The organism is Noviherbaspirillum sedimenti, from assembly GCF_003590835.1.
Taxonomy (GTDB): domain Bacteria; phylum Pseudomonadota; class Gammaproteobacteria; order Burkholderiales; family Burkholderiaceae_D; genus Paucimonas; species Paucimonas sedimenti.
On sequence record NZ_QYUQ01000002.1, the window covers coordinates 4,251,895 to 4,306,740 of the forward strand.

Genomic DNA, 54,846 nt, shown 5'->3' on the forward strand with positions numbered 1-54,846 from the left:
TTGCAGTTTCCTCGACGCTCATTTCTTCCAGCGCGCGCAGAACGAATACGGTACGGAATGTATCCGGCAACTGGTCGATTTTGGCCTCGAGCATGGCGCGCGCCTGAGCCCGCATCGCGGCACGTTCAGGGGATTCCGGAGCACTGTCATTCATGTTCACCTCGGTGGCATCGCCATTCAATTCCGTCTCGCCGTCCAGCCGGATCACTTCGGCGCGACGATGGTTCTTGCGTGACCGGGCAATGGCTTCATTGATGACGATGCGCGTCAGCCACGTCGACAATTTGGCATCTCCACGAAACTTGTCGATGTTGCGGTAGGCCAGCAGATAAGCTTCCTGTACCGCATCCTCGGCCTCGGTATCATCGCGCAGGATGCTGCGTGCAGTACGGTACAGGGTCTGGTTGTGTCGCCGCATCAAGAGCTCGAATGCGTGGGGAGCGTGAGCGCAAATTCCCTGAACAAGCTCGATATCGGTACATCCTGTGTTCAATGTCTTTATTCCTGCTGGATGCATACTGCCCCCATTTGTTGGCGTTAGTGCGACATTGGATGAAGGTAAAGCCTGGCGCGTTCCCGAGAACTATAAAAAGCCGGAAGCAGACCAGTAATCCGTACAGGCCGTTCAGGGAAATATGCAGGGCAATTGTAACGGCCTCATGTGGAGGAACGCGGGTAGGGCAATGGATGCTTGCGTCATGTTAAATTTTAACTGGCGGTACGGCAGTGCCGCGCCAAATCCCGGCATGAGACGCCGGCGCCATCGAACAGGTTCTGAAGAAAATTCATACCGCCGGCTAGCGGCCGCCGGTTGGACCACGCAATGGATCCAGCAAATGCCGCAAGTTGTTATGGTCCAGCTCATACATCAGCGCGAGGAGACTGCCGAGCTGCCCCGGCGGGAAGCCCTCGCGTGCAAACCATCCCAGGTAATGTCCGGGCAGGTCGGCCAGCAGCCTGCCCTTGTACTTCCCGAAGGGCATGGTCCAGGTGACCAGGAGTTGCAGGCTTTCTGCTTGCATGGCGATCAATGACGGAAGTAGCTGTCACATGCCTTTTGGGCGACATTCCATTGCGCCGATATGCTGTTGTAGGCGTCCCGGTTCATGCAGGCGGATTTTCTTTCATTAGTTGCGCCATCTCCATTCCCTCCGGCGCGCCCGTCGCCAGCAAGCCTTCAATGACACCATGTGCACCAGTATCGGATGCAATGTGCAACGGAATATGGTTGGCGTTAAGGCCGTCCGGGCCGAGCGTGACCAAGGTGGCAAGCGGCTGCGCACGAATCAGTTCGTGCATTATATCGACGCGCGTTTCTTCAAATAGTTTTGGTATATACATGCTGTGAGCGGAACTCTTGTTGCGGGCGAGATGAACCATGATTCCGTCCCTGCTTCATCTGCAAGCAAGCCATGGTTTTAAATTGATCTTAGTATGGCATAGACATGAATTCATTCGGGGCTTCATGTACAAATCATGTCGGCGCTAGTATCAGTGCCGAAATCGGGTGAATTTATTGTTAAGTTCATGAGTCAAAGCAAACATGAAAAAAAATCGCCCCATAGAATGAACCGACTTTATCGTTGATTTTATACAGGAGATGCCATGTCGAATATCAGTTCCGCCAAATCCTCGCTACGCGCAGAACTTGAACATGTACAGTCCGGACTTGCTTACTATCAGTCCCGGGTCGAAGCCTTGAACTCCGCAATTCATCAACTTGACGAGATCGGCGATGAGGATATGCTCGACCTTGAGATCGCAGAAGAAATTCCTAGTGGCAAGGTAAGTACGGGCCGGCGCGGCAGGCGTCCTGGCGCTGCGAAAAAAGTGACGAAGCCAGGTCGTCAGGCGAGGGGCGCCAGCCGTCTTCCCGCCACCGGCGGCGACTTTTTCCCGAACCTGCTCACCGGACAAAAGCAAACCATGTCAGCGTTGTTGCATGCCGCTGCTGCGCAAATGCCTTTCAAGGCGACGCCCGAGGAGCTGACCCAGTTGCGTTCGCGCCTGGTGGCAGCAATCTCCGGCATGCTGAAATCCGGCGCGATCAGCGACCAGGGAAAAGGCCGGGAAAGAGTGTATTTCAAGGCTTGAAGTTCAATCGGCTTCAACTTCAAGCCGGTGGGTAGCGCGCCAGCGGGCGTGTTACCCACCGCATCTGCATCGGCGCTCGATGCTCCAGGCGGAACACCTTGGGGTGATTTTTGGCGCCGACTTCAAATTTGGTTGATCAGATCCGGTTGATCTTGATGAGTCCGACCATGGAAAACAGGCGGATTGCCACCCAACCCATGTCGAGCTCCCACCATTTTTGCGACAGCTTGGCCGAACCCGGGCGGGCATGGTGGTTGTTGTGCAATTCCTCGCCGCACAGGAACACCCCGAGCGGGAACAGGTTGCGCGAGGCGTCGCGGGTGACATTGTTGCGATACCCGACATAGTGGGCCAGGCCATTGACGAAGCCGGATGCCCAGAAGGGCACGGTGATCACCTGGCACAGCCATACCAGCGGCCCCGTGGCGAATCCGAACAGCACGATATTCACCAGCAGGAACAGCGGCGCGCCAATAAAAGGGTGTTTGACGTACAGCGTGCGATCCAGCCAGTCTTCCTTGACTCCCAGGCCATACATCTTGACCATGTCCTTGTCGCGGGCGGCGCGGCGGTAGAGCAAGGTGCCTTGCGTGAGCAGCTTGCCGATGCCATGGACTTGCGGGCTGTGCGGGTCATCCTCGGTATCGCATTTGGCGTGGTGCTTGCGATGCACCGCTACCCATTGCTTGGTCACCAGGCCGGCCGTGGTCAGCCACAGCCACAGACGGAAAAAATGACTCAGCAGCGGGTGGAAACTGATCGCCCCGTGGGTCTGGCCGCGGTGCAGGTACAGGCTGACTGCTAAAAAGCTGATCTGCATTGATGCCAGGATGAGCAAGAACGTTGCCATCGGCGTGAGGTGGATGATTCCGGAATACATTGTTGACTCCCTGATTGAAAGACCTGGCGCCTTGTCGCTTATCGCCAGGCCGGATTGTGATCGACCTCCACTGTACGGCCTCAGTTGTTTCGTTGATATGAAAAACAGACAAGCTTTTCCACCGCAATTGTGCGAATGGCAAACCAATGTTTCCTCAAGAAAACATCATCAGCCTGTCTTGCCACTCTGGTCAGGGTTTGCAGCCTGGCACATGCGCGCCTACAATCAATGCTTGGTGCAAAGCGCACCTGGCGATTGCAAAGGGAGTACATGAAGGTATTGCTGGTCGAAGACGACCCCATGATTGGCGAGAATATCCAGATAGCCCTGGAAGGCGAGGGCGTTACTGCCGAGTGGGTACGCGGCGGCGCCGATGCCGAGGCCGCGCTGCTCGCCGGCACTTATGATGCCATGCTGCTGGACCTGGGTTTGCCGCAAAAGGATGGCATCGATGTCTTGCGCGGCTTGCGCGCACGGAAAAACAATCTTCCTGTGCTGGTGCTGACCGCGCGCGACACGGTAGCGCAGCGCGTGCTCGGATTGAACAGCGGCGCCGACGATTACATGCTCAAGCCATTCGACCTGGAGGAGCTGCTGGCGCGCCTGCATGCGCTGGTGCGGCGCGCCCGCGGCGGTGTCGAAGCGGTCTATCGCAAAGGCGACGTGACCGTCAATTGCGAAACCCGCCAGGTGCTGTCGGCCGGCAGCCAGGTCTTGCTATCCTCGCGCGAATGGTCGATCCTGGAGGCGCTGGTGGCGCGCCCGGGCGCCATTCTCTCGCGCAGCCAGCTCGAAGAACGCCTGTACGGCTGGTCCGCCGAGGTCGAAAGCAACGCCGTCGAAGTCTATATACACGGCCTGCGCAAGAAGCTCGGTGCCCAGTTCATCCTCAACGTGCGCGGCCTCGGCTACATGGTGGACAAGCCATGATGCGTTCGCTGCGCATCCGCCTGATCCTCTTGCTGGGGGTGGCAATCGTGGCGGCGTCGGCAGTGCAGTTCACGACGTCGTTTCGCACTGCCATGAGCCAGGCCGACAAGCTGTTCGACTACCACATGCAGCAGATGGCGCTGGCGCTGCAGGATAGCCCGTTCCAGCAAGAGCAGTGGTATTCCTCGCCGCACGACAACGACAACGCTTTCGAATTCGTGATCCAGATCTGGACCGAGGATGGCGTGCGTGTCTATCAGTCGCGCCGCTACAGCTCGCTGCCGAACCAGGGGGTGCTCGGTTATTCGAATGTTACGCTCGACAACGGCGACTGGCGCGTGTTCGGCGTGCGCAATGAAACCCGCATGATCCAGGTGGCGCAAAAACTGGAAGCCCGGCGCAGCCGCGCCATTTCGCTGGCGATGAAAGCGCTGTGGCCATCGATCCCGGTGCTGTTGCTGCTGTTGGGCGTGGTCTGGTGGGTGGTCACATCGGCACTGGCGCCGCTGGATCGCATCGGTCGCGACCTCGCCAACCGCAATGCCGATTCGCTGGCGCCGGTGGATGATGCCGGCGTGCCGCAGGAAGTCTCGCGCCTGGTGGCCGAGGTCAATTCGCTGCTGGGGCGCATGGTGCAGGCATTGCAGGCGCAAAAGCGTTTTGTCGACGATGCCGCGCATGAATTGCGCTCCTTGCTGACGGCGCTGACGCTGCAGGTCAAAACCCTGTCCCGGGCTCGCGACGAGACGGCGCGCACGCAGGCGATTGCGCGGCTGCAGGGCGGTGTCGATCGGGCCTCGCATTTGATGGAGCAGTTGCTGGTGCTGGCCCGGCAAGACCCATTGTCCGAAACCGCCCCCGGCACGCTGGTGTCGCTGGCCGATTGTGTCGAGCAGGCCTCGGATGAAATGACGCCGCTGGCTTTCTCCAGGCAGATTGAATTGCGCTATGGCACGCTGCCGAATACGCGGGTGCGCGGCGACGTTGAAAGCTTGCGTATGCTGGTACGCAACCTCCTGGACAATGCGATCCGCTATACCCCTGAGCAAGGCCTGGTGCAAGTAAAGCTGGTCACCGATGACGAACATGCGGTGCTTTCCATCGAAGATTCCGGCTCGGGTATCCCGCCGGAAAACCGCGGCCGTATCTTCGACCGTTTCTATCGTGTTCCCGGTACCAATGTGAGCGGCAGTGGCCTGGGCCTGGCGATCGTCAAAGCAATTGCTGACCGCTACCATGCAAGCGTTGAACTCGGCCAGGCTGCCCTCGGGGGCCTGGCGATCAAAGTGAAGTTTCCGTTGCCAGAAGGCATCTCTCAACCGGAAAATTGATCATTCCCCCATCATCTTGTCTGCAATTTCTCGTATCAGGCGTCGTTATTTGTGAATTCTTGTGACGGAACCGCGATTCTTAAGATTCGCCTAAGGTCCTTCCTGCAGTATAGAAAGCATTCCTTAAGGCGCAATCAAACGCGCCTGGGCTTGAGCGAGACTGGGTGGAGACAGGAAGCAGCAAGCAAACAGGGAAATTGCGATGAAGGCAATACCGGGCCTTTTTTAGAAGCCCCCTGAAAAGGGGGCTTTTTTTCGTATGCGCAAAGCTATCGCAGCAGCAAAAAGTATTTCTTCAATTTTAAAATGCCGAAGTTTGAAGCGCACTCGTCTGAAGTGCGAACTAAGCAAGGGCATGGCTAGTCAAACTTGCTTGTTTCAAAACAGTAAGGACTTGCCTCATCTCACTAACACCCCATCCTCCACAATTTGTGCGATTGGTGGCTAGCTTAAGCCTCTTTTTAACGGTTTTGCTTTCAAGCATCTCTCAATTGCACGTCTAGTCTTGGTTTTTGTTACTGCGCTAGCGTAAACGCAAGATCTTTAGGTGGGGATTTAATTATTCTGTTCATTTCTGGATGAGGTGAGCGGTTTTTTGCCCCATTTTTGCATCGATGCATTTAAAACATCTTAAATCCTGTCTTACTTCGAGGCGCGCCCTTGATGCCTGGCTGGTTGCCGGGATTGCTCTTTTCGTGGCTGGGGCCCTGTTCATTATCTTGCAGCCATATTTGGCCGGCCCGCCCGCCCCCTTTTTATGGTTCGTTCCCGCAATCGCCGTTGCTGCATTGTTTGGCGGTTATCTGCCCGGCATCGCGGCCAGTTTGCTGGGCGGGACTGCTGGCTGGTGGCTTTCCGGCGACCTTGGGGCTCAGATCGCGCAATTGCCGCAATTGCCGCAATTGCCACAGTTGCCACAGTTGCTCTTGCTGCTGGCCTTCGGTCTGGTTGCCAGTGCGCTCGGCGGGATCCTGCAAAGCCGACGTATTGCAGTGCCGCAGCGCCCGGAAATCGAAGAGGAATTGTTGCGCACAAAGTCACACCTGCATAGCCTGCTGGACAATTCGCCAGCGCTGGTATCGATCAAGGACCTGGAGGGCAGGTTGGTGATGGCCAACCGCGGTTTGCTGGACACCTTGGGCAAGACCCCGGAAAGCGTGGTTGGTCGCAATGTGTATGAGCTTTTTCCGCGCGACATGGCCGACCGTTTCTGGCATGGTGACCAGCGGGCCTTGCGCGATGGCGCGTTGCTGCAGCAAGTCGAGGAACGTCTGCATAAAGATGGCAAAAGCCGCACCTACCTGACTACGCGTTTCCCGATCACCCACCTGGATACGGCTCAACCTCTGGGCGTATGCGCCATGTGGACGGATATCACGGCACAGAAAGATGCCGAGGAAAAACTGGTGCACGCCGCCCAGCACGATGTACTGACGGGTTTGCCCAACCGCGCGCTGGTGTATGAGTTTGGCGAACTGCTGCTGGGCGCGGCCAGGCGCAGCGACGGCAAGCTGGCTGTGCTGTTCTTTGATCTCGAGCGCTTCAAGTCGCTCAACGACGCCTATGGCCGCGAAGCCGGCGACAGCATGTTGCAGGAAATCGCCCGGCGCCTGCGCCGCAATGTGCGTGGCAGCGACCTGGTGGGTCGCATGGGCAGTGACGAATTCGTGGTGGTCCTGAGCGATGTCCAGTCCGGGCAAGATCTTGCCAATTCGGCTGCGCATCTGCTGGAAGTCCTGCGCCAGCCATACCAGACAGGCGAATTTGACCTGCGCGCCTCGCCCAGCATTGGCATCAGCCTCTATCCGGACGACGGCGACGACATCGACACCCTGATCCGCCATGCTGATGCCGCCATGCGCCACGTCCGGGACAGCGGGCAAGCCGGCTACCAGTTCTTCATGCCGGCGCTGCAGAATAATATTCAGCGTGCCATTGCTATTGAGCAAAAATTACAGCAGGGCATCGAGCAAAACGAGTTCGAGCTGTATTACCAGCCCGTGGTCGATACCCGCACCCGGCGCATCGTCGGTGCCGAAGCACTGATCCGCTGGCCGCAAACCGATGGCGAAGTCATGATGCCGCACGAATTCATCCATGTCGCCGAAGCCAATGGCGCCATCAACCAGCTCGGTGCCTGGGTCATTCAGGAAGCCTGCCGGCAGATGCGCCAATGGCAGGCGCAGGGCTTGCCCGTCTTGCGCATCGCCGTCAACGTCTCGCCGGTGCAGTTTCGCGCCCGTAATTTCTACCAGAGCGTGGCCGATGTTGTCCGCAGTTCCGGCATCGATCCGTCCTGGCTCGAGCTGGAAGTCACTGAAAGCGCCGTCATGAAACAGGTGGATGAGGCTGGTCAGACCCTGGTTCGCCTGAAGGACCTGGGATTGCAAATTGCTTTAGACGATTTCGGCACCGGTTATTCCAGCCTGAGCCGGCTGGCGCATCTGCCGTTCGATAAATTGAAAGTCGATCAATCGTTTATCCGCAACATTGACACCGACAGCCGTTCCCTTGCGATCGCTGAAACCGTCATTGCGCTGGGAAAGCGGCTCGGCGTCAAGGTGGTCGCCGAAGGCATTGAAACAGAAGCGGCGTTCGCTTTGTTGCGTAAATGCAAATGTGATCTGGGGCAAGGTTATTTGTTGAGCAGGCCCATGCCGGCCGCGCAATTCCAGCGATGGCACCGGCAGCACAGTCTGGCGGTAGGCTAGGAATACGTCACAATCAACGGCAAATCGTAGCGGATAGTGGTTAAATTTTTTATATCACGCCATGTTGCGCCATGACGTCTTCTGTTACCGCTACCGTTCTGGCAGTACAAGAACGTCGCTTTTCTTGGTAAAATCAAATACTTATCCAATTTTCAAAGGCACGTTCAAGTATGTTGTACCCCGAATTGTTTAAATCCCTGGAACAAGTTCGTTGGAATATGGAAACCGATATTCCTTGGGATCAGTTTGACGCGAGCAAGCTCTCCGACGAGCAGGCGCAGACCATCCGCATGAATGCGATCACCGAGTGGTCGGCTTTGCCCGCCACCGAAATGTTCTTGCGGGATAATCGGGGCGACAGCGATTTCTGCGCCTTCATGTCGGTCTGGTTCTTTGAAGAGCAAAAGCATTCACTGGTGCTGATGGAGTACCTGCGCCGCTTCCGCCCTGATCTGGTGCCGACTGAAGCCGAGCTGCACAACGTACGTTTCGAATTCGATCCGGCCCCTGCGCTGGAAACGCTGATGCTGCATTTTTGCGGCGAGATTCGCCTGAACCACTGGTACCGCTGCGCCTCCGACTGGCATACTGAACCGGTGATCAAGCAAATCTACAAGATCATCAGCCAGGATGAAGCGCGCCACGGTGGCGCCTACCTGCGCTACATGAAAAAGGCGCTGGTCGAAGTGGGTGATTCCGCCCGCGCCGCTTTCGCCAAGATCGGCGTGCTGATGGCCTCTGCGCGCCGCACCGAAAAGCCGCTGCATCCGACCAACTTGCACGTCAGCCAGGCGCTGTTCCCCAACGATACCGTGCAAAGCCGCCTGCCCGACCCGGAATGGCTGGAACACTGGCTCGATAGCCAGATCAAGTTCGACAGCGAGTGGGAAAAGAAAGTGGTGGACCGTATCCTGCACAACATGTCTTTGCTGTTCGAGCGCAAGTTCGAATCGGTGCAGGAGCTGAATCGCTTTCGCAAGGAAATCATCGCGCGCCTGCCGGCACCGGCGGCCGCGTAAGGTCCCAAACGGAACAAAAAAGCCGCAGCATGACGCTGCGGCTTTTTTTACGGGCGATTGAGTTGGCGCAGTTTTGCGCGCCTGGATGGCGAGCCGATGACAGGGGCGCTTAGTGTCCGGTGCCGCCGGCTACATTTCCGTGGGGGTTGACACCGCTGATCTGGTCGCTGATTTCTACCGATACTTTAACCTTGCCCGCTTTCTCGAAACGCAAGGTCAGCGGAAAACGTTCGCCTGCCTTGAGTGGCTTTTTCAGGTTCAGCAACATGATGTGGTAGCCTTCGCCAGGCCGCATCACGACGGTGGCGCCGGAGTCGATGGCGATCTCGCCGACTTCGCGCATCTTCATCACATTGCCGTTCATCGTCATCACATGGATTTCCGTCGTGCCGGCAACCGGCGAACTGGCGCCGACCAGGCGGTCCGCCGTGCTGCCGCGGTTTTCGATATTGATGTAAGCGGCGGCGCCAGGCTGGCCCGGCCGGGTCGGGCGAGCTGTTGGCTGTTCGATGAATAATTTGCCCGCCTGGTAATCGCGTGCATGGAGCGGGGCAGTGACAACAATCAGTGCGGCGAGAATGAAGCGCAGATACATGAGGCGTCTTTCAGAAAACGTTGGTGGTGAGGGTGGTCGCAGTTGCCGACGATTATAACAAGGCAAGACAAGGCGCACGCCGCGCTCATGCGCCGCCGGCATAGCCATTCTGCCGCCACGCCTCGTACGTCACCACTGCCACCGTATTGGACAGGTTCAGGCTGCGGTTGCCGGGGCGCATGGGCAGGCGGATGCGTTGCTGTGGCGCGAAACTCTCGCGCAGCGCCGGATCCAGCCCCCGGGTTTCCGAACCGAACACGAATACATCGTCCGGCTGGAAAGCGATTGAGGCAAACGGCGTCGAACCATGGGTGGTCAGTGCGAACATGCGCGCCGGGTCAGGCGACTCGGCCGCCAGGAAGGCAGCCCAGTCGCGGTGCACTTTCATTGTCACATATTCATGGTAATCGAGGCCGGCGCGCCGCATCTTGGCGTCGTCCAGCGGGAAGCCGAGCGGTTCGATCAGATGCAGCTGGGCGCCGGTGTTGGCGCACAGGCGGATGATGTTGCCGGTATTCGGCGGGATTTCCGGTGCTACCAGAACGACATGAAACAAGTTGGACTCCTATTGCTTTGCTTGCCTGGGCGGGGTCCGGGCAAAGATCAGATTGGTCACGCGTGCCGCGCCGAAGCGTTTCAGGGTGGCGGCTACTTCGTTGAGCGTGGCGCCGGTGGTGAGCACGTCGTCTACCACGCCGACATGGCGGCCGCGCACCGTGTCGATAAATTCTTGCGAGACCGTAAATGCCTCGCGCAGGTTGCCCTGCCGCTCATCCTGATGCAGCTGCGATTGTGCGCGGGTATCACGCAGGCGTTGCAGTAGTTGCGGATACAGCGGCAGGCCCAGGTGGTGCGCCAGCGGCCTGGCGACTTCCAGCGCCTGGTTGAAGCCGCGCTCGCGCAGTCGGCGTGGGCCGAGCGGCACCGCCGTCAGCCAGTCCGGCAGGGGCGTTGTCAGGGCCTGGCTGCGCAGCAGGGCGTCGCGCTGCAATTGTGCAAACAGCGGCGCCAGCGCCAGCCTGCCGCCAAATTTCAACGCCATCACCAGTTGATCGACTGGCGGCAGGTAGTCGCTGGCGGTCACGGTGATGTCGAAGGCTGGCGGCTGCGCCAGGCAATCACCGCATCGGCCGGGGGCGCCATCCGCATCCGACGCGCCGGGCATATCGGCTGCAACGGCAGCGGGCAAGGGCGCGGCGCATTGCCGGCAACGCGCCAGTGCCTTGCTGAAGTAATGGCCATGGCAGCCGGCGCACAGCGCCTGCCTGTCGCTGGCGCCGCACAGGGCGCAGGACGACGGCAGCAGTTGCGGCAGATGGCGCAGGCAGCGCTGCAGCCACAGACGGGATTCGGCAAGCATGGGCAATCGGGCTTTCAGGCTATCGCGCGTGTAAGCGTGTAAACTGGCGGACCAGGCAAGACTCTCTATTATCGCATTGAACATTACAATTCCCGTGGCGTCTCCAACTTCCCCCATCCAGCCAGGCCAGTCCAGCGCTCCCATCGATCCTGCCTGCGTGCGGCGCACCTTTGCCCGTCCGCAGCGCCTGCAGGATTCCCAATTCATGCGCCGCGAAGTCGCACAGCGCATGCACGAGCGCCTGCAACTGGTCCGACTGGCCCCGCAAGACGTGCTCGATGCGGGTTGCGGCGAAGGCGCCGATTTGCCTCTGTTGCAAAGCAGTTATCCAGCGGCGCGCCTGCTGGGGCTGGATGCCGCGCCCGCCATGCTGGCGCTGGCGCAAAGCCGGCAACTGGGCGCCATGTCTTCGGTAAATCGTCTCTTGAGCAAGTGGCTGCCGCAGGCCGTGCTGCCGGGTCGGCAGGGCGCCCCTTTGCTGGTGGCCGGCGATTTTGCGCAATTGCCGCTGGCCGCCAATGCGGTCGACCTGGTCTGGTCCAGCCTCGCCTTGCACTGGCACCCGCAGCCCGACCAGGTATTCGCCGAATGGCGCCGGGTGCTGCGCACGGATGGCTTGCTGATGTTTTCCTGCTTCGGCCCGGACACTTTCAAGGAATTGCGCAGTGCTTTTGCGGAGATGGACGCAGCGCCCCACAGCCTGCCATTCGTCGACATGCATGATTTTGGCGACATGCTGGTCCAGGCTGGCTTCGCCACGCCGGTCATGGACATGGAAACCATCACTGTTACCTACGATACGGCGGAAAAGCTGTTGGCCGATGTGCGTGCCTGGGGCGGCAATCCGCTGGCGACCCGGCGGCGCGGCCTGTGCGGCGCGCGCGGTTGGCGGCGCATGCTTGCTGCGCTGGAGCAATTCCGGCGCGCTGACGGCAAGCTCGGCCTGAGTTTCGAAATTATCTATGGCCACGCCTTCCGGCCAGCGCAGCGTACCACTGCCAGCGGGGAAGCCATCATCCGTTTTGATTTGGGCAAAAAATGACGCTGTGAGATTTTCTGCGGCCGTGGCTTGCCGTGCGCGAGGCGTCGATGCAGCCACTTTTCATGATCAAAATATTAATCCGGCGTGAAGTTTTCACCTGTGTGCAGCAGCGGGCAATCTTGCAAACTAAGAATGCTTTTCCACTTGATAACAATCACCTTTCCATCTTATACTCCACCGGTTATACGCTGGCCGGCTTGTGCGCTATCCGTTCGTTAAGCGAATGTGGGCAAGGATAGGGGGCGAGAGCAAGGCGCAAGGCTGCAATGAATGGCTTTTTTGCCGCCGCGCCGGCTGGTTCTGAACAGAATTCTAATATTGGGCTTTTGAGGAAACTATGAAATATGCAAAGCGCCTTCAATCGTTAATGCTTTACGCATTGGGCATGGCGGCGGCATTGCCGGCATGGGCAGTGGAAGTCGGCGACAGTGTGGGCGGGCCGGCAGTGCGCCAGCTCAACCTGCCGGTGCCGGTGACCAAGATTGCAGAGCAGATCAGTTCGCTGCACAACATGATGCTGGTGATCTGCCTGGTGATCTTCGTCGCCGTGTTTGGCGTGATGTTCTATTCGATCTTCAAGCATCGCAAATCGCTCGGCCACAAGCCCGCCACTTTCCACGAAAGCGTCGGCGTTGAAATCGCCTGGACCGTGGTGCCGTTCGTCATTGTTATCCTGATGGCGTGGCCTGCGACCAAGACCGTCGTGGCGATGAAGGACACCTCCAATGCCGACGTCACCATCAAGGCCACCGGCATGCAGTGGAAATGGGGCTACGATTACCTGAAAGGCGAAGGCGCCGGCATTTCTTTCCTGTCCAATCTGGCCACCCCGCGTGACCAGGATCCGGCCACGGTCAAGAACGACAACTACCTGATCGAAGTCGACAACGAAGTGGTCGTCCCGGTCAACAAGAAAATCCGTATCGTTACCACCGCCAACGACGTCATCCACGGCTGGACCGTTCCCGCCTTCGGCGTCAAGCAGGATGCGATCCCCGGTTTCGTGCGCGACACCTGGTTCCGCGCCGAGAAGGTTGGCACCTATCGCGGCAACTGCGTCGAGTTGTGCGGCAAGGACCATGCCTACATGCCGATCGTGGTCAAGGTCGTGACGGATGCCGAATACACCGCATGGGTCGATGGCAAGAAAAAGGAAATGGCTGCCAAGGCAGACGATCCGAGCAAGGTCTGGACCATCGACGAGCTCAAGCAGCGCGGCGAAAAAGTCTATGCAGCCAATTGCGTGGCCTGCCACCAGGCTAACGGCAAGGGCGTGCCGGGTGCGTTCGCAGCACTGGATGGCTCGAAAATCGTGAATGGCCCGAAAGCCGAGAATATCAATATCGTATTGAACGGCAAGAGCGCCATGCCAGCCTGGAAAGCCTCCCTGTCCGATACCGAAATTGCTGCGGTGATCACCTACACCCGCAACAGCTGGTCGAACAAGGCCCAGGAAAACATCGTACAACCGGCTGAAGTCCTGGCTGCGCGCAAGTAAATAATCAGGAGTTTTGAGATGAGTTCTATCGCACACGATCACGCACACGATCACGCTCACGACCACGCGCATGACCACCCGCATGGCTGGCGCCGCTGGCTGTTCGCCACCAACCACAAGGACATCGGCACGCTGTACCTGTGGTTCTCGCTCGCCATGCTGATGTTCGGCGGCGTGCTGGCGATGGGCATCCGCGCCGAGCTGTTCCAGCCTGGCCTGCAACTGATGCAGCCGGAGTTCTTCAACCAGCTGACCACCATGCACGGCCTGATCATGGTGTTCGGCGCCATCATGCCGGCCTTCGTCGGTTTCGCCAACTGGATGATCCCGCTGCAGATCGGCGCATCCGACATGGCGTTCGCCCGCATGAACAACTTTTCGTTCTGGCTGCTGCCGCCGGCCGCGATCCTGCTGGCCGGCTCCTTCCTGGTGCCGGGCGGCGCCACTGCCGCCGGCTGGACGCTGTATGCGCCGCTGTCGTCGCAGATGGGCATCGGCATGGACATGGGCATCTTCGCCATGCACATCATGGGTGCGTCGTCGATCATGGGTTCGATCAACATCATCGTCACCATCCTGAACATGCGCGCTCCCGGCATGACCCTGATGAAGATGCCGATGTTCTGCTGGACCTGGCTGATTACCGCGTACCTGCTGATCGCCGTCATGCCGGTGCTGGCTGGCGCCATCACCATGACCCTGACCGACCGCCACTTCGGCACCTCGTTCTTCAACGCCGCCGGCGGCGGTGACCCGGTCATGTACCAGCACATCTTCTGGTTCTTCGGTCACCCCGAGGTTTACATCATGATCTTGCCGGCGTTCGGCATTGTCTCGCACATCGTGCCGGCGTTCGCCCGCAAGCCGCTGTTCGGCTACGCCTCGATGGTGTACGCAACCTCGTCGATCGCGATCCTGTCGTTCATCGTCTGGGCGCATCACATGTTCACCACCGGCATGCCGGTGACGGCGCAGCTGTTCTTCATGTACGCCACCATGCTGATCTCGATTCCGACCGGCGTGAAGGTGTTCAACTGGATTGCCACCATGTGGCGCGGCTCGATGACCTTCGAGACGCCGATGCTGTTCGCGATCGGCTTCATTTTCGTGTTCACCATCGGCGGCTTTACCGGCCTGATCCTGGCCGTGACGCCGATCGACATCCAGCTGCAGGATACCTACTACGTGGTGGCCCACTTCCACTACGTGCTGGTGGCCGGCTCGCTGTTCACCATGTTTGCCGGTTACTACTACTGGAGCCCGAAGTGGACCGGTTACATGTACAACGAAACTCGCGGCAAGATCCACTTCTGGCTGTCGCTGATTACCTTTAACATCACCTTCTTCCCGATGCACTTCCTGGGTCTGGCCGGCATGCCGCGTCGTTATGCCGACTACCCGTCGCAGTTCGCCGACTTCAACCTGCTCGCCTCGATTGGCGCCTTCGGTTTCGGCCTGGCGCAGGTGTACTTCCTGTTCGCCGTGGTGATTCCGACGATCAGGGGCGGCAAGAAGGCGGAAGCCAATCCGTGGGAAGGCGCTGAAGGCCTGGAATGGACCGTGCCGAGCCCGGCGCCGTTCCACACCTTTGAAGTGCCGCCGACGGTGAAATAATAATTGCGGGACAGAGTTAAGCGAAGCGGTACTCTGTCCCCAACCGAATAGAGATGATGTCACAGCAAAACAAGCCCGATAACATGAAGACCGCGCTGATCCTGGCATCGGTGGTGCTGGTCTTCTTTATCGGGGTAATCGTCAAGAGGGTCTGGTTTGCCTGACATGGAAACACCAAAGCAAGATGCGGCGCAGGATGCGCCGACGCGCAAGCTGAATGCGAAAATGCTGGGCAAGCTGGTGGTGGTGGCGGTCATGATGTTTGGCTTCGGCTACGGGCTGATCCCAGTCTATAAAAAGATCTGCGAAATCACCGGCATTAACATCCTGACGCCGAATGATATGAAGGTGGAGGGTGTCGGCAACACCCAGGTCGACAAGAGCCGCACCATTACCATCGAGTTCGACGGCAATGCGCAGGGCCCATGGCGATTCCGGCCGACGGTGGCCAGCATACAGGTGCACCCCGGCGAGATGGTCCAGGTGGTGTATGAAGTGGTGAATACGCAGTCGCGGGCAATCGACGCGCAGGCGATTCCCAGCTATGCGCCGCAGCAGGCTGCAGCGCATTTCAAGAAAATGGAATGTTTTTGCTTCAAGCAGCAGACGATGGGTCCGAACGAAGCCAAGCAGATGCCGGTCGTGTTTTTCATTGATCCGGCGCTGCCGCGCGATGTCAAGACGATTACCTTGTCGTACACCTTCTTCGAGGTGGCCGGGCCGACAAAAAAGTCCAGCTGAACTGGTTGGCTGAAAGGCGGTAAAAATGCAGGATTTGAAAGACGCAGCCAAGCGCAAGATGTCGTTTGGTGCAACATTGAAGGCAATACTCTGGGCGTTTTTCGGCGTGCGCAAGAAAAGCGGCTATGAACAGGATACAGCGCAGCTCAATCCGGTCTACCTGATCATCGCCGGATTGATTGTTGCAGTGGTTTTTATTGTGACGCTGTTGTTAATAGTAAAAAGCGTCGTCGCGAATTAATTTGATTTGTATCGGGAGATGGAGATGGCTTCTCAAAACGCTAAGGCGCCCTACTATTTCGTACCGGGCCCATCCAAGTGGCCGATGTTGACAGGCATGTCGTTGCTGGTAACCATGGCCGGCGCGTCGGCATGGGTCAATAGCATCAGCTGGGGTCCTTACGTCACTGTTGCCGGCATCCTGGCGGTGCTGTCGATTCTGTATTACTGGTTTGGCGATGCCATTGCCGAATCCGAAGGTGGTTTGTACAACGCCCGCATCGACAACTCCTATCGCTGGAGCATGAGCTGGTTCATCTTCTCGGAAGTGATGTTCTTCGCGGCCTTCTTTGGCGCGCTGTTCTATGCCCGTTCGATTTCCATGCCGTGGCTGGCTGACCTGGACCACAAGGTCCTGTGGCCGGATTTTGCCGCCGCCGCCCACTGGGGCAATACCGGCCCGGCCGGCACGATCGAGCCGTTCACCACCATGGGGCCGTTCTGGATCCCGACCATCAATACCGCGTTGCTGCTGACCTCCGGTGTCACCCTGACGATCTCGCACCATGCACTGCGTGCAGGTCACCGTGCCCAGACCGCCATCTGGCTGTTCGCCACCATCGTGCTGGGTGCCGTGTTCATGGGTTTCCAGGCCTATGAGTACATGCATGCATATAGCGATCTGAACCTGAAGCTGACTTCCGGCATCTTTGGCTCGACTTTCTACATGCTGACCGGCTTCCACGGTTTTCACGTGACGATTGGTGCGATCATGCTGTCGGTGATGTTGTACCGCGTGCTCAAAGGGCATTTCACCCCGGAAAACCATTTCGGCTTCGAAGGCGCCGCCTGGTACTGGCACTTCGTCGACGTCGTCTGGCTCGGCCTGTACGTGGTGGTCTACTGGCTGTAAAGCCTTATAAAATGTTGAGGACAGAGTACCGCTTCGCTTAACTCTGTCCCCAATCGCAAGGATTCTGTCCCGCAATGATGGCAATGCAAAAAGCCGCACCTCGGTGCGGCTTTTTGCTTGTGGCCAGGCCGGCTGGCGGGCCGGCCTAGCGCAAGCCGGTCGGCTGGATCCAGCCCAGATAATTGGCGATCAGGATGAAGATGAACAGGGCAATCGAAAAGCCCACGCGCAGCGCCAGCGCCTGTACGGTGCGGTTACTTTTGCCCTTGTCGCGCATCAGGAATACCAATGCGGAACCGAGGCTGGCAAGAATCAGGATGAAGGCGATGGCGACAAAGAATTTCATGAGTGCTGCAAGTGAAGCGGGCACTTGCTAGAATAGGCGCCGCCTGACAGGGCTTGTGTTTGTAAAGTTGATATTGTAATGCCAATCAGATTCCGCTTCAGCTGGATCCCCTTCATCGCCGCAGTGCTCGCCGTCGCCCTTGGTGTCAGCCTGGGCCATTGGCAAAGCCGGCGCGCGCAGGAAAAGGAGGCGATCGGGGCGGCCATGCAGGCGCGCGGCGCGCAGCCGGTCGTCGATCTGGGCGCCGCAGTTGCCGCCGATACCACGGCATCGGCGGAGGAATTCCGGCGGGTGCGCGTCAGCGGGCATTTCGTCGGCACCTGGCCGCTGTATCTGGACAACCGGCCGCATGAACGGCGCGCCGGCTTGCATCTGCTGATGCCGTTCAAAATTGCCGGCAGCAACAAGACGGTGCTGGTGGCGCGCGGCTGGCTTCCGCGCGATCCGGTCGATCGCACCAGGTTGCCGGCGACGCCCACGCCTGCCGGCGCAGTGACGATCGAGGGAAGCATCCGCAGCCATCCCGGCCGGCTGTACCAGTTCGGGGCGTCGGCGCCGCTGCAAGCCGGCGCCATCGTACAAAACGTCAGCGTCGATGAATTCGCCGCCGCCAGTGGCCTGGCGCTGCTGCCTTTCATTATCGAACAGGGCGGCGCAAGCGGAATCGCCGGCGCCGCCGGCGATGGCCTGGTGCGCGACTGGCCGCGCCCCTCGCACGGCGCCGACAAGCATCGCGGCTACGCTTTCCAGTGGTACGGCCTGGCGGCAGCAGCTTTCATCTTTTTTATTGTGACAGGATTTTTGCGTGGAACAAGACAACAGTAAGCAACGAAGACTCGGCCGCTGGAAAATGCTGGCGGTGCTGGCGGTATGCGCGGCACCCCTGGCCGCCGCTTATTTCACCTACTATGTGATCAAGCCGACCGGCCGCACCAATTACGGCACCCTGCTGGATCCGCGTCAATATCCGATGCCGCGCCTGGGCAGCAGCACGCTCGACGGCCAGCCGACCGAGATCAGCGCTTATCAGGGCAAGTGGCTCATGCTGCAGGTCGATTCCGGCAATTGCGAGGTCGCCTGCGGCAAGAAGCTCTACGACATGCGCCAGTTGCGCACGGCGCAGGGCAAGGAGCGCGATCGCGTCGAGCGGGTCTGGCTGATCAATGACAACGCGCCGCTCGACACCATGCTGATGCGCGAGTATGACGGCACCCGCATGCTGCGCGCGCCGGCGGCGGCGTTGCAAGCCTGGCTGCCGGTGGAGCAGGGCGCGGCGCTGACCGACCATATCTATATCATCGACCCGCTCGGCAACCTGATGATGCGTTTTCCAAAGGATGCCGACGCCAATCGCATCAAGCGCGACCTCGGCAAGCTGCTGAAGGCATCCAGCATCGGCTAGGCGCCGTCGCTGCGCCAGCAAACGACAGGATAGGTTAATGCTGATACAACTCGCGATCAAGGGCATGCTGGTAGCGCTGCTGGCGCTGGCGGCGGTGTGGGCTTCGCGTGACGCCAACAAATACCGCAAGCTGGCCTGGGTGACGGTGTTCCTCACCTTCGATCTGATCATGTTCGGCGCCTTCACGCGCCTGACTGATTCCGGCCTTGGTTGCCCGGACTGGCCGGGCTGCTATGGCCACGCCAACCCCTTGCAGGCGCACGAATCCATCAAGGCCGCCGAGGCGGCCATGCCCGATGGCCCGGTCACCGTCGCCAAGGCCTGGATCGAGATGCTGCATCGCTACTTCGCCATGGGCGTGGGTGTGCTGATCATCGCCCTGATGGCGGTGGCGTGGCGCAACTGGTCCAGGGCCCGCCGTGGAAACGCTGGCAGCGTTGCCGCGCGCGCCATGTCGCCCTGGCTGCCGAGCTTTTTGCTGCTGTTCGTTTGCGTGCAGGGGGCGTTCGGCGCCTGGACCGTGACCATGAAGCTGCAGCCGGTGATCGTCACCATCCACCTGTTGCTGGGGATGGGCCTGCTGGCCTTGCTGGCGTGGCTGGCGGCGCGCCAGAGCGTGCATGCGCCGGTGGTCCCGGCAGCGCGCGGCTTGCGCATTCCCGCCGCACTGGCGTTGGTGGTGCTGTTTTGCCAAATCGCTTTGGGCGGCTGGGTCAGCACCAATTACGCCGCGCTGGCTTGCACTGATTTGCCAACCTGTCATGGCGCCTGGCTGCCGGAAATGGACTTCGAGAATGGCTTCACGCTCTGGCGGCATCTCGGCAGGACCGGCGACGGCGACTTCCTGCCGTTCCCGGCGCTGACGGCGATCCACTGGGCGCATCGCGTGTTCGCCCTGGTGGTGGCGGCGATTCTCGGCTGGGTGGCGGTACGCGCCATGCGCATCGACGGCTTGCGCAAGACCGGGACCTGGCTTCTGGCGGCGCTGGTTTTGCAGATTGTCATCGGCATTTCCACCGTCTACCTGAGCTGGCCACTGGCGCTGGCGGTCGCGCATAATGGCTGCGCGGCGCTATTGGTGCTGTTGCTGAGCATGTTAAACTACAAGGCTAATCTTGCCGCTGCGCCGCTTACTGCCAGCCGCATGACAACCCATATTGCGGCCGCATGATGCTGGCACGGCTGCCGCTGTAAGACTATGACGACCTTGACCCTTTCCCCCAACCGCCTCGCCCAGTACTGGGCGCTGACCAAGCCGCGTGTGACGCAGCTGGCGGTATTTTGCGCCGTCATCGGCATGTTCCTGGCCACCCCTGATCTGCCCGACTGGCGTATCGTGGTGGCGGCTACTGCCGGCATCTGGCTGCTGGCAGGCGCGGCCTTTGCCGTCAATTGCCTGGTCGAACGCAGCATCGATGCCAAGATGGCACGCACTGCACGCCGGCCGATGGCCCGCGGCGAAATCACCGTCGCGCAGACCCTGGTGTTTTCCGGCGTGATCGGCGGTGCCGGCATGTGGATACTGTACAGCCTGGTCAATCCGCTGACCATGTGGCTGACCCTGGCCACCTTCGTCGGTTATGCCGTGATCTACACCATGCTGCTGAAACCGGCGACGCCGCAGAACATCGTCATCGGCGGCTTGTCGGGGGCGATGCCGCCGGCGTTGGGCTGGGCGGCGATTGCCAATGACGTGCCGATGCAGGCCTGGATCCTGGTGCTGATCATCTTCATCTGGACGCCGCCGCATTTCTGGGCGCTGGCGCTGTACCGGCGCGACGACTACGCCAAGTCCGGTTTGCCGATGCTGCCGATCACGCACGGCATGAAGTTCACCCAGTTCCACATCTTCCTGTACACCATTGCGCTGATTGCCACCACCATGCTGCCCTACGCGGTGCATATGAGCGGCCTGATCTATCTCGCCTGCGCCGCCGTGCTCGGTGCGGTTTTCCTGTGGTACTCGTGGCGCATCTACCGTCATTACACCGACCTGGTGGCGCGCAAGGCGTTTACCTATTCGATCATCTACCTGTCGCTGCTGTTCGTTGCCTTGCTGGTTGATCATTACCTGAAGATCTGAACCCATGCGCATATTACCCCTCACATTGATGCTGGCATCCTCGCTGTGGCTGGCCGCCTGCAGCGACAAGTCCAGCGAACAATCCGGCGCCGAAGGCACCATGCAATTGTCGCCAGTCGACAGCGTCTTCAAGAATACCGACGTCACCGGCCTCGGTTACGCCAGGGATTTCGCCCTGACTGACCACAATGGCAAGCCCCGCACCCTGGCCGATTTCAAGGGCAAGGCGGTGGTCGTGTTCTTCGGCTTCACCCATTGTCCGGACGTGTGTCCGACCACCATGGCCGAGATGGCCAACGTGATGCAGCAACTCGGCCCGCAAGCCGAGAAGGTGCAAGTCTTGTTCATTTCGGTCGATCCGGAGCGCGACACGCCACCATTGCTGGCCAAGTACGTGCCGGCTTTTTACCCGAGCTTCCTCGGTCTGGTCGGCGACCAGGCTGCCACCGAAAAGGTCGCCAAGGAATTCCGCGTGTTTTACCAGAAGGTGCCGGGCAAGACTTCAGGCAGCTACTCAGTGGACCATACCGCCGGCAGCTATGTGTTCGACCCGCAGGGGCGCATTCGCCTGTTCATCCGCCATGGCCAGGGTGCCGAGCCGATCGTGCATGACCTGAAGGTGCTGTTGGCGAAGAAGTAAGCCTCGGCCCTGCCGCCTCCAGGCGGCGGCAAAACAAAAAAGGCGCTCAATCGAGCGCCTTTTCTACTGGATGAATACCCTTCAGGCAAATGCCGCCAGCGTGCCCTTCATCTTTTTCAGCGCCACTGCCTCGATCTGGCGGATGCGTTCAGCCGAGACGCCGAATTCGGCGGCCAGTTCATGCAGGGTCGCGCCGGAACCGTCGTCGCTGGCCAGCCAGCGCGCTTCGACGATGCGGCGCGAGCGGGCGTCCAGCTTGCCAAGCGCAGCGGCCAGCCCATCGCTTTGCAGGCGGTCGTATTCCTGCGCTTCCAGCACCCTGGTCGGTTCATGCAACTCGGAGGACAGGTAGGCGATCGGCGCAAATTTGTCGTCTTCGTCGTCGGTCGGTGCTTCCAGCGCGATGTCGCGGCCCGACAGGCGCGTTTCCATCTCGATGACTTCCTCGCGCTTCACATCCAGAGTCTTGGCCAGGGCCTCGACTTGCGCCGGCGTCATGGTGTCCAGGCCTTCCTTGTGGCTGCGCAGGTTGAAGAACAGCTTGCGCTGGGCCTTGGTGGTGGCCACCTTGACCAGGCGCCAGTTCTTCAGGATGTATTCGTGGATTTCAGCCTTGATCCAGTGCATTGCGTACGACACCAGGCGCACGCCCTGGTCCGGGTCAAAGCGCTTGACGGCCTTCATCAAGCCGATATTGCCTTCCTGGATCAGGTCGGCGTGCGGCAAGCCATAGCCGAGATAGCCGCGCGCGATCGAGACCACCAGGCGCAGGTGCGACAGGATCAGCGATTGGGCGGCTGCCAGGTCGTTTTGCTCGCGCAATTTTTTCGCAAACGAGATTTCTTCTTCATGCGACAGCATCGGCAAGCGATTGACTGTCGAAATATAGGCTTCGATATTGCCCAGATTGCCGGGAAAGCCGAGCGCCACCAGACTATTGGTGGCAGGTACCAGTGCGGACTGTGCAGATCGTGCGTTCATTCCTTCTCCTTGCTTCCTTTTTCAGGGTGTGCCTGTACATGCAGGAATAGATAATTCATATATTAGCACTCTCTGTCAGGGAGTGCTAATGGTTGGAATCAACTATTTCCATAGTTAGAAGCTATGGAGTTAAAGATGCCAATCCGCAGGACATAGTTGAATTGGCGTGATGAATTGGAGTGCGGGACCGCTCAGAAGTTGCAATTAATAAATAAAAGGAATCTTCTGCGCGGCTAAGCCAGGCGGCCAATCGAGCGACGCACCGACAGCAGGGCTCCCAGCCAGCCCAGGGCGGCGCTTGTCGCCAGCAAGGCCAGCCAGGTGGAGGCGCCCAGCGGCGTCAGCTGGAATTGCGAGCCGTAGACGCGCACCACATCGGCCAGTGCCTGGTTCAGCGGATGCAAGCCCAGTGTGACCAGGCCAAGCGCCAGGGCGCCGGCAGTCAGACCGAGAAAGGCGCCGGCGTAATAAAACGGCCGGCAAACGAAGGCGTCCGATGCGCCCACCAGCTTGCTCAGGACAATTTCCTCGCTCTGATGCAATACTTGCAAGCGGATGGTATTGAAAACCACGGCCACGACGACGGTGCCCAGGGTGACCGCCAGCAACAGCAGGACCAGCCGCAATACCTGCATCACGGCGGCGAGGCGCTTGACCCATGCCGAATCGAGCTGCACATGTTCGACGCCCGGCAAGGCTTGCAAGCGGGCGACCAGATTCTCGGTGCGGGCGGCCTCGGCCATGTTGTCCAGCCCGGACAGCTTTAGTACATAGGCGTCCGGCAGCGGGTTGGCGCCCAGCGCCGTCACCGCGGCCGCCATGCCGGTGCGCGCATCCAGCGCATCCAGGGCTTTTTCGCGCGGGATGAATTCGAGCTTGCCGTCCAGTTCCGCATCCTTGATCGCGCGCTTGATGGAAGCCGCCAGTGCACTGGCTTGTACGCGCGGGGTGTCCGCCGTCATGAACAGGCTGATTTCCGGTTCGACCACCAGCTGTTCGGAAACCGGGCGGACGTTTTCCAGCAAGGTCAGGCCGGCGAAGGGCAGCATCAGGGCGATGGCGATGACCACCACATTCAGCAGGAAGCCGCCGCGCGGCGCGCGGATATGGCGCCAGGCGCCGGCCAGGGCGTAAGACTGGAGTCGCAACCAGTTTTTCATGAAGCCACCTGTGTCTGCGGCGCTGCCTGGGGTACTTGTGTGTCACCGACCAGGCGCCCTTGCGCCAGGTGGATCACGCGGGCGCCCGGCTGGTAAATGTTGTCATCATGGGTCGAGATCAGGCATGTCACGCCCACCGCATGGAATGCCTTCAGGGCATCGATCACCTTGCCGGCGCTGACGCGGTCAAGGTTGGCGGTCGGCTCGTCGGCCAGGATGATCTGCGGGCGGTTGACGATGGCGCGGGCGATCGACACGCGCTGTTGCTCGCCGCCGGACAGCGACAGCGGATCGGCTTGCGCCTTGTCCAGCAAGCCGACCTTGTCGAGTGCGGCGCGCGCGCGCTTTTCCGCTTCGTCGCGCGGGGTGCCGGTGACGATCAGGGGCAGCAGCACGTTGGCCAGCACCGGGCGGTCCGCCAGCAAGCGCTGCTGTTGCAGGATCAGGCCGAGGTTGCGGCGCAGGTAAGCCAGGCCAGTGGCATTCAGGCGGCCGATGTCCTGGCCGTTGACTTCGACGCTGCCGGAACTTGGCCGCTCGACGGCGGCGATCATTTTCAGGAGCGTCGATTTGCCGGCGCCGGACGGGCCGGCCAGGAACACCAGCTCGCCCTTGGCGACCGAGAGGTTGAGGTCGAATAGCGCGGTTGTGGTGGCGTCTTTGGCATAACGCTTGGTGACGTGACGAAATTCGATCATTTAACTTAACAAGGCATCCACAAATTCCTGCGCGTTAAAAGGCTGCAAATCTTCGATACCTTCGCCGACGCCAATGAAGTAGACCGGCACCGGGCGCGTCCTGGCGATCGCCGCCAGCACGCCGCCCTTGGCGGTGCCATCGAGCTTGGTGACGACCAGGCCGGTCAGTTGCAGGGCATCGTCAAACGCCTTGACTTGCGTGAGGGCATTTTGCCCGGTATTGCCGTCGATGACCAGCAGCACTTCATGCGGGGCGTCCGCCATGCTCTTGCCGATCACGCGCTTGATTTTCTTGAGTTCTTCCATCAGGTGCAATTGCGTCGGCAGGCGGCCAGCGGTATCAACCATCACCACATCGGTGCCGCGCGCCAGCGCTGATTGCACGGCATCGAAGGCGACTGCCGCCGGATCGCCTGATTCCTGGGAAATCACGCTGACATTGTTGCGCTCGCCCCAGATCGCCAGTTGTTCGCGGGCGGCGGCGCGGAACGTATCGCCGGCGGCCAGCAGGACCGATTGCCGGTGCGCCTGCAAATGCTTGGCCAGCTTGCCGATGGTGGTGGTCTTGCCGGCGCCGTTGACGCCGGCGATCATCATGACCATCGGTTGATGGCGCCCCAGCACCAGCGGCTTTTGCAGCGGCGTCAGGAGTTCGATCAGCAAGGTCTTCAGCGCTCCCTTGACCTGCTCGGCATCGGTCAGCTTGTCATCCTTGACCTTTTTCTTCAGGGCGGTCAGGAGGAATTGCGTGGCCTCGACGCCGCCATCGGCCATCAGCAGGGCCGATTCCAGTTCTTCATATAAATCGTCGTCGATCTTGGCGCCGACGAATAACGTGGTCAGGCTGGCCGAAGTCTTTGACAGGCCGGCCTTGAGCCGGGTCAGCCAGGAGCGTTTTTGTTCGGCGGACGGCGCAGGCGCCGGGATAATCTCTTCTTCCCGCATTTCCGCAGGCGTCGTGATCGCGGGCACCGCTGTGACGGCAGCGGCAGCGGCAGGGGCAACGGTCACTGAGGCAGGCGCGGCCGTGGCCGCAGGCTCGGCCACAACGGGGGGCGTAACCTCAGCGATGGGGGGGGCAGCAATTGGGGCAGGGGCCGCAGTCGGGGCTGGGGCCGCGACCGGTGCCGGCGTGTCTTTGGGTTTTCTCTTGAAGAAGCTAAACATGGGGCTGGGCTGAATCGCAATCAGGGGACAAGGAGGGCATGCAGCATGACGCCAGACAAGCGCGGTACAATCAACAGCTTGCGGGCAGGGCGCTGCATGAATTGCATGCATTTCCTATATGCCTGAATGCCTGTTATGAAATCCATGTACATGCAAGTTTCTATTTTAACAGAGCGGGAATTATGAAATCGCGGATAGTCGTATTGATTTGCTGCTTGCTGGCCAGTGCTTCTGTTCTGGCGGCAGGGGTGCCGGCGCAAGAATTCATCTTGAAGAATGGCATGAAAGTCATCGTCAAGGAAGACCATCGGGCACCGACCGTGGCGCACATGGTCTGGTACCGCACGGGTTCTGTGGATGAATTTAATGGCACCACCGGCGTCGCCCACGTGCTGGAACACATGATGTTCAAGGGCACCAAGACCCTCAAGCCGGGCGAGTTCAGTGCCAGGGTGGCGGCGATGGGCGGGCGCGAAAACGCCTTCACAAGCAAGGATTTCACTGCTTACTTCCAGCAGATCGAAAAATCCCGTCTGCCCAAGGTGATGGCGCTGGAAGCCGACCGCATGGCCAACCTGGTGCTGGATAAAAAGGAATTTGACAAGGAAATCAAGGTGGTGATGGAAGAGCGCCGCCTGCGTACCGACGACCAGCCGATACCGCAGGTGTATGAAGCGCTGAACGCGGTCGCCTTCAGCGCCCATCCCTACCGCAATCCGATCGTCGGCTGGATGGATGACTTGCAAAACATGACCGTCGAGGATGCGCGCCGCTGGCATGACCGCTGGTACGCCCCCAACAATGCGGTGCTGGTGGTCATCGGCGATGTCAATGCGCGGGAAGTGCTGGCGCTGGCTGAAAAGTATTATGGCCGCATCGCCCGCAAGGCCATCGGCAGCACCAAGCCGCAAGTCGAGCCACCGCAGCGCGGCATACGCCGTGTGCTGGTCAAGGCGCCCGCCGAAAATCCGTATGTGACGCTGGCCTTCAAGGTGCCGGCCTTGCGCGACGTCGAAAAGGATACCGATGTCTATGCGCTCGATGTCCTGTCGGCCGTGCTCGACGGCTACGACAATGCGCGCCTGAATGCGAAACTGGTGCGCACCGACCGCATCGCCAATTCCGCTGGCGCCAGCTACTCCGGCATTTCGCGCGGTCCGGAACTGTTTATGCTTGATGGCGTGCCGGCGGCCGGCACTACCACCGCACAGCTGGAACAGCGTTTGCGTGCCGAAGTGGCGCGCATTGCCACGCAAGGCGTGGATGAAAATGAATTGCACCGCGTCAAGACGCAATTGATCGCCGAACAGATCTACAAGCGCGATTCGATTTTCGGCCAGGCGATGGAAATCGGCATGATGGAATTGTCCGGCCTGTCGCATCGGGACATCGACCGCATCATTGAAAAATTGCGCGCGGTGAGCGCTGTGCAGGTGCAGGAGGTGGCGCAGAAATATTTCGGCGACGACAGCCTGACAGTCGCGACCCTGCAACCCTTGCCGCTGGAAGACAAGAAGCCCACGCCGGTAGCAAACTTGCGCCACTGAACTCCTGGAACATAAAAATGATGAAACGACTCATTATCGTGGCTTGGGTGGCATTGTTCGCCATCCCCGCCCACGCTACCCTGAAAATCGCTGCCTGGACCCTGGACAATGGTGCGCGCGTGCTGTTCGTGGAAAACCATTCGATCCCGATGCTCGATGTCAGCGTCGAATTCGATGCCGGTTCGCGCCGTGATCCGCAAGGAAAGTCCGGCACGGCCTCGCTGACCAATGCCATGCTGGGGCGCGGCTTGCAGGCGGGAACCGCGGCGCAGGACGAGCCTGCCCTGACCGAGGCGCAAATTTCAGACGGCTTTGCCGATATCGCGGCGCAGCGCGGCGGCAGTGTCGGCGAGGACAGCGGCGGCGTATCCCTGCGCACCCTGTCGAGCGCTGCCGAGCGCGACGCCGCGGTGCTGCTGCTGGCGCGCGTGCTGGCGCAGCCGAGTTTTCCGGCGGATTTTTTCGCGCGCGACAAGGCCCGCACCATCGCCGGCATCAAGGAAGCGCTGACCAAGCCGGAATTCATCGCCAGCCGCGCATTTTCCCGTGTCATGTATGGCAGCCACCCGTATGCCATGGAACCCACGGTGGCGTCGGTCGAAGCCGTCACGCGCGAAGACCTGGCGACTTTTCATCGCCAGCATTACGTCGGCAACCGCGCGGTGATCGCCATGATCGGCGATATTACGCGCGCCGAGGCCGACGCCATCGCCCGCCAGTTGACCGCACGCCTGCCGCAAGGCGCGCCGTTGCCGCCCTTGCCGGCGGTGGCGCCCTTGCAGGGGCAAGAGGAACGCATCGCCCATCCGGCCTCGCAATCGCACATCCTGATCGGCGCACCGGCCCTGGCGCGCGGCGACCCGGACTTTTTTGCGCTGACAGTCGGCAATTACGTCCTCGGCGGCGGCGGCTTCGTCTCCCGTCTGATGCAGGAAGTGCGCGAAAAGCGCGGCCTGAGCTACAGCGTGTACAGCTATTTCGAGCCGCTGGCGCAGCCCGGGCCATTCCAGATCGGCTTGCAGACCAGCCAGGCGCAAACCGGCCAGGCCTTGAAGGTGGCACGCGAGACGCTCGCCGATTACCTGCGCACGGGGCCGACCGAGAAGGAACTGCAGGCGGCCAAGGACAACCTGATCGGCGGCTTCCCGCTGCGTATCGACAATAACCGCAAGATCCTGGCGAATATCGCCGTGATCGGGTTTTACCAGCTGCCGCTGGATTACCTCGATACCTGGACTGCGAATGTCGCCAAGGTCAGCCGTGCCGACATCCAGGCCGCGTTCCAGCGCAAGGTCGCCGTCGACAAGCTCGCCACCATCATCGTTGGCAATGCCGGTAGTACCGGAAGTGCCGGCACCACCAAATAACACCAAATGGCATTAAATAGCAGCCGGGTTTCCATGCACAAGCCTCAAGGAAAAAAAAGCGTCGCGCACCAGGTGCGCATTATCGGCGGACAGTGGAAACGCACGCCTTTGCCGGTGGCCGACGCCGCCGACTTGCGGCCGACCCCGGACCGGGTGCGTGAAACCGTGTTCAACTGGATCAACCATCTGTTCGATGGCGCCTGGGAAGGGCGGGCCTGCCTGGACCTGTTTGCCGGCAGCGGTGCGCTGGGTTTCGAAGCTGCCAGCCGCGGCGCGGCCAGGGTGCTGATGGTGGAGAACCATGTGCCGGCATTGCGCCAGCTGGAAGCAGTGAAAGACAAGTTGCAAGCCGCGCAAGTGACGATTGCGCGCGGCGATGCCCTGGCCAAGCTGCGCGAACTGGGGGGCGGGCGGCGCGAGGCTGCCTTCGACGTCATTTTCCTCGACCCGCCCTATCATCAGGACTGGCTGGCCAAACTCCTGCCACAATGCGCCGCGCTGCTGCAACCTGGCGGGCTGGTGTACGCGGAAGCGGAGATGCCGCTGACCGGGCTTGACGCAGCATGGCTGGCCGATTGGGACATCGTCCGTGCCGACAAGGCAGGTATGGTTTTTTACCATCTATTACAATGCAGAAATGTGACAAGAATTCAGGCATAATGCGCGTTCCTTATTCCACGGAGTCCCTATGGTCACCGCAATTTATCCAGGTACGTTCGACCCGCTGACGCGCGGTCATGAAGATTTGGTACGGCGCGCCTCCGGCCTGTTCGATAAGCTGGTGGTCGGCGTGGCCGACAGCCAGAACAAGAAACCTTTTTTTACATTGGAAGAGCGCCTGTCGATCGCCAATGAAGTGCTGGGGCATTATCCCAACGTGCAGGTGGAAACCTTCTCGGGCTTGCTCAAGGATTTCGTGCGCGAGCATGAAGGCCGCGTGATCGTGCGCGGCTTGCGCGCCGTGTCCGACTTTGAATACGAATTCCAGATGGCCGGCATGAACCGTTACCTGTTGCCCGATGTCGAAACCTTGTTCCTGACGCCATCGGACCAGTACCAGTTCATCTCGGGCACCATCGTGCGCGAAATCGCCAGCCTGGGCGGCGACGTTTCCAAGTTTGTTTTCCCCTCGGTCGAGCGGTGGCTGAAGTCCAAGGTCGTTCTACCGAAAAAGTAATTATTTTGTCTGCAAGCGCTGGCTGTCGTCATCTTGCTGGAGTGGAGTTGAAATCATGGCATTGATGATTACAGACACGTGCCGCAGGGTTTCGCAAAGCAATGCTTTGCGCTGCGGTGCGCTCCGATCGCATGCAGGCGATCGGTGGAATCGTCTGGATAGCAGGGAGTTTGTGTCATGGCATTGATGATTACAGACGATTGTATCAACTGCGACGTCTGCGAACCGGAATGTCCGAACGATGCGATTTCGATGGGCCCGCTCATCTATGAAATCGATCCGCACAAATGCACCGAGTGCGTCGGCCATTACGATGAGCCGCAATGCCAGCAAGTTTGTCCGGTGAGTTGCATTCCCTTCAATCCGGAATGGCGCGAGACAAAAGAAGCGCTGCTGGCGAAATATGCAGAATTGCAGCAGGCGGCAAAGCCGGTTTGATACGGCCAGCCAGGCAAAATAAAAGGGACAGCGCGCTGTCCCTTTTATTTTGCCTGAATTTTGTTCGCGCTAAAATGCCAGCGCGACGTCGGCTTCCTGCCCCACCCGCAGTATCTGGTCTTCTCCCGCCAGCAAAATCGCATTCATGCCGAATGCCAGGCCGCCGTCGATCTTCGGGTCGGCGCGGTAAGTCTGCAGGATGTCGAGCGGGCTGGGACCTACTTCGCCGGTGGCCTGGTCGACGGCAGGAATGCGGCAGCGCGGACAGGGTTTGACCGGCTTGATCACGGCGCCGCCGATGGCGATGCTGGCGGCGAAATCCTCTTCATACGCACCGATGCCGTCGATGACGATGTTCGGCCGGAAGCGGTTCATCGGCAAGGCGGCGCGGCCCTGCACAAGCAGCTTTTCATTCAGGTCGTCCAGCGACGCCTGCGAAATCACCAGCAAGGGATAGCCATCGCCAAATAGCGTGGGCGCCTCGATGCCGCCGGTCCAACTGGTGCTGGCGATACGCCGCGCCTCGGGATGGAAACGCACCAGCCGGCAGTGAATGCCCAGGAATTTCGAAAACCATGTGGCGGTGATGTCGTCGCAGTCGTAAGCCTGGACGCTGTCATCCCACACTTTCACGGTAATCAGGCGCTCTTCGTCCGGGGGCGGCAGGCCGAGCGGTATTTCCAGGCGCAGCATGCCGGGGGCGCGCAATTCCAGCGTCTCCAGCCGGATCTTGGGCACGATGAGCGCCATGCGAGGATGGTCGCGCTGGGTGAGGAAATTGCCCTCGGCGTCCACCACCATCCATTCGCGGTCGTAGATATGATCGCTCATCAAGCCGGCGCGGGTGACGATGGCTGCGCGCAGGGGAATGCCGGCGCAGGATTTGACGGGGTAGAGGGTGAGGGCGGTGAGGGTGGGCATGGTGGGTGTATTGTGTGTCTTATGCCAGTTCCGCTTGTGCAAGCTGGTCGATGTCGCACTTGACGGCGCTGCGGTCGCGCCGCTCGGGCACGACCAGTGAATCCTTGTTGTCATGGTACTCGATGGTGCCATCAGCGGTGCGGCGGCCGAAGCGCGTGCCCATCAGAATCCCGCCTCCTTCTGGTGGCGCACGGTCAAGATGGTGACGCTATCGCCATCGAAGCGATACCGTGCCACGTAGCCGCTGTCGCCAAAGTCGATCAGCCACTCGTGGAACTCGTCGGGCATGTCCTCGATGGGGCGACCGATCTGCGGTTGAAGGCCGAGCACCTGCACTGCCTTTATGATCGTTTCGCCCACGCGATTGGCCGCGACTGGATTCTTCTGGCGCAGGAACTCGCGCAGCCGTTGCAAGTCTCGGATCGCACCGGCTGCGTACTTCACTTGTGGCATGCAGGGGCAGGAAGCTCGTTATCCGTGCCCCAACTGGACAGCCATGCATCCACCTTCTCGGGGGGCGTGTGCAAGCCGGTGGTTTGGTATTCGTCCCACGCTTTCAGCGTATCTTGTCGGAAAGCTTCGCGCTTTTCCTCGCGCTCTACGTACTGGCTGATTGCTTCGCGCATGAGCCAGTGAGGCGTGCGATGGCGTGCGGCGGCCAAGCGCTTCACGCGCTCCTTGGTGTCAGGGTCAATCTTGATTGCTACAGGGCGAACGACGGTGGTTGTCATCACGGCCTCCAAAATAAAGTATCTATAGGTATTACCTTATCATACCAAGAGCGAGGTCACAAGGCGAAGTGTTCTGACGGCAAGTACCTGCATGACGCGGTGTGGCGTTCAATGTAATTTTGTCAATTCCACATCAAGGCGAACGCACGGGGTTTCCGCAAATTACGAGCTTTGTAGTTTAACTAATATTTCTTCGACCCAGCCAAACCCGATCTTTTCCTGCTCAAGCCGTATTTGCCTGCCCAAGCGGTTGTCGCGCAGATCGTCGAATAGTGCACGCTCGTCGTCGTTGAGCCCGGGCAGGTCGCGCAGCGTCGGCTGCGGCTCATCGATCCATTGCTGCTGGTGGACCAGCAGGGTTTCGCGATCCATCAGGAAAGAGCGGACATGCGGAAACAGCGCGCGTAACTGGTTCAGAATGGCGAAGCCGTGGCTGTCGATGTCGCCCCAGTAAAAGATGGTGCGGTCGCGCAGCCAGGCAGCTTCGGTGAGCATGTCGAAGCCATAGCCAGCGCCGAAAATCACCAGGCTGTCCGCAATCGGCGGAAACGCCAGAAAATTGATCTCGTTTTCAGTGATGAATACCCGCGATGCAGCAGGATTGAGGCGGGCGAAGGTGGCACTGGTAACAGCGAAATCCTGGTCGGTGCCGCTGCCGACCAGCGCATGGCGCGAGTCGAGCAGGCGGAAACGAATGCGCAGCGGCTTGTCGCGAAAGCCATAGCGGCGGGCGAATTCATTCACGCCGCCAGCGGCAGCATCGATCGCCGCGGCAGGCAAGGCAAGATCGAGCAATTCCGCCAGGTTTGCGCGATGTGCTTCGATGAACTTGCTGTGTATGCCGGGGATATCGACCTGCCGCAGATAAATGCCGGGCCGCGGATTGGCCTGCAGCCAGGTGACGATGTCGAGCAGGCGTGGCCAGTCGCCGGCCAGTTCCAGTGCGCGCAGCGGGCGTTTTTTCAGCCATGGCAGCAGCAACGGCTGGCAGGCAGCGGTCTGCGCAACCAGGCTGTTGAAGCGGTCGGCCTCGCGCCGCTTGCCGATCAGGGCCAGCGCATCATCAAGCGCATCGATCCAGGCTTCATGGGGCAAGGCATTGGCGCCGATCACGCGGTGCCTGACTTCACGCAGCACCAGCCGGTAAGCGGGCCGTGAACTGTTCGCCGCGCCTTGCTGCAGTTCGGCGATCCAGGCACGCACCGCGTCGAAGCATTGCGACAGTTCAGTTGAGCTGGGACCTTTCAGCGTCAGGCGCAATGGAAACAGCGGTTCACCGTCCGCGCAACCGGCCAGCAGTTGGCCTTTGTCCCAGAGCTTTTGCACCTGGGCGCGCAAATCGGCTGGCGTGGTCCAGTTCATGCCCGGCGCGCCGTTTTTTCGGCGAGGTATTCGGTGATGCTGAGATTGCGCAGCTTGGAGGCGCGCCCTTCCTCGTTATGCACGAAGCCGACACTGGAGACGAACGGTTCGATGATATGAATTTTCTGCAAGGGCGTGACGATCAGCAGCTGCAGATTCAACTGCCGGAACAGTTTCAATCCATACTGCGCCGATTCGTCCGAGCCGCGCCCGAATGCCTCGTCGATTACCACGAAACGGAAGGAGCGCGAACGCACTGCGCCCCATTCCAGGCCGAATTGATAAGCCAGACTGGCTGCCAGAATGGTGTAGGCGAGCTTTTCTTTTTGCCCACCGGACTTGCCGCCGGAGTCCGAGTAATGCTCGTGCTCGGTGCCGTCCGCACGCCAGCGTTCCGACGCCGCGAACGCGAACCAGTTGCGTACATCGGTTACTTTGGCCGACCAGCGCCGGTCCATTTCCGCCTGTCCCTCGCTGCCACGGAAACGCTCGATGATGCCCTTGACCTGCAGGAACTTGGCTTCCGAATACTGGGCATCGTCGGAACCGGTCAGGCTGCCTTCGGTGCAGGAGCGCAATTCGCTTTGGAAATCGCGGATGTCGGCATCTTGTGAAACTTGCGCCTCCAGCACGATATAGCGCCCCGGGTTGTAATCGATCTGGGTCAGCGATTCGTTGATGCGAACAATGCGCGCCTTGATGTCTTCGCGCTCGCGATTGAGTTGCGACTGAAAATTGGCCACTTCCCGGATGGTATTTTCGTTGAGCAGTTCCTTGAAGCGCGCCTCGAAGCGGGGCAGGTCGTCGGCGCCGAGTTTTTGCAGCATCTCCTTGTATTCGAAGGCCGCGGCAATGCTGACATCCACCTCCTGCGTATCGAGCTTGTAGGCATCCTTGTACTCGGCCATCGCCTTGATGATTTTGTCGCGCAGGCGATCGAGCTTCTTGCTCTCGGCGTCGAGGCGCTCTTGCAGCCACTTGCGCATGTCTTGCTCGCGGTTGTCGCACGACTCGACGCTCAGTTGATGCACGCCGAGCGCATCACTTTGCATGCGCATCAGCGGCTCGAAACAGGCTTGGTGGTTCGCGTTGGCGGGATCATCGACCAGCGCCTGGGTTTGTAGCTGCAACGCCGCGGCGTCGCTTTTCTTTTGTTCGGCTTTGGAGCGCTTGTCCTTGTGCGCTTCAAGTTGTTCTTCGGTTTCCTGCAATGCCAGCACCAGTGCATCGAGCCGCCCGGTGAGTTCCTTGAGTACGTCGGAGGCCGACTCCAGCTGCCTTTTTTCCTCTTCCAGTCGCGCTATTTCAGTCGCCAGCGGCTGCCAGTCAAGTTCGCGGAAGTCGGCATATTCGTCGAGCCTGGACAGCGTCAGCTTGCGTTCATTGACCGTGCGCAGCTCGCCTTGCAGCGCGCCGATGCGGCTGCCGGTTTCGCCGAGCCGGGTTTCGAGTTGGCTTGCCTTGGCTTGCAGCGCGGCGATCTTGGCGGCATTGGTCCAGCCCAGCACGTAGCGGCTGCGGTCGTCGATCCGGTGCCGGTCGTCCTTTTCATGCCGTTCGCCCGGCGCCTTGATCTGGCCGGCGCGGGTGATAGCGCGCGGTTCGCGATGGAATTGCTCTGGCGTGGCGCAACAGGCGACATCGAAGCGGTGCGCGATTTCCCGCTCCAGCCAGTCGTAAAACGGCGAGTCGGGCTTGATCGCCAGCTTGCGCGCCAGCGCATCGCGGTGCAGGGCAGGTATTTCTTTGCGGCCGGCGGCGCGCACCCGGAAATACACCAGCCGCCCCTTCAGGTGCGTGCGGTCGACCCACTCGGCGACCTTGGCATAGTGCGCATCGGGCACCAGCAAGGCCGGCCCGAAGCCACGCACCAGGCGTTCAGCCGCGCCTTCCCAATCGCGTTCATCTTCGCGTACCTGCATCAATTCACCGGCAAACGGCATGTCGGTCTCGGCCAAATCCAGCGCGGTGCACAAGGCGGCGCGCATGGCAACTTGCTCGGCCGGGAGATTGCTGCGCCGGGCCTTCAGGCTGTTGATTTCCGCGCTGAACTCAGCGTGTTCCTTTTTACCTTGCTGCAGCGTCACTGCCGCTTCGGTCAATTCGTTCTGCAATCCAGCTTCGTACTCTTTCGAGGATTCCGCCAATGCCGAAAAGGCGATGCGCTGCGCGAGGAAGCCTTCCGCATCGTCGGCGGCCACCGCTCCCAGCGCGCGCGCCAGTTCCGCATAGCGGTCTGCCTTGCGCTGGCGCGCCTGCCGTTCGCTATCTTTGGCCCTGATTTCCTCGGATAGCCGCTCGATGCGGTCGCCACCGTTGTCGGCGATGCTGCGCCGGAGTTCACGATCCTGACTTTGTTGCGTGGTGCGGCGTTCGTCCAGGCGCTGGACCTGCGCGTTCTGGCGCGTCCACTCCTCGTCGAGCGAGGCGAGGCGTTTTTCCAGCAGGGCCAGTTTCAAGCCGGCGAAATAAGGCTTGAGCGCGTCGCGGCAGGCGCGCAAATTCTCGCTCTCGACGGTGAGTTCCGCATGCTTCGCGCAATCGGCCACCAGCGGCGTCAGCAGCGCCACCTGGCGTTTGGCTTTGAGCACCGCCTCGTGGGCGCGGTTGAGATCGTCGAAATGCGCAATCAATGCCGTCACGCGTGGTGCGACATCGAAGGGCTCCAGCATGTGGCTGCGCACGAAGTCGGTCAGATTGCCGACCGATTTCATCGACACCGTCTGATGGAACAGTTCCAGCGCCTGGTCATTGTCGATGCCGAAGCGGCGCCGGAACCACGCGCCATACGGCGGGAAGCTGTCGAATATTTCCGCCCCCGCGCTTCTGAGCCGTTTGCGCAGCGCACCGATATCCGAGCCGAAATGCGCGAAATCCTCAGCGATCGACAAGGCCCGCTCGGCGCCGACGAAAAAACGTGCAGGCTGCCCCTGCAGGTCTTTCATCCAGAATACCTGCGCCAATGTCACCGTCTGGTCGTAGCCGGCGTTGTGGAACACGCCGAGGATGACCGAGTAATTATTATGGTCGCGCAAGGCGACCGGCTTGGCCGTGCCGCTGACCTCATTGCGTTCGGACTTGTAATGCCCGAGCACGTAAGAGCGCAGCGAGCGTTCACGGGCATCCGCCCCCGCCGCCTTGTTATAGGCGATGCGGTGGGCCGGCACCAGCAGCGTGGTCACCGCATCGACCAGCGTCGATTTGCCCGAGCCGATGTCGCCGGTGAGCAGCGCATTCATTCCATCCGGATGCAGCGTCCACACGCGTTCGTCGAAAGTGCCCCAGTTGAACACTTCCAGGCGGTGCAGGCGAAAGCCGGATAGCGTATCGTTAGCGGAGAAATCGAGGTCCATCGGTTTATTCATCGCTTTGGCTTCCTTGCAACTGTGCGCGGTATGAACCCAGCCGGGCATCGAACTCGGACAGCCATTGTGCGTCGACAAAGGCCTTGAGGATGCGCCGCACCTCGAACATCGCTTCCTGGCCACTTGGCGCACCGATGGCCGGCTTCAGGCGCCGCACGAAGCCCAGTTCGACAATCTTGTTGAGATGCGTATCGATCTGGTCGATCACCCTGGTCTCGTTGCTGCCCATCGGCAGAAATACCCGGATCAGCTCGACCACGTCGTCGCGCGACAGTATCAGTCTGGTATCGGCGCCGGTCGCGTCGAACTCGGCCAGCTTCTTGCGCAGCAGGGCCAGCAGCAGGCTGACCGGGAACGACAGCGGCCGCCGCGCCACCAGACGCGGCAGCTTGGCCGTGGCATCGCCGTCGTCCGCGCCGTCGCCATGCCCGTTGCGTGCGCGCAGGAAAGCATATCCTTCGGCCTCGTCCAGCACCAGTTCCAGCCCCAGCACGGCGAGATAGTCGCGCGCCCGGGCTTGCAGATTGAGCAGCGCATGCCACAGCGCGGCATCGCTCTCCTGATAAATCACGCCCTTGAGCAGTGGTACCACCACGGCCGACAGGTCGGGTGCGTTCATGTTCGGTGCGACCGCTTCGCTTGCGCTTGTCATCGGTTGTTCTTGCATGCTTTACCTTACGAAGATGACACGCGGCAGGCGTGCTTGTTTCATGCGTTCGCCATCGCCGCTGCCGTGGTCTTGCCAGACGATGACATCGGCAGCTTCTTCATCGACCACCGCCTGGAATTCTTCTCCGGCCAGTTGCAGATAGGCGACCAGTTCCGCCAATCCTTGCGCCAGCGGCCGCGCCTCGCACAGTTCGCGCAGGCTGATCTGGCTGCGCTGCTGCAGCGCCTGGCGGATGTGCCGCGACAACGCCGGCTTGTCGATCACGACCTGCGAAAACAGGGCGGCGCTATCGATATCGGCAGTGCCGGATTCCAGCGCCGCATCGGTAATCACAGGTCTGATTGGCGGCGTGTGCAGTGGGCGCTCCATCGGCAGCTCGATGTCGGCGGCGGTATCGGCGATGTGCATGAATGCACCGGCGGGTTGCGCTTCACGCAGGGCCAGTGCGTTGATTTCGATGCCGTGCAGGATATCCATGATGCGGCGGTTCTCCAGCCAGGCCTGATCGTCCAGGAAGCGCCGCAATTGCTGCGACAGTTGCGCGACCGTGCGCTGGGTGTGCTCGCCCGCTTCCAGCCAGTCGTAGTGGATGCGACGGGTGCGCGCGTCGGGGTTCAGTTCGGCCACCGGCGGCAGCGTCAGCACCCGCTCCAGCAATGCCGTCAGTTCCTCCTGCCGGCGGCTCGACATCAGGAAATCCCAGAACGCGCGAAAGCTGCGGCCCTGGTCCGAATCGGCAATCGCATCGCGCTCGCCCATGATCTGTTCCAGCAGCGCGCCCTTGCTGCCTTCCCACAGCGCGATGCGCTCGCGCACGCGACGGTCCAGCCCGCGGAAATTGTGCTCCACTTCGCGGAAGTCGGTGAGCAGCTCGCGCGCCATGCCCATGAACTGCTGAAAACGATCCTTCAACGCCGTGCCGTCCAGCAGCGGTATGTCGCCGGCGATCACCTGCGCCATTTCCGCATCGATCTCGTCGCGCCGTTTTTGCAGCTCCGCGATGCGGGTCTGGGGGTCAGTCTCGCTGCCTTCGCTCATTTGCTTGAGCAGCTCGAACAGCGTCAACAGGCGCGACTCGGTGCCGACGAACGCGCGCTCGGTCAGCGTGGCGAGCCAGGCGATCGCCTTTTCGGTGGCCGGCGTCAGGTCGAACTGCGGTTCATCCGAACTGGTGCGGTAAAACTTGCGCAGCCAGCCGCGTTCGTTGGCGGCCCAATCGTTGAGGTAGTCGAGCGCGGCCTTGGGGAAGGCGTCCGCGCCTAGCCGCTCGCGCAGCCCGAACAATTCGTCTTCAAGCAACTCAGCCAGATCCGCCTGCGCCATCATCCGTGTATTCGGCGCAATGAAGACGCGATGCAGAAAGCTTGCCGCCAATGGCGCGTGCTCGCTGCGCAGCAGCCGCCAGGCCGGGTGATTCTGGCGCAGCAGCTCGAGGGTGGTGTAGTCCAGGCTCATGTGATTTTTTTGGCAAGCCGTTCGGTCGCCGGAAAAGCGGAAGCGTCGCCCAGTTGAATTTCGCCAATACCAGGATTCATTGCGGACGATTAGTTCGAAGTGATAATTTTCGCTATTTTATCAGCCTGCCGTTCCTGCAAATTCCCCCTGGCGCCGGGTAAAATAGCGGGCCGCGCGTTATGAACCTTGCGGCCATTTCTCCGCACCTATTTTACCGTTTTGCATGACAATGCCAAAATCACAGTTAACTGCGGTACGGATCGCCGCGAGCGATAGCCCGCTGTCCAAAGGACAAAAGACCTTCAATCGCCAGATACAGCAAATCGAGAAGCTGCGCAGCCGGTTGACGGCATGGGACGCGGCGACGATTTCCTATCAGAAAAAATATACGCAGGATCTCCTTCCTTTGTTCTCGATCGCGACAGAACTGCAAATCAAGCTGGTGCATAGCCTTGATCGCGCCGCAGCGCAAAAAGGCTTGACGCGCACCGAACGGCGCACATTGGGCGAATTGATCGCCGGTCTGGCAGGGCCACTGCTGGGCGAGCGCGACGATGCCGAATTGAAAGCGATCTACAACAGGCATAGCCGATCCGATTACGATAGCGAGGAAGCGGCCCAGATGCAGGGCATGAAGGATTTGTTCGAAGATGTGTTCGGCTTTGACCTGGGCGACGATGCAAAGCTTGATTCGCCGGATGAATTCATGCAGCGGGCGCAGGCGCAATTCGCGCAAATGCAGGCGGATTGCCAAGCCGAGCAGCAGGCGCAGGAAGAGCGGCGCGCCAGGCGCAAGAAATCGGCCAAACAGCTGGAAAAGGAAGAACGGGCCGAAGCCGATGCCAGGCAGATCAATCAATCGATCCGCGAAATCTATCGCAAGCTGGCCAGCGCCTTGCACCCGGACCGTGAACCCGATCCGCAAGAACGCGTACGCAAAACTGCGCTGATGCAACGCATCAACCACGCTTATGACAAGCAGAATCTGCTGCAGCTACTGGAACTGCAGCTCGAACTGGAACATATCGACCGCACCGCCATCGGCCGCATCGATGAAGAGCGTCTGCGTCACTATAATGCGGTTCTCAAGAGGCAGATCGCCGAACTCGAGCATGAAACGATGCGCATCGAATCCGACTTTTGCGCCCAGTTCGGCATCTCGCCATTTGTTATGGTGAAACCGGAAACTGTCATGCACGAGCTGGCGGGCGAGATCGCGCGCACGCGCCAGGATAATCGCGATATGGAGCAGGATCTGCTTGCGCTGGAAGACGCGAAGGGCGTCAAGGCCTGGTTGAAGCAGCTTCGGCGCCGTCCGGCGGACGATGATTTCGATGGATGTCCGTTCTGAGCCAGCTGCGCAGGGGCCCCTTATTTTCTGCCGGATGCCGCACGCCGCGTCAGATAGGCCTGGATGCGCGCCTCGGTTTCTTTCGTGTTGCGGTAGACGCCGCGCTGCCCGCTACGTCTGTCAACGTGTCAACGTGTTATTAAAATCGACTGTTGGCCGTACACTGACCTATAAGGCACTTATCGCAAAGTGAGATGATATGAATGAAAAACCTGTGAAAGTCGATATTGACTTTCACGAGGCGTTGCGGCGAATAGCAAAGACGCCTAAAGGCGTTATCGTTCCAAAGGACACGATCACTAAAAAGGAAAACAGCAAGGAGGCGGAAAAGAAAAAACCGCACCCTCCAAGAAGAAAGGTGCGATTTAGGTCAATTAGAACAAGCTTAACTGACCTGGATGAGAGCGCCAATGCTGGCATACGTTTTCTTGTTTGCCGAAGCGAACGCGAGTGTATTGCCGAACATGGACGCTTTTTGTTGCAGAGTATGAGTGTCTCATACGTCCTCCAAAAAGCATTGGAGGGCGTTTTATCTTGCCTGCAGCCGATCTTTAGATTAAACTAAAGGTTGTCTATCGAGGACGAACGGCTGTAGGTGGCAGGGTATGCCCTCACCACCGTGCCAAGGTAGTTGAAATTAGCCTATTATCAGTAGGCGGATTTTTAGATACGCTCGCAGCACGTAATGCAACATGTTTCAACTCCGATCTGCTAAGTCAACCAGCTTAACCTCTGGGCCTCCACGGCTGCTACGATTGGAAAATGAAAGCCACGTTCCCGCGTGGCTTTCACCATTCTATACCTTGATTTCTACTGTGAATTCAACGGGCTCATTATCCTCGTCATAAACTTGGCTGACATTCATTGCAAAAGTTCTGAGCCAACGCAGTCGCTTTTCCGCTGGCCATTTTTCCCCGCGAACCGGTATCTTTTGCAATAAAGCCAGCAGCAACGGATCGAGATCCAATCCAACATTACCGACTTCATTTCCGTTGCCACCACTTCTATTCTTTTCCGGATTGGCTGCCGGCGGAATATCTTTACCGCCTACCGGCGGAGGTGGAGGAGCATCCTCAACATCAACCGCTGTAACCGTATTTCCATCTACTGAAACAATGCCGGTAACACGGAGATACTCGATGAGCAATGCGAGTTGGTCTTTATATTCCGGTGCCGCTCCAGCCTCTTCCGATAAGAACGCGATGGCCTCATCAACTGTAAGTGGCCGAAATGCCAGTTTGGGCAGAAGCGCAGTACAAAACCATGTTTTGCGGATTACTGGTGCTAGTTTGAGGGCAGCCTTGTCGCCATCCCACTTGTATCGCTCTGCATAAGAAAAAGCTTCTTCACTCGGTACGTTCTGTAACTTTACGCGCGCCAGTAAACCAGATTCAAGAAAAAACGGGTTGCAGACTGAAATGGTGCCGGAATGAAGGCCGGCGATTCTCGATACATCGTCATTGGAAACAGGCTTTCTTTCAGAACCGCTGGCAGCAGTAGTAGCGCGCAGAATGCCTAGCTGCTTCTGGACAGTGGCGCGATCAGTCGGTAACGCCTTATTCAGTTTTGGACGGACTGTTCGCACGATACGCTTCACGCGGCTCTCAGCCTCACTAGCAGCGTCAAACTCTCGCTCTTGATGTCCCGACATACTTGCCTCCCGTCTTCCAATTGCCAAAGTGTATCGTATACGAAAAGCAAAAGAAAAGCGGGAAATGCATTGTCACTCAACTTTGTTAAGTGCTAAACACTAAGCAACTGATTTTAAAGTATTTATCATTTGCGAAACTGAGAAGAAAGTTGTGATGCTCCGCTAATCGATTAAAGATATTATATTTTATTCAATGAATTTGGCGTGAATCACGTCTGGAATCGTTTCGTCGAAACGGGGATTACTTCATACTTGTGAACTTGGTTCTGACGCCGGCTCAAATTTGTCCAGTAAAGTATGTAATTGTCAAAATTTTACCTTCCAAGTCTGCTCGAATTGCGGCACTTTGCCTGATTCGAGGCCGAAAGGTATCGCAGACCTTGGAATAAGGGAATAATGGTTCACATCTCAGGTGAGAGCGCTAGCGGCACGATTGCACGCTTTTCTGCCCATGTGCTGGCGCGGTTAGTGCTCCTGATGCGAAATTATCATTATTGTAAATAATAGGCCCAATATCCTCATCCGTTATCAATTGCGAATCCACAGCGCAAGCCCTCCTTGCGAACTATGAGGAATTGTCTAATAGATGTCCCTGGCGAACGTATCAAGTATCCGGCATGTCATCGGGCCAGAATTGCGCGCTATGCAGCACACGCAGAATGTGCACAACATTGCCGGAAATGCGATATGCGACGATGTAGGACGTTCGACTGATGACCAGTTCTCGCGTACCTTCAACGCGGCCGGTGCGGCCGCCCTCGGGAAACTGGGCAAGTAATTTGACCTGCTCACTAATGCGATTATCCACGGCGATGGCGGCATGTGGATTGTCTTGCTCGATGTAATCGAAAATCTTGTCCCGGTCGTCAAGCGCACATTGCGACCACTCAAGCTTCACACTTCGCCTTTGGCAGCTTTCCGTAGTGCCGCAGCCCGACGCTTGGCGAAGTGCGCCTCGACCTGATCGTGCGGAATGGCCGGACGTGGATCATCCAGCGCTTCTTGCACCTTTGCTCGAAACCAAGTGTCATATACTGCAGGGTCGGTTGCGAATCCAAACGGCAGCGCCCCCTCGTTGGCAACGCGGGTCAGCAGGATGCGGACCGCATCCGAGACGGTCAAGCCCATATTCTCCAGCACCGCTGTGGCGCGGTCTTTCACGGCGGGGTCAATGCGTGCCTGCACCAGTGCATTGGCGGTCATGGGAATTCTCCTTGCGGATGGTTATTTTACATTGTAATTCAATTGAATTACAAGTCAAGTGCTCGCAGAATGATCGATACGTTCGGTCAAAACGATCAGACGAACAATTTCAGCGCACAATTGTCCGCAATCGACACACGGCGATACCCGCAACGGGTTTGACCGGGTTGCTTCTATTTTTGCCACAACCCGGCCTCGACCAGCCGGCGCACCAGCGCCCCGCGTTTGGCATGACGCACCATGAAGCGGCGCAATGCACGATCAAATTCTTCCTTGCCGGACACGAGCGCATAGGCATCCGCGAGATCGACAATCGCGCGTTTCGCTTCGTCATAGGCCGCCGCGGTGCCGCGTTCCGCATGGGGATGAATTGCATTCCAGCAGCGGTCGAAATCGACGGTCAGCGTCTTGAGATAAGCCTCGCGTTGCTTGCGCCGATCTGCTTCCTGTCGCGCCCGTTCTTTTGCCGCTTGTCCCTTGCGAAGCTTTTTCGCTTCCTCGGCGAGGGTCCGCAATTCGGTTACTTTGCGTGGCTTTGCCGGCGGCGCCACGTCGTCCCCGTTTTCCTTTCGCCAGGCGAGAAATTCTGACTTGACCCGGCGTTCCGCCTGGTGCGATGCGCCTTGCAATAGCAGATTGAAAACGATGCGCATCTCATTTCTGGATAGACCTGCCACCCACGCTTCAGCACTGTCGTCATCGTGCCATTCTTCGGCCTCTTGGCTGCCCGCTGCTGCAGCGCTTAGCAGGTCGGGATCGATTTCCAGAAATTCAACCAGCGCTTGCTGCGCAGCAGAAAGTTGAGACATTCCCGCTGGCACTTCCGGCTCGACTGCATTGTCGTCAACTTCGTCAGCGACAACACCGGCCAGCCAACCGAGATAAAGCGGGCGAAAATCGCCGCGCAACAACTCATCGCGCAGTGGCGCGAGACGTCCCATCCAGCTGCGGCCGTCTTCCATGCCGAAACGATCGTAGCTCTCGCTTTCGTCGAGCGACCAGTCGATAATCCAATGCGTGCCTACGTCAGCTACAGTCAGCGCACAGTCCGTCGTGTATCGTTTTAACTCGGATTCTGTGAATACGTCGTGCGGCACCCGCAGCGCCAATTTGCAACGGCACCAGTTGGCCGTATACACGAAGGCATCAAAATAGCGCTGCATCCAGTCAGCAGGGTTCCCCTTCAAACTGCCCCAGTGGTATTCGTTGACGAAACTCGTCGCCGTAATCGTTGCCCGCGAAGAGCGCGAGCGCAGTTCGGCCATGTCGTCGCGGCTCAGTGGCCGCTCGATGGCAGCGAATTCGTAGTATTGGTACTCGCTCACTGATGCGGTTCTTTAATATTTCGCAGCCCGAGCAGCAATACGGGGATGTCGTCCCGAATAATGCTCCACAAGGTGTCGTTATCGATGCCAAGATATCCGTGGATCAGCCGGTTGCGCGTGGCGATAATGAGCCGCCATGGAATCTGCGGGTTGGCTGCACGTACAGCATCCGGAATATGAGTTGCCGCCTCGCCTGTCAGTTCGAGATTACGCACAGTGGCATCATAATTCAGGCTGCTGGCAACGAAACTTGCCTGGTCGAACCCGTCCGTATAAGCGACTACTTTCTCGGCGAACTCAATCATGTCGTCGAGATAAAACCGCCATTCTCGCTGGCCGGACTCAGACATGCACCGCCTCCCTTTCAATAAACGGACGCAATTCCGTGCGTAGCGCTTTATCGGTTACCAGATCGACCTTGCTGCCGAACAGGTCTTCGAGATAGAACTGGACGCCAAAGTAGCGTGCCGACGTTGCCGGGCCATCGAAGGCAACCAGGATATCGATGTCGCTATCCGCCTTTGCCGTGTCGCGTGCGGTAGAGCCGAACAGCGCAAGGTCCATCACGCCGTAACGCGCAGCCAGAATCGATTTGCTCTGGGCGAGTAATTGAAGGGCTTGTGCGCGATTCAATGCAGTCTCCTCTTGATTGGCGGGGCGTCTGGCCAACGAGATGCTGGCGTGGTCGGGTTAATGTCTATGATGCAAAATTATCCTTATTGTAAATCGTGTGGCGGATTCCTGTGGCAAGACTGAAAGGTTTGTTTTTTTTACCTTTCTTGTTTTTGCCTGATTCAACTTTGCCATAAACCGGAAGTTTCCCCGTCCGGTATGGTAAATACGGTATCGAAATGCTGCTCCAGGCTTGCGGCGATGTGCTTATTTAATTCAGCACGTGCCAGTTCTCCTTCCATGCACTGAAGCATCCTTGGAACTTGCGGGGTGACGCCGTCTATTGGTTCAGCGTACGGCAAGTTCGCGCGCAAGAAACTTTTACGAATTTCAAAAACCTCTCTGCCGTAGGCTCTGGCCGGTGACGGCGGAATGCAGCCTGTTCTAAATGATGCGGAAGAACTCGACGAGGAGGCGCCGCAATTGTTGTTCATTTAAATGCGCCAATTGTCCTAACAGATGAGATTTTGCCGTTGCCATATTTCCGATTTCCTAATTACTATTCGGGAGTTGGTTGTCGGTCATACCGACCCATTTCATTCCCGTGCTTCTTGCCGGCGGAGGAAATTAAGCCTCCGGCCTCCCTTATCCGCTTCCTGTCCCATGCAACTACAGCCATGCCGATCATGCATAGGGTGTATACGCATTCCCATCCCGCACCAGCAACTGCATCAGTTTCGGGTGGATGAAAAGTTTTTCCTTGCCGACCTGCGTTTCGCGCAGCACGCCGATGGCGACGAGGTCTTTTAAATAGCGCGAGGCGGCCTGCCGCTGGGCGACCTGTTTATCCACCAGGTTGCCGATGCGGCAGTACGGCTGTTCGAAGATGACGTCCACCAGTTCGCGGCTATAGATTTTCGGCAGCTGCTCGCGCACATGGCCGGCGGTATGTTCGGCCAGTGCGAGGATGGCGGCAATCTTGGCGGTGGTCCAGCGCGCGGTTTCTTCCACTGCCTGCAGCATGAAAATCAGCCACGGTTCCCATTCCTGCTTGCGCGTGGTATCCAGCAGCAGGCGGTAGTAATCCGCTTTGTGGGCAATGATGTGGCGGCTCAGGTAAAGAATCGGCAGCGTGAGCAGCTCTTCCTGGATGAGAAAAAGAATGTTCAGCACGCGACCGGTGCGACCATTGCCGTCGGCAAAAGGGTGGATCGCCTCGAACTGATAATGTCCGATCGCCATGCGCACCAGCGGGTCGAGCCCGGTTTCATTGTGCAGGAAGCGTTCCCAATTGGCCAGCAGGCCGCGCAGATGGGCTTCGCCTTCCGGTGGCGTGTAGATGATCTCGCCATTGCGGTCATTGACCAGTTGGGTGCCGGGCGTACGGCGGATATCGATCTCGGCGGCCTTGATGATGCGATAGATGTCGACTGCTGTGGCGGTGCACAGCGGGCGCTGCGTCAGCGAGTGAAATCCGCGGTGAAGCGCGGTGCGATAACGCAGCGCTTCCTTGGTCGCGCTATCGGCCTGGTTGTCGCTGCCGTCGGCAAATTGAAACAGGCGGTCGGTGGTCGTGACGATGTTTTCAATCTCGGAGCTGTCTTTGGCTTCCAGCAACGGAATGGTGTTGATGAGCATCGTTTGATTCGGGATCAACTGGGCCGCTTGCTTCAGTTCGGCCAAGGCTGCGCGTGCCAGGATGCATTGTTTGAGAACGGCTTTGGTTTCCAGTTCGGCCGCCGGCGGCAGCAGGGGTAATTGGTTATAAGGTGTATCGGCGCGCCAAGGGAGGGCGGCATCTATCATGTTCTCTGAAGCGAATTTTGGCGACATATCGACAGCTTATGTCGCACGTGGCGACATGTCAATCAGATGTGTCGCTATTTTTCGATTCTATCGACATATTCGAGAATCATCGACTGATGCCGCGCGTGGCAACAGTCGATGAAGAATAGCCTTAGACGTTAAACAGGAAGTTCAGCACATCGCCATCCTTGACGATGTATTCCTTGCCCTCGGCGCGCATCTTGCCGGCTTCCTTGGCCCCTTGCTCGCCCTTGTAGGTAATGAAGTCGTCAAAGGCGATGGTTTGCGCGCGGATGAAGCCGCGTTCGAAATCGGTGTGGATCACGCCAGCCGCCTGCGGTCCGGTTGCACCCACCGGAACGGTCCAGGCGCGCACTTCCTTGACGCCAGCGGTGAAATAGCTTTGCAGGCCCAGCAGCTTGAAGGCGGCGCGGATCAGGCGATCCAGACCCGGCTCTTCCATGCCCATGTCGGCCAGGAAATCGATCTTGTCGGCATCGTCGAGGTCAGCGATTTCGGCTTCGATGGCCGCGCAGATGGCAACTACCGGCGCATTCTGTTTCTTGGCATACTCAGTCAACTGATCCAGCAGCGGATTGTTGGTGAAACCGTGGTCGGAGACGTTGCCAACGTACATGGCGGGCTTGGCCGTGATCAGGCACAGTGGCTTGATCAAGGCCATTTCCTCGGCATCCAGGCCCAGTGCACGTACCGGCTTGGCATCATTCAGATGCGGCATGATGCGTTCCAGCAGCGCCACCAGCTTGGCGGCATCCTTGTCGCCCGAGCGCGCCTTCTTGTTTTCGCGATGAATGGCTTTTTCGACAGTACCCATGTCGGCCAGCGCGAGTTCGGTTTCAATCACGGCAATATCGTCGAGCGGGCTGATGCGGCCGGCCACGTGGATCACATTGTCATCCTCGAAGCAACGCACCACGTTGACGATGGCATCGGTTTCGCGGATGTGCGAGAGGAACTGGTTGCCGAGACCTTCACCCTTGGAGGCGCCCGCCACCAAGCCAGCGATATCGACGAATTCGACGATGGACGGCACGATGCGTTCGGGCTTGACGATTTCCGCCAGTTGCTTCAGGCGCGGATCGGGCACTTCAACGACGCCGACATTGGGCTCGATCGTGCAGAAGGGATAGTTTTCCGCAGCGATGCCCGCCTTGGTCAGTGCATTGAACAGGGTGGATTTGCCGACGTTAGGCAGGCCGACGATACCGCATTGGAGACTCATAATATGTACAGAAGAAGGTGATCAACCCGCTATTTTACAGTAGCCGGAGACTACTTCTGCACGATGTTCAGGGATGTCGGCAAGTCGGTGGCAGGGATGTCTGGCGGTCACGCGCCGCGTGATGGGGGCGCAGCTTTGCGCGCTTCCGCCATTTTCCCAAAGTTACGGAAGAATGCCCGGGGTATCATAAGCATTCGGGGTGGTCGGATAGCCGCTGCTCATGTCCGAACCCATGCTGCCTGAACTGGAACCCTTAGTCATGCCGGTACATCCGGCAACCACCAACATAGCGAGAATAATCAATGCGTTTTTCATGATATGCCTCCGACAAATATTTTCGGATAATCTACTCTACGCCCCTAGCGGAAAGTAGATTCAGTATAGGACGTACATATGCACATCGCTAGTCGGAATGGCAAGAAATTTGATATGTAAAGTGGGTTGGTGCTTACTTGGGAACAGGATAGAACTTGTGTGCATCGCGCCCAGTCTTAGCGCGCGTCTATCACGGCTCAGGATGCCTTTGCGGAATGCAATTGCATCATTGCCGCTTCGAATTTTCCTTCACATAGCAGCGGCACAACCTGCAAGCTGTTAGCGATGGCATCGTCGATCAGCAGCTGTTCTTCGCGGCGCGGACGGTGCAGCACAAAGTCGACTACGGCTTGCTGTAGATTCATTGGACGCGGGTGACCGATGCCGATACGCAGGCGCCAGTAGTCCTGGGTGCCGAGCGCAGCGGTAATGTCCTTCAAGCCATTGTGGCCGCCCGATGATCCGCCCCTTTTGATTTTTGCGCTACCCGGCGGCAAGTCGAGTTCATCATGCGCGACCAGGATTTCATCGGCAGCAATCTTGAAGAAGCGCGCCAGCGCACCGACCGATTGCCCGGAGCGGTTCATGTAGGTTTGCGGCTCCAGCAGCCAGATTTCCTTGCTGGCAATGGTGGTCTTGGCGGCCAGCGCATTGTATTTCGCCTCGCGCGCCAGGCGGTTGGCGGCAAGCTGGTCCACCAGCCAGAAGCCGGCATTGTGGCGGGTCTGTTCGTATTCCGGGCCGGGATTGCCAAGGCCGACGATCAAGCGTATGGACATGGTGTATGCGAGAGTGAAAAAATGAAAAAAACCCGCCACCAGGGCGGGTTCTTCGATGGCCAATGCAGGATTACTTCTTTTCGGCTTCGCCTGCTGCTTCCACTTTACCAGCCGGCACCATGGCGGTGACGATGGTCGGATTGTCCTGGCCATGAACGGCGGCGACGCCAGCCGGCAACTTGATGTCGGACAAGTGCAGCGATGCACCGGCTTCGAGGGTCGACAGGTCGACTTCGACGAATTCCGGCAGATCCTTCGGCAGGCAGGTGATATCCAGTTCCGCGAACACGTGGCTGATGACGGCGGCGGACAGCTTGACGGCCGGCGAGACTTCCGCGTTGATGAAGTGCAGGGGCACTTTCACGTGGATCTTCTGGTTCGGATCGACGCGCTGGAAGTCAACGTGCAAGACCAATTGCTTGTATGCGTGCACCTGGAAATCGCGCAGCAGGACTTTTTCTTCCTTGCCATCGACTTCGAGGTCGAGGATCGACGAGTGGAACGCTTCTTTTTTCAGCGCATGATACAGCGCGTTGTGGTCGAGCTTGATAGCGGCCGGTGCGGTCGGGCCGCCGTAGACGATACCAGGGGTTTGGCCAGCAGTGCGCAGGCGGCGGCTCGCTCCGGACCCCTGCTCAGTGCGTGCAAATGCGATTACTTTCATGTTGATGCTCCAGTGTGTGCGGGACTTGCATCCCGCGGTAAAAATCCCCCGCGACCAGGGGATTTGGGAAGCCACTCAATATGAGCGACCAGTTAAAATCAGTCAGCGAATAATGACATCACCGAATCGCCCTTGGAAATGCGGCGGATCGTTTCAGCCAGCAATTCCGCGCAAGTCAGTTGGCGGATTTTCGGGCAAGCCTTGGCGGCATCACTCAATGGAATGGTGTCGGTGACCACCAGTTCGTCCAGCGGCGATTCGGTGATGCGCTGGATCGCCGGGCCGGACAGCACCGCGTGGGTACAGTAAGCCACTACTTTCTTGGCGCCGCGGTTCTTCAGGACTTCGGCGGCCTTGGTCAGGGTGCCGGCGGTATCGACCATGTCATCCATGATCACGCAGTTGCGGCCTTCAACGTCGCCGATGATGTTCATCACTTCGGAGACATTGGCTTTCGGACGGCGCTTGTCGATGATCGCCAGGTCGCAGTTCAGACGCTTGGCCAGCGCACGGGCGCGCACCACGCCGCCAACGTCGGGAGAGACCACCAGCAGGTCGTCGTATTCCTTGTTGACGAGATCGGAGAGCAGCACCGGCGAGGCATAGATATTGTCGACCGGGATATCAAAGAAGCCCTGGATCTGGTCGGCGTGCAAGTCCATGATCAGCACACGGTCGACGCCGGCTTCCTGCAGCATGTTGGCGACCACCTTGGCGGAAATCGCCACGCGCGCCGAGCGCGGGCGGCGATCCTGGCGTGCGTAACCGTAGTAGGGGATGGCGGCAGTGATGCGGCCGGCCGAGGCGCGCTTCAGGGCATCGACCATCAACATGATTTCCATCAGGTTGTCATTGGTCGGCGCACACGTTGATTGCAGTACGAAGACATCCTTGCCGCGCACGTTTTCATTGATTTCGACGACCACTTCGCCGTCGGAAAATCGCGAGACCAGCGCCTTGCCGAGTGGCAGGCCAAGCTGATTGGCAACCCCGATAGCCAATTCCGGATTTGCGTTGCCGGTAAAAACCATCAGGTTTTCGAGTGCCATGAGATCCCCAAAATGAATGCGTTAAAAGCTTAAAAAGCCGCCAAAACAGACTGGTTAGTCTTGCGTTGGCGGCTTGTTATTGATGTAGCTTGGTTTTTGCTAATGTTTATTGGCAGGGGAACAAGGATTCGAACCTTGGTATGCTGGAATCAAAATCCAGTGCCTTAACCAGCTTGGCGATTCCCCTACACAACCGGTTGTTTGTCGTTTCAATCGCGCCTCTTTGGGCGGCGCTTGCAACGCCAAACGAATCTGGTAGTTACGACCTATATTATATATCTGCAAGCGGGTGTTGTGCTATGGCCCGTGCTTTCCATGCTTTCCAGTGCGCCGGTACTGCTTTGAGTACCGCATCGGCATCGGGTTCATGCGCAAAAAAACTAAATACGCAGGCACCTGATCCCGTCATTCTCGCATCGCCGTATTTCTGTAGCCAGGATATGGCTTCGGCGACTTCGGGAAACAGCTTGGCAGCCACGACTTGCAAGTCGTTTTTTCCAAAGCCAACAGGGGCAGTGGAAAAGTCCAATATTGTGACGGGTTCCGTGTTCCTTGTCAATTCTTTTGCAGTAAAAATTGCCGGAGTTGGTACCGATACGCCTGGTTCGAGCACCACATACCAGCCATCCGGGGTGGTGACGGCGGTCAATTCCTCGCCGACGCCGGCGGCAAAGGCATTCTGGCCAAAGATAAAAAAGGGCACGTCGGCACCCAGTTTCAGGCCCAGTTCCATCAGTTGCCCGCGGTTCAGCCCTGCTTGCCACAAATGGTTCAGGGCAAGCAGGGTGGTGGCGGCATCCGAGGAGCCGCCACCCAGGCCGCCGCCCAGCGGCAGCTTTTTTTCAATGGCGATATTGGCGCCGGGCCGGTGGCCCTCGCCCAGGGTGGCTTGCAGCAGTCGGGCGGCGCGCACGATCAGGTCGCTGTCGGCATCCACGCCGGGCACGTCGCTGGTGCGGCAAATGACGCCGTCATCGCGCGTTTCGAAATGCAGGATATCGCCATGGTCGAGCAGCTGGAATACGGTTTGCAGCAGGTGATAGCCGTCGGCGCGGCGGCCGGTGACATGCAGGAACAGGTTGAGCTTGGCAGGCGCCAGGCAATCATTCAGGGTACGGGAGGGCATGTGGAGTGTTAATTGGCTTGCCAGTTGTCGATCACGATGCGCAGGCTGACCGGGCCGGCTTCCGCCGTCTGGCGCGCCAGATCGATGCGGCGCGGACGCACGGCATCGGCCGCGCCGGCCTGTTGCCAGCTTGTATAAACGATGCGCCAGCCATCCGGCGTGCTGACCGCGCTGCCGGGTTCGGCCGGCGCCACCCAGGGCTGGCTCCGCGCATCCCTGGCAAATCCTTGCAACCAGTCGCGCAAGCCGGCTACCGGCAGCGGCCAGCCAAGCGCGGTTTGCGCCAGCGCGTCGGCGTCCGCTGCGACCTTGGGTGCCTGGCCGGCCTGGGTCAGGCTGGCACCGCCGGCTTGCACCTCGATCACGGCCAGGGTCTGGCCGAGCGGGGAAAACAGGGTGAGCAGGGTGCGTTGCGGCGTTTGCGACCAGGAAAAGCTGCCGTGCAGGGCTTCATCGGCGCCACCACGGCGGTACTGGACCGACAGCCGTCCCGCCAGTTCAATCGTGTCGAGGTAAGCGCGCGGTGCCGGCCTGACAGCCGACACCGGTTGTTCGGCAGGCGGGATCAGCGCGGCGCAGCCGGCCAGCAGCCAGCATAGTGCGGCGACGCAGGCAAGGCGACGGCTCATGGCTGGACTTGCAGGCGTATCAGGGTGTTTTTCAGGGTGTCGTTTTGCGGATCCTTGATGCGGGCGTCGCGCCAGAATTTTTGTGCATCCTCCTTCTGGCCCTTGACCCACAGGACTTCACCCAGGTGCACCGCGATCTCGACGTCCGGACGCAGCGCAAAGGCACGCCGCAGCGTGTCCTCGGCTTCCTTCAGGCGGCCCATGCGGAACTGCACCCAGCCCATGCTATCCAGGATGAAGGGATCTTCCGGCGCCAGTGCGAGCGCCTTGCCGATCAATGCGAAGGCTTCCGGCAAGCGCATATTGCGGTCTGCCAGCGAATAGCCGAGGGCATTGTAGGCATGCTGATTTTTTGGCGCTTGCGCGATCACCTTGCGCAGGTTGCGCTCCATCAGGCCGAGCTGGTTGGCTTTTTCCGCCAGCATCGCCTGGTCGTACAGCAGGTCGACATTGTTCGGGTAGCGCCTGAGGCCGCTGTCGAGCACCGCCAGCGCATCCGGCAGACGGCCGGCATCGCGCAGGATTTGCGCTTCAGCAATCAGCACCTGCGTTTGCTCGCGTTCCTCCTGCGGATTCAGATCCAGCAGGACCTTGCGCGCGCCGATCAGGTCGCCGCGGCTGGCAAGCAGTTGCGCACGGCGGATTTGCGCGCCAACGTAAGCTTCGCCTGGATCGATCTGCGCCAGCCACTTGAGTGCGGCTTCGGTATCCTTGCGTTCCTCGGCCAGTTGTGACATCAACAACAGGGCCTGACTGGGGTCGCGCTCCTCGTCAGGCCGGGCGCTCAGCAGGTCAAGGTAGCTGCCGAGATATTTTTCGGCGGCCGGGTTGTCGCGGGTTTGCGCCGACAGGACGCCGAGAGCGTACAGCGTGGTCAAATCCTGCGGCTGGTCCTTCAGCAGCAGTTCGAACTGGCTGCGCGCTTCGCCATACTGTTTTTGCTCGACCAGCAGGCGTGCCAGCGCCAGCCGGGCTTCACGCGCCTTCGGGTAGCTGTCCAGGTAGGCGATCAGCGACTTGCTGGCCTCGGCCTTGTCGGTCGTGACCAGCGCCACCGTCAGCGCGGCCAGTTCGGATTCCGGTTTGGCCGCTTGCGCGGCCAGCGCTTCCTGACGCGCGCGGTCGCTGTCGCCGATCGCCAGCGCGCCTTGCGCCAGCACCAGACGGGTTTCCGGCGTGGCAAGGTAGGGCGTCAGTACCTGTTCCAGCATGGCGAAGCCGGCCGCCTTGTCCTTGGTACGCGCCAGTAAGCGCTGGATCTGGAACATCAGCATGGTGCGCGAGGCCGCCGGAATGTCTTGCAGCCTTTGCGCGAAAATCGGACCGGCTTCGGCCAGGCTGTCGGACAGCATCACGAAGCCGAGGAAATACTGGGTGGCCTGTTCCGAATCGGGCGCCAGCGTGCGCCAGACGCGGATTGCCGCCAGCGCTTCATCGTGCCGCTTGGCCGACAGGGCGATTTCCATGGCGCGCTGCGCCAGGCGCGGATCGCGCGTTTGCTGCGCCATGGCCATGCTGGCGACATAGGCGGTTTTCCAGTCGCCGCGCTGGGCGGCGATTTCAACGGTCAGCAACTTGTACAGGATATCCGGGCTCAAGGCCACCGGCGGCAGCGTCGCGGCGGATTCGGTTTGTCCGGTCTGCAGCATCCTGCGCAATTGCGCAGGCGTGGCGATGCGCTGTTTGGGCGTGGCAACGACCGTTTCCGACTTTTCGGATTGCGCCGCAGGCGGCGCGGTCATGGAGGCGCAGGCCGACATCAGCAGCGACAGCGTTACAATGGCGGGGGCGTTTTTCAAGGATCGGTCCTGTCAAATAGGGCTGAATGGCATTCTACGCCCAACCGGCGCCATTTGCGCACCCGTGGCCGCGGCATGAATAGCCGGCGCATGCCAGCCGATCAAGTTTCAAGAAGTGTAAAAAAGGATCAAGATTTCCCATGCCTGAATTGCCGGAAGTGGAAGTAACCCGGCGCGGCGTCGCGCCCCATGTCGAAGGTCAGACGGTCAGCGGCGTGGTGCTGCGGCACAGCGGTCTGCGCTGGCCGTTTCCGCCCGATCTCGACCATTTGCTGGTCGGGCGCACGGTGCGTGCTACCGGGCGGCGCGGCAAGTACCTGTTGCTGCGCTTCGATCATGGCACCCTGATCATTCATCTCGGCATGTCCGGTCACATCCGCATCCTGCCGGCGGCGACGCCGCCGCAAAAGCACGATCATGTCGACCTGGTGCTGGGAGCGCAGGCCTTGCGCCTGACCGATCCGCGCCGCTTCGGCGCCGTACTCTGGCATGACGCCGGGGAGGGCGATGTGGACGAGCATATCCTGCTGCGGCATCTGGGCGTCGAGCCGCTCGAGGCCGGCTTCACGGCCGAATTGCTGCACCGGATGACGCGCGGCCGTAGCGCGCCGATCAAGCAAGTGTTGCTGGCTGGCGACATTGTCGTGGGCGTCGGCAATATCTATGCTTCCGAAAGCCTGTTCAAGGCCCGTATCCATCCGAAGACGGCGGCCGGACGCATCAGCCTGGCGCGCTATGCCTTGCTGGCGGACGCCATCCGCGAAACGCTGGCAGCGGCCATTGTGCAGGGCGGCAGCAGCCTGCGCGACTTCATCAATGTCAATGGCCAATCCGGCT

Annotated in this window: 61 protein-coding genes and 1 tRNA gene (2 of these 62 cut by a window edge); 25 read left to right on the top strand and 37 right to left on the bottom strand. The window is 59.4% G+C overall.

Annotation, left to right across the window (positions count from 1 at the left end; all coding sequences use genetic code 11):
• The 3 genes from D3878_RS19720 to D3878_RS19730 form a co-directional block, all read right to left on the bottom strand.
• On the bottom strand, positions 1-517 hold the 5' portion of the coding sequence (locus D3878_RS19720; RefSeq protein WP_119787037.1) for an RNA polymerase sigma factor. 179 nt of this gene lie to the left of the window's left edge; only the first 517 of its 696 coding nucleotides appear in the window; it begins with the start codon at positions 515-517; its stop codon lies off the left edge, out of view.
• Between the two features lie 280 nt (positions 518-797).
• On the bottom strand, positions 798-1,022 hold the full coding sequence (locus tag D3878_RS19725; protein ID WP_119788022.1) for a DUF3820 family protein: 225 nt from the start codon (positions 1,020-1,022) through the stop codon (positions 798-800).
• An 82-nt stretch (positions 1,023-1,104) separates the two neighbouring features.
• The gene (locus D3878_RS19730; protein WP_199688215.1) at positions 1,105-1,380 is read right to left on the bottom strand and encodes an FMN-binding negative transcriptional regulator; all 276 of its coding nucleotides are present in this window, start codon (positions 1,378-1,380) and stop codon (positions 1,105-1,107) included.
• 225 nt (positions 1,381-1,605) lie between these two features.
• On the opposite strand from D3878_RS19730, the gene D3878_RS19735 reads away from it, so the two are divergent.
• Positions 1,606-2,094 carry a hypothetical protein gene (locus D3878_RS19735; RefSeq protein ID WP_119787038.1) on the top strand — a complete coding sequence of 163 codons (489 nt, stop codon included), beginning with the start codon at positions 1,606-1,608 and terminating at the stop codon, positions 2,092-2,094.
• A 136-nt stretch (positions 2,095-2,230) separates the two neighbouring features.
• Here the strand turns inward: D3878_RS19735 and D3878_RS19740 are convergent, their stop codons facing one another.
• A complete protein-coding gene (locus tag D3878_RS19740; RefSeq protein WP_233556400.1) occupies positions 2,231-2,974 on the bottom strand; it encodes a fatty acid desaturase in 744 nt (247 codons plus the stop codon).
• 270 nt (positions 2,975-3,244) lie between these two features.
• On the opposite strand from D3878_RS19740, the gene D3878_RS19745 reads away from it, so the two are divergent.
• The 4 genes from D3878_RS19745 to D3878_RS19760 all read left to right on the top strand — a co-directional run bounded on the left by D3878_RS19745 (position 3,245) and on the right by D3878_RS19760 (position 8,965).
• Positions 3,245-3,904, top strand: coding sequence for a response regulator (locus D3878_RS19745; protein ID WP_119787039.1), 660 nt, complete (start codon positions 3,245-3,247; stop codon positions 3,902-3,904).
• On the top strand, positions 3,901-5,235 hold the full coding sequence (locus D3878_RS19750; protein WP_119787040.1) for an ATP-binding protein: 1,335 nt from the start codon (positions 3,901-3,903) through the stop codon (positions 5,233-5,235). Before D3878_RS19745 ends, D3878_RS19750 begins: the two co-directional genes overlap by 4 nt.
• A gap of 731 nt (positions 5,236-5,966) precedes the next feature.
• Complete coding sequence (locus D3878_RS19755; protein WP_158592337.1) at positions 5,967-7,946, top strand: putative bifunctional diguanylate cyclase/phosphodiesterase; 1,980 nt, start codon at positions 5,967-5,969, stop codon at positions 7,944-7,946.
• Between the two features lie 170 nt (positions 7,947-8,116).
• On the top strand, positions 8,117-8,965 hold the full coding sequence (locus D3878_RS19760) for a ferritin family protein (RefSeq protein WP_119787042.1): 849 nt from the start codon (positions 8,117-8,119) through the stop codon (positions 8,963-8,965).
• A 109-nt stretch (positions 8,966-9,074) separates the two neighbouring features.
• On the opposite strand, the gene D3878_RS19765 is transcribed toward D3878_RS19760, so the two are convergent.
• The 3 genes from D3878_RS19765 to D3878_RS19775 all read right to left on the bottom strand — a co-directional run bounded on the left by D3878_RS19765 (position 9,075) and on the right by D3878_RS19775 (position 10,920).
• Complete coding sequence (locus tag D3878_RS19765) at positions 9,075-9,560, bottom strand: copper chaperone PCu(A)C (protein WP_119787043.1); 486 nt, start codon at positions 9,558-9,560, stop codon at positions 9,075-9,077.
• 85 nt (positions 9,561-9,645) lie between these two features.
• On the bottom strand, positions 9,646-10,116 hold the full coding sequence (gene trmL / locus D3878_RS19770) for a tRNA (uridine(34)/cytosine(34)/5-carboxymethylaminomethyluridine(34)-2'-O)-methyltransferase TrmL (RefSeq protein WP_119787044.1): 471 nt from the start codon (positions 10,114-10,116) through the stop codon (positions 9,646-9,648).
• A gap of 9 nt (positions 10,117-10,125) precedes the next feature.
• Complete coding sequence (locus tag D3878_RS19775) at positions 10,126-10,920, bottom strand: ComF family protein (protein ID WP_119787045.1); 795 nt, start codon at positions 10,918-10,920, stop codon at positions 10,126-10,128.
• A gap of 94 nt (positions 10,921-11,014) precedes the next feature.
• On the opposite strand from D3878_RS19775, the gene D3878_RS19780 reads away from it, so the two are divergent.
• From D3878_RS19780 to D3878_RS19805, 7 genes are all read left to right on the top strand, one after another.
• Positions 11,015-11,962 (top strand): methyltransferase domain-containing protein, encoded by a 948-nt coding sequence (locus tag D3878_RS19780; RefSeq protein ID WP_233556401.1) that lies wholly within the window; start codon positions 11,015-11,017, stop codon positions 11,960-11,962.
• Between the two features lie 337 nt (positions 11,963-12,299).
• On the top strand, positions 12,300-13,460 hold the full coding sequence (coxB, locus tag D3878_RS19785; RefSeq protein ID WP_119787046.1) for a cytochrome c oxidase subunit II: 1,161 nt from the start codon (positions 12,300-12,302) through the stop codon (positions 13,458-13,460).
• An 18-nt stretch (positions 13,461-13,478) separates the two neighbouring features.
• Positions 13,479-15,074, top strand: coding sequence for a cytochrome c oxidase subunit I (gene ctaD / locus D3878_RS19790; protein WP_119787047.1), 1,596 nt, complete (start codon positions 13,479-13,481; stop codon positions 15,072-15,074).
• Positions 15,075-15,127: 53 nt separating this feature from the next.
• The gene (locus D3878_RS24470; RefSeq protein ID WP_233556402.1) at positions 15,128-15,238 is read left to right on the top strand and encodes a cytochrome oxidase small assembly protein; all 111 of its coding nucleotides are present in this window, start codon (positions 15,128-15,130) and stop codon (positions 15,236-15,238) included.
• Between the two features lies 1 nt (position 15,239).
• On the top strand, positions 15,240-15,815 hold the full coding sequence (locus D3878_RS19795; protein WP_119787048.1) for a cytochrome c oxidase assembly protein: 576 nt from the start codon (positions 15,240-15,242) through the stop codon (positions 15,813-15,815).
• Between the two features lie 25 nt (positions 15,816-15,840).
• Positions 15,841-16,056, top strand: a complete 216-nt coding sequence (locus D3878_RS19800; protein WP_119787049.1) for a DUF2970 domain-containing protein — start codon at positions 15,841-15,843, stop codon at positions 16,054-16,056.
• A 24-nt stretch (positions 16,057-16,080) separates the two neighbouring features.
• Positions 16,081-16,947 carry a cytochrome c oxidase subunit 3 gene (locus tag D3878_RS19805; RefSeq protein WP_119787050.1) on the top strand — a complete coding sequence of 289 codons (867 nt, stop codon included), beginning with the start codon at positions 16,081-16,083 and terminating at the stop codon, positions 16,945-16,947.
• Between the two features lie 145 nt (positions 16,948-17,092).
• Here the strand turns inward: D3878_RS19805 and D3878_RS19810 are convergent, their stop codons facing one another.
• Positions 17,093-17,293 carry a twin transmembrane helix small protein gene (locus D3878_RS19810; protein ID WP_119787051.1) on the bottom strand — a complete coding sequence of 67 codons (201 nt, stop codon included), beginning with the start codon at positions 17,291-17,293 and terminating at the stop codon, positions 17,093-17,095.
• Between the two features lie 78 nt (positions 17,294-17,371).
• Here D3878_RS19810 and D3878_RS19815 point away from each other — a divergent pair, with 78 nt between their 5' ends.
• Genes D3878_RS19815 through D3878_RS19835 form a run of 5 tightly spaced genes read left to right on the top strand, consistent with a single transcriptional unit; the run spans position 17,372 to position 21,418 of the window.
• Positions 17,372-18,118, top strand: a complete 747-nt coding sequence (locus D3878_RS19815; protein WP_119787052.1) for an SURF1 family protein — start codon at positions 17,372-17,374, stop codon at positions 18,116-18,118.
• 25 nt (positions 18,119-18,143) lie between these two features.
• Positions 18,144-18,695 (top strand): SCO family protein, encoded by a 552-nt coding sequence (locus D3878_RS19820; protein ID WP_233556498.1) that lies wholly within the window; start codon positions 18,144-18,146, stop codon positions 18,693-18,695.
• A gap of 37 nt (positions 18,696-18,732) precedes the next feature.
• The gene (locus D3878_RS19825; RefSeq protein ID WP_119787054.1) at positions 18,733-19,866 is read left to right on the top strand and encodes a COX15/CtaA family protein; all 1,134 of its coding nucleotides are present in this window, start codon (positions 18,733-18,735) and stop codon (positions 19,864-19,866) included.
• 27 nt (positions 19,867-19,893) lie between these two features.
• Positions 19,894-20,778 carry a heme o synthase gene (gene cyoE, locus D3878_RS19830; protein WP_119787055.1) on the top strand — a complete coding sequence of 295 codons (885 nt, stop codon included), beginning with the start codon at positions 19,894-19,896 and terminating at the stop codon, positions 20,776-20,778.
• A gap of 4 nt (positions 20,779-20,782) precedes the next feature.
• On the top strand, positions 20,783-21,418 hold the full coding sequence (locus tag D3878_RS19835; RefSeq protein WP_119787056.1) for an SCO family protein: 636 nt from the start codon (positions 20,783-20,785) through the stop codon (positions 21,416-21,418).
• A gap of 81 nt (positions 21,419-21,499) precedes the next feature.
• On the opposite strand, the gene rpoH is transcribed toward D3878_RS19835, so the two are convergent.
• The 4 genes from rpoH to ftsY form a co-directional block, all read right to left on the bottom strand.
• Positions 21,500-22,399, bottom strand: a complete 900-nt coding sequence (rpoH, locus tag D3878_RS19840; protein WP_119787057.1) for an RNA polymerase sigma factor RpoH — start codon at positions 22,397-22,399, stop codon at positions 21,500-21,502.
• A gap of 233 nt (positions 22,400-22,632) precedes the next feature.
• Positions 22,633-23,559, bottom strand: a complete 927-nt coding sequence (locus D3878_RS19845; RefSeq protein WP_119787058.1) for a cell division protein FtsX — start codon at positions 23,557-23,559, stop codon at positions 22,633-22,635.
• Entirely contained in the window at positions 23,556-24,257 is a 702-nt protein-coding gene (locus D3878_RS19850) for a cell division ATP-binding protein FtsE (protein ID WP_119787059.1), read from the bottom strand. The genes D3878_RS19845 and D3878_RS19850 overlap by 4 nt, the downstream gene beginning before the upstream one ends.
• Positions 24,258-25,424, bottom strand: coding sequence for a signal recognition particle-docking protein FtsY (gene ftsY, locus D3878_RS19855; RefSeq protein WP_119787060.1), 1,167 nt, complete (start codon positions 25,422-25,424; stop codon positions 24,258-24,260).
• 182 nt (positions 25,425-25,606) lie between these two features.
• Here ftsY and D3878_RS19860 point away from each other — a divergent pair, with 182 nt between their 5' ends.
• The 5 genes from D3878_RS19860 to D3878_RS19880 all read left to right on the top strand — a co-directional run bounded on the left by D3878_RS19860 (position 25,607) and on the right by D3878_RS19880 (position 29,953).
• Positions 25,607-26,971, top strand: a complete 1,365-nt coding sequence (locus D3878_RS19860; protein ID WP_119787061.1) for a M16 family metallopeptidase — start codon at positions 25,607-25,609, stop codon at positions 26,969-26,971.
• A 20-nt stretch (positions 26,972-26,991) separates the two neighbouring features.
• On the top strand, positions 26,992-28,338 hold the full coding sequence (locus D3878_RS19865; protein ID WP_119788026.1) for a M16 family metallopeptidase: 1,347 nt from the start codon (positions 26,992-26,994) through the stop codon (positions 28,336-28,338).
• Positions 28,339-28,371: 33 nt separating this feature from the next.
• Complete coding sequence (rsmD, locus tag D3878_RS19870) at positions 28,372-28,998, top strand: 16S rRNA (guanine(966)-N(2))-methyltransferase RsmD (RefSeq protein WP_233556403.1); 627 nt, start codon at positions 28,372-28,374, stop codon at positions 28,996-28,998.
• Positions 28,999-29,026: 28 nt separating this feature from the next.
• Positions 29,027-29,515, top strand: coding sequence for a pantetheine-phosphate adenylyltransferase (coaD, locus tag D3878_RS19875; RefSeq protein ID WP_119787063.1), 489 nt, complete (start codon positions 29,027-29,029; stop codon positions 29,513-29,515).
• Positions 29,516-29,692: 177 nt separating this feature from the next.
• Positions 29,693-29,953, top strand: coding sequence for a YfhL family 4Fe-4S dicluster ferredoxin (locus tag D3878_RS19880; protein WP_119787064.1), 261 nt, complete (start codon positions 29,693-29,695; stop codon positions 29,951-29,953).
• 69 nt (positions 29,954-30,022) lie between these two features.
• Here D3878_RS19880 and D3878_RS19885 read toward each other — a convergent pair whose 3' ends face one another.
• The 8 genes from D3878_RS19885 to D3878_RS19915 form a co-directional block, all read right to left on the bottom strand.
• Positions 30,023-30,874, bottom strand: a complete 852-nt coding sequence (locus D3878_RS19885) for an MOSC domain-containing protein (protein WP_119787065.1) — start codon at positions 30,872-30,874, stop codon at positions 30,023-30,025.
• Between the two features lie 19 nt (positions 30,875-30,893).
• The gene (locus D3878_RS23915; RefSeq protein WP_158592338.1) at positions 30,894-31,037 is read right to left on the bottom strand and encodes a hypothetical protein; all 144 of its coding nucleotides are present in this window, start codon (positions 31,035-31,037) and stop codon (positions 30,894-30,896) included.
• Positions 31,037-31,327, bottom strand: a complete 291-nt coding sequence (locus D3878_RS19890; protein ID WP_119787066.1) for a type II toxin-antitoxin system RelE/ParE family toxin — start codon at positions 31,325-31,327, stop codon at positions 31,037-31,039. Before D3878_RS19890 ends, D3878_RS23915 begins: the two co-directional genes overlap by 1 nt.
• Entirely contained in the window at positions 31,315-31,605 is a 291-nt protein-coding gene (locus D3878_RS19895) for a CopG family ribbon-helix-helix protein (RefSeq protein WP_119787067.1), read from the bottom strand. Before D3878_RS19895 ends, D3878_RS19890 begins: the two co-directional genes overlap by 13 nt.
• A 162-nt stretch (positions 31,606-31,767) precedes the next feature.
• Positions 31,768-32,967 carry a DUF3322 domain-containing protein gene (locus D3878_RS19900; RefSeq protein WP_119787068.1) on the bottom strand — a complete coding sequence of 400 codons (1,200 nt, stop codon included), beginning with the start codon at positions 32,965-32,967 and terminating at the stop codon, positions 31,768-31,770.
• Positions 32,964-36,332 carry an ATP-binding protein gene (locus D3878_RS19905; protein ID WP_119787069.1) on the bottom strand — a complete coding sequence of 1,123 codons (3,369 nt, stop codon included), beginning with the start codon at positions 36,330-36,332 and terminating at the stop codon, positions 32,964-32,966. The genes D3878_RS19900 and D3878_RS19905 overlap by 4 nt, the downstream gene beginning before the upstream one ends.
• A complete protein-coding gene (locus D3878_RS19910; RefSeq protein ID WP_199688216.1) occupies positions 36,325-36,984 on the bottom strand; it encodes a DUF4194 domain-containing protein in 660 nt (219 codons plus the stop codon). Before D3878_RS19910 ends, D3878_RS19905 begins: the two co-directional genes overlap by 8 nt.
• 18 nt (positions 36,985-37,002) lie before the next feature.
• Positions 37,003-38,457, bottom strand: a complete 1,455-nt coding sequence (locus D3878_RS19915; protein WP_119787070.1) for a DUF3375 domain-containing protein — start codon at positions 38,455-38,457, stop codon at positions 37,003-37,005.
• Between the two features lie 229 nt (positions 38,458-38,686).
• On the opposite strand from D3878_RS19915, the gene D3878_RS19920 reads away from it, so the two are divergent.
• Together D3878_RS19920 and D3878_RS23920 are read left to right on the top strand one after the other, a co-directional pair.
• Positions 38,687-39,808 (top strand): J domain-containing protein, encoded by a 1,122-nt coding sequence (locus tag D3878_RS19920; RefSeq protein ID WP_119787071.1) that lies wholly within the window; start codon positions 38,687-38,689, stop codon positions 39,806-39,808.
• Between the two features lie 199 nt (positions 39,809-40,007).
• On the top strand, positions 40,008-40,373 hold the full coding sequence (locus D3878_RS23920) for a hypothetical protein (protein ID WP_158592339.1): 366 nt from the start codon (positions 40,008-40,010) through the stop codon (positions 40,371-40,373).
• Positions 40,374-40,604: 231 nt separating this feature from the next.
• Here the strand turns inward: D3878_RS23920 and D3878_RS19925 are convergent, their stop codons facing one another.
• The 17 genes from D3878_RS19925 to D3878_RS20000 all read right to left on the bottom strand — a co-directional run bounded on the left by D3878_RS19925 (position 40,605) and on the right by D3878_RS20000 (position 54,009).
• Positions 40,605-41,459, bottom strand: a complete 855-nt coding sequence (locus D3878_RS19925) for a hypothetical protein (RefSeq protein ID WP_119787072.1) — start codon at positions 41,457-41,459, stop codon at positions 40,605-40,607.
• 604 nt (positions 41,460-42,063) lie between these two features.
• Positions 42,064-42,357 (bottom strand): type II toxin-antitoxin system RelE/ParE family toxin, encoded by a 294-nt coding sequence (locus D3878_RS19935; protein WP_119787073.1) that lies wholly within the window; start codon positions 42,355-42,357, stop codon positions 42,064-42,066.
• The gene (gene relB / locus D3878_RS19940; protein WP_119787074.1) at positions 42,354-42,662 is read right to left on the bottom strand and encodes a type II toxin-antitoxin system RelB family antitoxin; all 309 of its coding nucleotides are present in this window, start codon (positions 42,660-42,662) and stop codon (positions 42,354-42,356) included. Before relB ends, D3878_RS19935 begins: the two co-directional genes overlap by 4 nt.
• A 173-nt stretch (positions 42,663-42,835) precedes the next feature.
• On the bottom strand, positions 42,836-43,987 hold the full coding sequence (locus D3878_RS19945) for a hypothetical protein (RefSeq protein ID WP_119787075.1): 1,152 nt from the start codon (positions 43,985-43,987) through the stop codon (positions 42,836-42,838).
• Positions 43,984-44,337: a HepT-like ribonuclease domain-containing protein gene (locus D3878_RS19950; RefSeq protein ID WP_119787076.1), complete on the bottom strand. Its 354-nt coding sequence runs from the start codon at positions 44,335-44,337 to the stop codon at positions 43,984-43,986. Before D3878_RS19950 ends, D3878_RS19945 begins: the two co-directional genes overlap by 4 nt.
• Entirely contained in the window at positions 44,330-44,620 is a 291-nt protein-coding gene (locus D3878_RS19955) for a nucleotidyltransferase family protein (protein WP_119787077.1), read from the bottom strand. Before D3878_RS19955 ends, D3878_RS19950 begins: the two co-directional genes overlap by 8 nt.
• A gap of 161 nt (positions 44,621-44,781) precedes the next feature.
• Entirely contained in the window at positions 44,782-45,093 is a 312-nt protein-coding gene (locus D3878_RS23575; protein WP_147384047.1) for a hypothetical protein, read from the bottom strand.
• Between the two features lie 190 nt (positions 45,094-45,283).
• The gene (fic, locus tag D3878_RS19960) at positions 45,284-46,405 is read right to left on the bottom strand and encodes a protein adenylyltransferase Fic (RefSeq protein ID WP_119787078.1); all 1,122 of its coding nucleotides are present in this window, start codon (positions 46,403-46,405) and stop codon (positions 45,284-45,286) included.
• A gap of 151 nt (positions 46,406-46,556) precedes the next feature.
• Positions 46,557-47,648 (bottom strand): redox-regulated ATPase YchF, encoded by a 1,092-nt coding sequence (gene ychF, locus D3878_RS19965; RefSeq protein ID WP_119787079.1) that lies wholly within the window; start codon positions 47,646-47,648, stop codon positions 46,557-46,559.
• Positions 47,649-47,810: 162 nt separating this feature from the next.
• Positions 47,811-47,963, bottom strand: a complete 153-nt coding sequence (locus D3878_RS23925) for a hypothetical protein (protein WP_158592340.1) — start codon at positions 47,961-47,963, stop codon at positions 47,811-47,813.
• Positions 47,964-48,160: 197 nt separating this feature from the next.
• Positions 48,161-48,742, bottom strand: a complete 582-nt coding sequence (gene pth / locus D3878_RS19970) for an aminoacyl-tRNA hydrolase (RefSeq protein ID WP_119788028.1) — start codon at positions 48,740-48,742, stop codon at positions 48,161-48,163.
• Positions 48,743-48,812: 70 nt separating this feature from the next.
• On the bottom strand, positions 48,813-49,406 hold the full coding sequence (locus D3878_RS19975) for a 50S ribosomal protein L25/general stress protein Ctc (RefSeq protein ID WP_119787080.1): 594 nt from the start codon (positions 49,404-49,406) through the stop codon (positions 48,813-48,815).
• Positions 49,407-49,504: 98 nt separating this feature from the next.
• The gene (locus D3878_RS19980) at positions 49,505-50,455 is read right to left on the bottom strand and encodes a ribose-phosphate pyrophosphokinase (RefSeq protein ID WP_119787081.1); all 951 of its coding nucleotides are present in this window, start codon (positions 50,453-50,455) and stop codon (positions 49,505-49,507) included.
• A gap of 110 nt (positions 50,456-50,565) precedes the next feature.
• A tRNA-Gln gene (locus D3878_RS19985) sits at positions 50,566-50,642 on the bottom strand.
• Positions 50,643-50,726: 84 nt separating this feature from the next.
• Positions 50,727-51,581, bottom strand: coding sequence for a 4-(cytidine 5'-diphospho)-2-C-methyl-D-erythritol kinase (gene ispE / locus D3878_RS19990; RefSeq protein WP_119787082.1), 855 nt, complete (start codon positions 51,579-51,581; stop codon positions 50,727-50,729).
• Positions 51,582-51,589: 8 nt separating this feature from the next.
• Entirely contained in the window at positions 51,590-52,210 is a 621-nt protein-coding gene (gene lolB / locus D3878_RS19995) for a lipoprotein insertase outer membrane protein LolB (protein WP_119787083.1), read from the bottom strand.
• Complete coding sequence (locus tag D3878_RS20000; protein ID WP_199688217.1) at positions 52,207-54,009, bottom strand: tetratricopeptide repeat protein; 1,803 nt, start codon at positions 54,007-54,009, stop codon at positions 52,207-52,209. The genes lolB and D3878_RS20000 overlap by 4 nt, the downstream gene beginning before the upstream one ends.
• Positions 54,010-54,149: 140 nt before the next feature.
• Here D3878_RS20000 and mutM point away from each other — a divergent pair, with 140 nt between their 5' ends.
• Positions 54,150-54,846, top strand: partial view of a bifunctional DNA-formamidopyrimidine glycosylase/DNA-(apurinic or apyrimidinic site) lyase gene (gene mutM, locus D3878_RS20005; protein WP_119787084.1) — the 5' portion only. Its footprint extends 125 nt past the window's final position; 697 of the gene's 822 nt are visible here — the first part of the coding sequence; its start codon is at positions 54,150-54,152; its stop codon lies beyond the right edge, outside the window.

What these genes read in the sequence shown, in the direction of transcription:
- D3878_RS19915 (WP_119787070.1), bottom strand. Translation starts at nt 38,457, where the DNA reads ATGAGCCTGGACTACACCACCCTCGAGCTGCTGCGCCAGAATCACCCG.
- D3878_RS19910 (WP_199688216.1), bottom strand. Translation starts at nt 36,984, where the DNA reads ATGACAAGCGCAAGCGAAGCGGTCGCACCGAACATGAACGCACCCGAC.
- D3878_RS19950 (WP_119787076.1), bottom strand. Translation starts at nt 44,337, where the DNA reads ATGTCTGAGTCCGGCCAGCGAGAATGGCGGTTTTATCTCGACGACATG.
- D3878_RS23925 (WP_158592340.1), bottom strand. Translation starts at nt 47,963, where the DNA reads ATGAAAAACGCATTGATTATTCTCGCTATGTTGGTGGTTGCCGGATGT.
- D3878_RS19730 (WP_199688215.1), bottom strand. Translation starts at nt 1,380, where the DNA reads ATGGTTCATCTCGCCCGCAACAAGAGTTCCGCTCACAGCATGTATATA.
- D3878_RS19845 (WP_119787058.1), bottom strand. Translation starts at nt 23,559, where the DNA reads ATGAAAAACTGGTTGCGACTCCAGTCTTACGCCCTGGCCGGCGCCTGG.
- D3878_RS19805 (WP_119787050.1), top strand. Translation starts at nt 16,081, where the DNA reads ATGGCTTCTCAAAACGCTAAGGCGCCCTACTATTTCGTACCGGGCCCA.
- ctaD (WP_119787047.1), top strand. Translation starts at nt 13,479, where the DNA reads ATGAGTTCTATCGCACACGATCACGCACACGATCACGCTCACGACCAC.
- D3878_RS19920 (WP_119787071.1), top strand. Translation starts at nt 38,687, where the DNA reads ATGCCAAAATCACAGTTAACTGCGGTACGGATCGCCGCGAGCGATAGC.
- D3878_RS19835 (WP_119787056.1), top strand. Translation starts at nt 20,783, where the DNA reads ATGCGCATATTACCCCTCACATTGATGCTGGCATCCTCGCTGTGGCTG.
- D3878_RS19885 (WP_119787065.1), bottom strand. Translation starts at nt 30,874, where the DNA reads ATGCCCACCCTCACCGCCCTCACCCTCTACCCCGTCAAATCCTGCGCC.
- D3878_RS19895 (WP_119787067.1), bottom strand. Translation starts at nt 31,605, where the DNA reads ATGACAACCACCGTCGTTCGCCCTGTAGCAATCAAGATTGACCCTGAC.
- ychF (WP_119787079.1), bottom strand. Translation starts at nt 47,648, where the DNA reads ATGAGTCTCCAATGCGGTATCGTCGGCCTGCCTAACGTCGGCAAATCC.
- D3878_RS19900 (WP_119787068.1), bottom strand. Translation starts at nt 32,967, where the DNA reads ATGAACTGGACCACGCCAGCCGATTTGCGCGCCCAGGTGCAAAAGCTC.
- D3878_RS19795 (WP_119787048.1), top strand. Translation starts at nt 15,240, where the DNA reads ATGGAAACACCAAAGCAAGATGCGGCGCAGGATGCGCCGACGCGCAAG.
- D3878_RS19890 (WP_119787066.1), bottom strand. Translation starts at nt 31,327, where the DNA reads ATGCCACAAGTGAAGTACGCAGCCGGTGCGATCCGAGACTTGCAACGG.
- lolB (WP_119787083.1), bottom strand. Translation starts at nt 52,210, where the DNA reads ATGAGCCGTCGCCTTGCCTGCGTCGCCGCACTATGCTGGCTGCTGGCC.
- D3878_RS19725 (WP_119788022.1), bottom strand. Translation starts at nt 1,022, where the DNA reads ATGCAAGCAGAAAGCCTGCAACTCCTGGTCACCTGGACCATGCCCTTC.
- D3878_RS19800 (WP_119787049.1), top strand. Translation starts at nt 15,841, where the DNA reads ATGCAGGATTTGAAAGACGCAGCCAAGCGCAAGATGTCGTTTGGTGCA.
- D3878_RS19815 (WP_119787052.1), top strand. Translation starts at nt 17,372, where the DNA reads ATGCCAATCAGATTCCGCTTCAGCTGGATCCCCTTCATCGCCGCAGTG.
- cyoE (WP_119787055.1), top strand. Translation starts at nt 19,894, where the DNA reads ATGACGACCTTGACCCTTTCCCCCAACCGCCTCGCCCAGTACTGGGCG.
- D3878_RS19775 (WP_119787045.1), bottom strand. Translation starts at nt 10,920, where the DNA reads ATGCTTGCCGAATCCCGTCTGTGGCTGCAGCGCTGCCTGCGCCATCTG.
- D3878_RS19810 (WP_119787051.1), bottom strand. Translation starts at nt 17,293, where the DNA reads ATGAAATTCTTTGTCGCCATCGCCTTCATCCTGATTCTTGCCAGCCTC.
- ispE (WP_119787082.1), bottom strand. Translation starts at nt 51,581, where the DNA reads ATGCCCTCCCGTACCCTGAATGATTGCCTGGCGCCTGCCAAGCTCAAC.
- rsmD (WP_233556403.1), top strand. Translation starts at nt 28,372, where the DNA reads ATGCACAAGCCTCAAGGAAAAAAAAGCGTCGCGCACCAGGTGCGCATT.
- D3878_RS24470 (WP_233556402.1), top strand. Translation starts at nt 15,128, where the DNA reads ATGATGTCACAGCAAAACAAGCCCGATAACATGAAGACCGCGCTGATC.
- D3878_RS19925 (WP_119787072.1), bottom strand. Translation starts at nt 41,459, where the DNA reads ATGTCGGGACATCAAGAGCGAGAGTTTGACGCTGCTAGTGAGGCTGAG.
- pth (WP_119788028.1), bottom strand. Translation starts at nt 48,742, where the DNA reads ATGTCCATACGCTTGATCGTCGGCCTTGGCAATCCCGGCCCGGAATAC.
- coxB (WP_119787046.1), top strand. Translation starts at nt 12,300, where the DNA reads ATGAAATATGCAAAGCGCCTTCAATCGTTAATGCTTTACGCATTGGGC.
- D3878_RS19750 (WP_119787040.1), top strand. Translation starts at nt 3,901, where the DNA reads ATGATGCGTTCGCTGCGCATCCGCCTGATCCTCTTGCTGGGGGTGGCA.
- D3878_RS19975 (WP_119787080.1), bottom strand. Translation starts at nt 49,406, where the DNA reads ATGAAAGTAATCGCATTTGCACGCACTGAGCAGGGGTCCGGAGCGAGC.
- fic (WP_119787078.1), bottom strand. Translation starts at nt 46,405, where the DNA reads ATGATAGATGCCGCCCTCCCTTGGCGCGCCGATACACCTTATAACCAA.
- D3878_RS23920 (WP_158592339.1), top strand. Translation starts at nt 40,008, where the DNA reads ATGAATGAAAAACCTGTGAAAGTCGATATTGACTTTCACGAGGCGTTG.
- rpoH (WP_119787057.1), bottom strand. Translation starts at nt 22,399, where the DNA reads ATGAACGCACGATCTGCACAGTCCGCACTGGTACCTGCCACCAATAGT.
- D3878_RS19740 (WP_233556400.1), bottom strand. Translation starts at nt 2,974, where the DNA reads ATGTATTCCGGAATCATCCACCTCACGCCGATGGCAACGTTCTTGCTC.
- coaD (WP_119787063.1), top strand. Translation starts at nt 29,027, where the DNA reads ATGGTCACCGCAATTTATCCAGGTACGTTCGACCCGCTGACGCGCGGT.
- D3878_RS19865 (WP_119788026.1), top strand. Translation starts at nt 26,992, where the DNA reads ATGAAACGACTCATTATCGTGGCTTGGGTGGCATTGTTCGCCATCCCC.
- D3878_RS19745 (WP_119787039.1), top strand. Translation starts at nt 3,245, where the DNA reads ATGAAGGTATTGCTGGTCGAAGACGACCCCATGATTGGCGAGAATATC.
- D3878_RS23915 (WP_158592338.1), bottom strand. Translation starts at nt 31,037, where the DNA reads ATGGGCACGCGCTTCGGCCGCCGCACCGCTGATGGCACCATCGAGTAC.
- D3878_RS19880 (WP_119787064.1), top strand. Translation starts at nt 29,693, where the DNA reads ATGGCATTGATGATTACAGACGATTGTATCAACTGCGACGTCTGCGAA.
- D3878_RS19860 (WP_119787061.1), top strand. Translation starts at nt 25,607, where the DNA reads ATGAAATCGCGGATAGTCGTATTGATTTGCTGCTTGCTGGCCAGTGCT.
- D3878_RS19825 (WP_119787054.1), top strand. Translation starts at nt 18,733, where the DNA reads ATGCTGATACAACTCGCGATCAAGGGCATGCTGGTAGCGCTGCTGGCG.
- D3878_RS19735 (WP_119787038.1), top strand. Translation starts at nt 1,606, where the DNA reads ATGTCGAATATCAGTTCCGCCAAATCCTCGCTACGCGCAGAACTTGAA.
- D3878_RS19980 (WP_119787081.1), bottom strand. Translation starts at nt 50,455, where the DNA reads ATGGCACTCGAAAACCTGATGGTTTTTACCGGCAACGCAAATCCGGAA.
- ftsY (WP_119787060.1), bottom strand. Translation starts at nt 25,424, where the DNA reads ATGTTTAGCTTCTTCAAGAGAAAACCCAAAGACACGCCGGCACCGGTC.
- D3878_RS19765 (WP_119787043.1), bottom strand. Translation starts at nt 9,560, where the DNA reads ATGTATCTGCGCTTCATTCTCGCCGCACTGATTGTTGTCACTGCCCCG.
- D3878_RS23575 (WP_147384047.1), bottom strand. Translation starts at nt 45,093, where the DNA reads ATGAACAACAATTGCGGCGCCTCCTCGTCGAGTTCTTCCGCATCATTT.
- D3878_RS19760 (WP_119787042.1), top strand. Translation starts at nt 8,117, where the DNA reads ATGTTGTACCCCGAATTGTTTAAATCCCTGGAACAAGTTCGTTGGAAT.
- D3878_RS19820 (WP_233556498.1), top strand. Translation starts at nt 18,144, where the DNA reads ATGCTGGCGGTGCTGGCGGTATGCGCGGCACCCCTGGCCGCCGCTTAT.
- D3878_RS19905 (WP_119787069.1), bottom strand. Translation starts at nt 36,332, where the DNA reads ATGAATAAACCGATGGACCTCGATTTCTCCGCTAACGATACGCTATCC.
- D3878_RS19850 (WP_119787059.1), bottom strand. Translation starts at nt 24,257, where the DNA reads ATGATCGAATTTCGTCACGTCACCAAGCGTTATGCCAAAGACGCCACC.
- relB (WP_119787074.1), bottom strand. Translation starts at nt 42,662, where the DNA reads ATGACCGCCAATGCACTGGTGCAGGCACGCATTGACCCCGCCGTGAAA.